This is a genomic window from Streptomyces sp. NPDC088194, from assembly GCF_040702025.1.
Lineage (GTDB): Bacteria > Actinomycetota > Actinomycetes > Streptomycetales > Streptomycetaceae > Actinacidiphila.
This window is the reverse complement of record NZ_JBFBIV010000006.1, coordinates 1-56,401: the sequence shown is the minus strand read 5'-3', so window position 1 is coordinate 56,401 and position 56,401 is coordinate 1. Positions and strand designations below refer to the sequence as shown.

Sequence of the window (56,401 nt, the reverse complement as noted above, 5' to 3'; positions counted from 1 at the left end):
CTCGGCCCGGCCCAGAGCGCGTTCGCGGCCACCGGCGCCATCACCGGCTACGGCGGCAAGTGCGTGGACGTCGCCTCGGCGAGTTCGGCCAACGGCACCGCGGTGCAGCTCTACGACTGCAACGGCACCACCGCACAGAGTTGGACCGTCGGCTCCGACAACTCCCTCCAGGCGCTGGGCAAGTGCATGGACGTCACCGCCGCCGGCACCGCCGACGGCACGCCGGTGCAGCTCTACGACTGCAACGGTTCCGCCGCCCAGCAGTGGACCGCGAGCAACGGCGCACTCGTCAACACCGGCTCCGGCAAGTGCCTGGACGCCACCGGCCCGAGCTCCGCCAACGGCACCCGGCTGCAGATCTGGACCTGCGCCGGGTCCGCCAACCAGAAGTGGACGCTGCCCACCGGCGGCGGCACCACCCCACCGCCCGCGAGCGGCGTCCAGGCGGTCGCCCCCTACCTGTACAACGGCTGGGGCAACCCGCCCGACCCGACCACGATCATGAACGCCACCGGCGTGAAGTGGTTCACCCTCGCCTTCGTACTCAGCAACGGCACCTGCAACCCCCAGTGGGACGGCAGCCGTTCACTCACCGGCGGGGTCGACCAGAGCACCATCGACAAGGTGCGCGCGGCCGGCGGCGACGTCGTCCCGTCCTTCGGCGGCTACAGCGGCAACAAGCTGGAGCAGTCCTGCACCAGCGCGAGCGCGCTCGCCGGGGCCTACCAGAAGGTGATCAGCGCCTACGGCCTGAAGGCGATCGACATCGACATCGAGGCCGACGCCTACAGCAACGGCACCGTCCAGCAGCGGGTGGTCGACGCGCTCAAGACCGTCAAGGCGGACAACCCGGGGCTGACCGTCTACGTCACCATCGGCACCGGCCAGTCGGGCCCCGACACCGGACTGATCAACAAGGCCGCCGCCTCCGGCCTGACCGTCGACGCGTGGACCATCATGCCGTTCGACTTCGGCGGCGCCGGACAGAACATGGGCACCCTCACCGAGCAGGCCGCGGACGGGCTGAAGAACGCCCTGAAGAGCGCCTACGGCTACAGCGACGACGTGGCGTACCGGCACAGCGGCATCTCGTCGATGAACGGCATCACCGACAACAACGAGACGGTCACCCTGGACGACTTCCGCACCATCCTCGGCTACGCCCAGGCCCACCACCTGGCCCGGCTGACCTTCTGGTCCGCCAACCGCGACCGGCCGTGCCCCGGCGCGTACCCCAACGACGACACCTGCTCCGGAGTGTCCCAGCAGCCCTGGGACTTCACCCGCATCCTCGCGCAGTACGCGGGGTGAGGCCCCGCGTACCGGGCTCCGACGGCGGACGCCCGGTACGCGGCTTCCCGCTCCCCGGCGTGCGGTCCCGGCCCGTGCGATGCGACCATGACCGCTGCCGGATAGCGGAGGGTCGTTCGGATGAGCGGGACAGCGGCAGACGGAAGCGGCAGGGACGCGTCCGGGGCGGACGCGTACGGTACGGGCCGCGGCGGGACGGGCCCGGGTGGCGGTGAGGGCGGGGCACCGACCGGGCGGGTCCTGGTGGTGGACGACGACGCGGCGATCCGCCGCTCGCTCGGCCGCGCGCTGCGGCTGCGCGGTTTCACCGTCGCCGAGGCGGGCGGCGGAGCGGAGGCGATCGAACTGCTCGCACGCACGCCACCGGACCTGCTGGTGCTGGACATCTCCATGCCCGAGGTGGACGGCATCCAGGTCTGCCGCACGCTGCGCGGTGCCGGCAACGACCTGCCGGTGCTGGTGCTGTCCGCCCTCGACGAGGTCGCCGACCGCGTCGCCGGGCTCCAGGCCGGCGCCGACGACTACCTGGTCAAGCCGTTCGCGCTGGAGGAACTGGTGCTGCGGCTGCACGCGTTGCTGCGCCGCCGCCCCCCTCGCCCCGACGACCAGGTGTGTGCCTGCGGCCTCGTCCTGGACCCCGCCGCCCGCACCGCCAGCCGCGACGGTACCGCGCTCGACCTGACCCGCCGGGAGTTCGAACTCCTCGAAGTGCTTGCCCGCAACCACGGCCTGGTGCTCACCCGCGACCAACTCCTCGACCGTGTCTGGGGCTACGACTTCGCGGTCCGCTCCGACGCCGTCGACACCTTCGTCAGCTATCTGCGGCGCAAGCTGGAGGCCGGCGGGCGGCCGCGCATCCTGCACACGGTCCGCGGAGTCGGCTTCGTGCTGCGCGCTGACGCGGCGGGCCCGGACGAACCGGGGGGCGGGCACGGCGGGGACGTCGCCGGTGCCGGGCGGGACGCCGGCCGGTGAGGCTGTCCACGAGGATCGCCGTGGCGGTCGGCCTCCTCGTCCCGGTGCTGGTGATCTCCTCCGGCTGGATCATGGTGCGGCTGGTGGCGGGCGACATCCACCGGCAGGCCGACGCGCACCTGCGGCAGCGTGCCGCCGACGTCGAACCGCAGGCCCGCGACCTGCTGCGGGCGATGGCCAACGACCGTCCGCCCGATGTCGAGGAGGCCCGCAGCCGCAAGCTGTTCAGCTCCGCGCTCGACGTCGGCATCCGGGTCACCGGCTCCGGCGGCACCGTCTCCGGCGGCCCGCAGCCGGCCGGCTCCGCGCCGCTGCCGTCCGCCGCGAGCGCCGCCGGCCCCGTCACCGTGCGGGCCGGCGGCCAGAGTTGGCGGGTGCTCGCCGTGCCCGTGCGCGGAGTGCGCGCCGCCGCGTCCGGCACGCTGTGGGTCTTCAGCAGCGACACCGCGGGCCAGGCGCAGATCGGTCAGGTGCGACGCCGTGTCCTCACCGTGGCGCTGCTGACCGCACCCGTCGCCGGCGCCGCGGCCTGGTTCGCCGCCACCCGGCTCGCCCGCCCGCTGCTGCTCCTCCAGCGCCGCGCCGCCGGGATCGACCCCCGGGCCCGCACCGCGCGGCTCGACCACACCCCCACCCGGGTGCCCGAGATCGACGACCTCGCCCGCACCCTCACGACCGTATTGGCCCGGTACGACGAGCAGGCCGCCCGCAGCAGTGAAGCCCTCGCCACAGCCCGTACGTTCGCTGCCAACGCCTCGCACGAGTTGCGCACGCCGCTGATGAGCATGCGCATCAACCTGGACGTGCTCGACGGCACGCCCGCGCCGGGTGCGGCCGAGCGCGCCGAGATCGTCGCCGATCTGCGTGCCGAGCACGAACGGCTGCTCGGGCTGCTCGTCATGTTGCGTGCCCTCGCGGACGGCGACCTGGTCGAGGCCGGGTCCTTCGGCTGCGTCGATCTCGCCGAGGTGGTCGGCGCCGCCGTCGCCGACCTGCGCCGTACCCACCCGGCCGCGCGGGTCACCCTCGACCTCGCGCCCGGCTGCGCGGTGTACGGCTGGCCGCAGGGACTGCGCTCCGCGGTCGACAACCTCCTCACCAACGCGGCCGTGCACGGCCGCGGAGGGGACGGCACCGCGGCCGTCGAGGTCCTGCTGCGGCCGTCCGCCGACCGGGCCACGGTCCGCCTCACCGTCGCCGACCACGGTCCCGGCATACCCCCGGCGGCCCGTGCCGACGTCTTCCGCCGCTTCCACCGCCGCCCCGGCAGCCCCGGCTCCGGCCTCGGTCTGGCGCTGGTCGGCCAGCAGGCGGCGCTGCACAGCGGCACCGTGGCCGCGGCGGGCCGCCCCGACGGGCGCCCGGGCACCGCCATCGTCCTCGACCTGCCCGCCGGTGCCGCGGGTGACGCGGACACCCTCGTCCTGCCCCGCCGCCGGGACTGGCTCTCCGGCCCGCCGCCCGCCTGACGTCCCCGCGGGAGCGGGCGCCGGACGGCCACATGGTTTCCACAAAAAGCCTTCCTACGGTGACCGCGCCGGCGGGCGAAGGGCCCGCGGAGCGAAGGGAGCAGGACGATGCGCAGGTTCCGCAGCGCGGTCACGGCGACCGCGGCGATGGCGGCGGTGCTCGGGGCGGCGGGAAGCGCGGCGGCGGACACCGGAAGCGGGGCGACGCCCGGTGCCACGTCGAGCACTTCGGCCGGGACGGGAGCCACCAAGGGCGCGGGCGGTTCCAGGGACGGGGCGGTGCGCCTCTGCAAGCGCGTGCCGGCCATCGACGCCCGGATCGACCGCGCGCTGGCCCGCCTCAACGGCCCGGCCACGAAGCGCGGTTCGGTCGCCCGCTTGCAGAAGCGGGTGAGTGCCGCGCAGAGCAAGGGCCAGACGGCCGTGGAGACCTACCTCAACGACAGGCTGACGTTCCGCAAGTCGCTGGTGCCGACCCTGACCCAGCGCAGCAGCGACCTCGACGCCGTGCGGACCTGGTGCGGCGCACAGGGGTACGCCTCGAAGCCGGCAGCGAAGTGACCGCGCGCAAAGGGGCGTTGGCGGCACTGCCCGCGGTCGTTCTGGGAGCCGCTCTGCTGGCGGGGTGCGGGCAGCACGACCACGCGGCCGCCCCCGGCGCGTCCGGCACGGCATCGGCTCCGCCCGCGCCGTCCGCGTCCGAACTGGCCCACATGCGCAAGCTCGTGGACGGTGCGGACGCCGCGGCCTCGGCTGCCGAGAAGGACGCGGCCGGCGACAACTGACGGCCCGGCCGGCAACCCACCGGCTGCCGGCCCCCGTCACTGCCCCCGATGAGTTTCCGCCGGTCCGGCGGTCTGCCTTCCGTGGGCCGGGCCGGATACGGCCGAGGGCACGGCGGCGACGTCAGGAAAGGACGGGCGGCGTGGGCGTGGCGCGGCTCCAGTCGCTCACCTCCGACATGCTGTTGCCGGCCCGGCTCGACGCCCGCGAACCGCCGCGCACGCAGGAGGCGGACCTCGCACAGCTCGTCGCGGAGGAGGCCGCGCGCCGCCGCCCGCGGCTGGACGTGCGGGTCACCCTCGACCTCACCCCGGAGGTCCCCGTGCGGGGCTCGCCTGAGCAGGTGCGCCGCCTGGTGGCGAACCTCGTGGACAACGCCGTCCGGTACGCGGCCACGGAGGTGGGCGTCGCCCTCGGCAGGTCCGGGACCCGGGCCGTGCTGGACGTCACCGACGACGGCCCCGGCATCCCGCCGGAGCATCACGCCATCGTCTTCGACCGGTTCGCCCGTCTCGATCACGCCCGCCGGCGTGACACCGGCGGCTCCGGCCTGGGCCTGTCCATCGCACGGGACATCGCGACCGCGCACGACGGCAGCCTCGTGGTGGTGCCGCACGCGCAAGGCGCCCACCTGCGGGCGGAGTTCCCGATGCCGGCCCGCGCGGCGTCCGGAGCTGAGCCGGGCGGAGGTGAGCTGCGGGGACGTGAGCCGGGTGGGCGTGAAGCGTGGACGTGAGCCGGGCGGGCGGGACCCGCGTGGTGCTACGGGGCCGCCGTTCGGGTAGCGGGGGCGGTCGGCGCCTGGGCGGGCCGGTCCGGGGTGGCCGCCTCGGGCGGGGTGCGCAGCGAGCCGGCCGCGGCCGCGGCCACCGCGCACAGCACCAAGGGCAGCAGGAACGCCACGTTGAGGGGGACGATCCGGGTCAGCGCGCCGATGGCCGCCGGGCCGGCGAGCATGCCGAGGTAGCCGAGCCCGGCCACCCGGGAGACGTTGGCGCCCGCGGCTTCGTGGTCCGCGTGGCCCGCCACGCTGAAGAGCTGGGGCACGCACCCCGACAGGCCGATGCCGAACACCGTCCAGCCGACGAGCGCCAGTGCGATCCAGGGCGAGCAGACGACCGCGACCATCCCGACCGCCGCCGTGCCCGCGCCCCACCGGACCACCGCGACCGGGCCGAACCGCCCCGCCACCCGGTCGGTGAGCAACCGTCCGGCCGTCATGGCCGTGGCGAAGCAGCCGTAGGCGAAGGCGGCGGTGGCCGGCGACGCGTGCAGGACGTCGCGGGTGGCCAGCACGCTCCAGTCGTTGGCGGCGCCCTCGGAGAGCATGACCATCAAGGCGAGCGCGGCCAGCAGCCAGATCCGCCCGGGCACCCGGCGCCGGGTCCGCTTCGCGGCGGCAACGGTGCCGGTCCCGCCCGCGTCGGGGGCCGGCGCACCCGTATCCGCGCCGGGTGCCTGCGCTTCCGCAGTCGCGGCCTGCTGCCGGGGCAGCAGCGCGGGCGCGACCAGCAGGGCGGCGACCAGGCACACCCCGGCGGTACCGCTCAGCGTGGCCGGCGCGCTCCAGCCCCAGCCGAGCGTGCGGGCGCCGACCAGCGACGCGGCCACCCCGCCGAGCGAGAACACCGCGTGGAACGAGGACATCACCGGCCGCCCGTAGCCGCGCTCCACCTGGACGGCGTGCGCGTTCATGCCGACGTCCAGGCAGCCGTTGCCGAAGCCGAGGACGAGCAGCGCCGCGCCGAGCGCCCATCCGCTGGTGGCCGTGCCCGGCAGGGCGACCGCCGCCGCGCACAGCGCCGCGCTGACCGGGACGACCCGGCGCGCGCCGAACCGGTCGGCGAGCGGGCCGACCAGCTGCATCCCGGCGAACGCCCCCGCGCCCAGCAGGAGCAGCAGTGAGCCGAGCACGGCGTGGCTGATGCCCGCGCGCTGCTCGATCGCCGGGATGTGGACGACCCACATCCCCAGGACGAACCCGTTCAGGGCGAAGTACGCGAAGGTGGCCGCCCGGGCGGCACGAAGGGTTCGCTGCATGGCCGCGAACATAACAAACATTCTGTGTGTTCGTCACTGCCGATATCGCACACCAATTTTGTTCGTGGTGTTCAATGGGGGCATGGCAAGCAGCGAGCGACACCGGCAGATCGTCGAGGCGGTACGAGCGGAGGGCCGGCTGGGCGTCGCCGAACTGGCCGCCCTGACCGGCGCCTCGGAGATGACCGTCCGCCGGGACCTGGAGATCCTCGCGGGGCAAGGCGTCCTGGAGCGCTACCGGGGAGGCGCCCGCAGCCTGCTGCTGCGCGGCGAGGAACCGCCGTTCGCGCTCCGGGAGACCGAGAGCCGCGCGGTCAAGCAGCGGATCGCGGCCGAGGTCGCCGCGCTCGTCGCCGACGGCGAGACCGTCGTGCTCGACAGCGGCACCACCTGCCTGGAGGTGGCGCGGGTCCTTCAGCAGCGGCGGCTCACCGTGATGCCGCTGTCCCTGCACGCGGCCAACGCGCTGACCGGCGCGGCGCGGCTCCGGCTGATCATCCCCGGGGGCGAGCCCCGCCCCGGCGAACTCGCCCTGACCGGCCCGCTCACCGAGTCGGCCCTGGCCGCACTCCGCTTCGACACCGCCGTGCTCGGCTGCTGCGGGCTGAGCGCCGCCGACGGGCTCACTGCCTACGACCTCGCAGAGGCCGCCGTGAAGCGTGCCGCGATCGCCTCCGCCCGCCGGGTGATCGCGGTCGCCGACGCCGCCAAGTTCTCCCGTACCGCCCTCGCCTTCGTCGTACCGGTCACCGCGCTGCACACCGTCGTCACCGACGACCGCGCCCCGCAGGACGAACTGTCGGCCCTGACCACGGCCGGCGTGACCGTCCGCACGGTCCCCGCCACTCCCACCGCCTGACCTCTGGCGTCGGGGTCGGGCGGTGGGGGTGGCGGGACGCGAACCCGCTGCTCCGGGGCGCTACTTCGCGTCCGCATAGCACTCGACCGCGAGGGTCTCCAGCGGGAACGGCACCGGGGTCGGGCCGAACACCAGGCGGCGGGCCTCGTCGCCGGCAGCGGCGACGGCCGACTCGACGGCGGGAGCGAGTTCGGTGGGGGCGTGGACGATGACCTCGTCGTGCTGGAAGAAGACCAGACGCGGCTCGGGGCCGATCGCGGTGAGCCGGCGGCGGAGCGCGGCGAGCATGGCCAGCGCCCAGTCCGAAGCGCTGGCCTGGATCACGAAGTTGCGGGTGAAGCGCCCCCAGGAGCGGGCGGCGCGCTGATCGAGGGCGGAGGCGTCACCCGGGTCGGCGGCCTCCCCGGCGAAGCCGCCTTCCGTGTCGATGAAGCGACTTGCCGAGGGCGTGGGCGAGGTACGGCCGAGCTGGGAGCGTACGACGCCGCCCGCCTCGCCGGTGCGGGCCGCGGCCTCCACCAGGGCGAGCGCGGCGGGGAAACGGCGCCGCATCACCGCGAGGAGCTGCCCGGCCTCGCCACTGGTCTGCCCGTACATCGCCGCGAGCAGGGCGATCTTGGCGCGTGGCCGGTCACCGGCGAAGGCGTCCAGGGCGAGCGCCGCGTAGAGGTCACCGGCGGCGGAGGCCCTGGCGAGCCCCGGGTCGCCGGACATCGCGGCCAGCACCCGCGGTTCGAGCTGGCCGGCGTCCGCCACGATCAGCCGGTACCCCGGGTCGGCGACCACCGCGCCCCGCAGCAGCCGCGGGATCTGCAGCGCGCCGCCGCCGCGTGTCGCCCACCGCCCCGACACCACCCCGCCGACCACGTACTCCGCCCGGAACCTGCCCGCCCGCACCCACGCCTCGCGCCACGCCCAGCCGTGCGCGGCGTGGATACGGGACAGCTCCTTGTAGCGCAGCAGCAGGGCGGCGGCGGGGTGGCCGACCTCGCGCAGTTCGTGCGAGCGGGTGGTGCGCAACTGGACGCCGACCCGGGCGAAGGCGGGCAGCACCTGGGCGGGGGAGTCGGGGTTGACCGGGCGGCCCAGCTCCTGCTGGATGCGCAGCGCGAGGTCACCGAGGATCGCGGGGCGGGCGCCGCCGGCCGGGCGCGGGCCGAGCAGGCCGGTGAGGAGTTCGTCGTGGACGGCCGCGCTCCACGGCAGGCCGTCCTGGCCCATCTCCACCGCGGCCAGCGCGCCCGCGGACTCCGCGGCGCACAGCAGCAGGGTGCGGTCCGGGTGCTCACTCGCCGCGATCCGGCGCCGCTGGTCGGCGTAGACGGCGGTCAGGGCCGTCAACGGGTCGGTGTCCTGCGGCAGATGGTGCCGGTCGGCCGCGAACAGCACCGGCTGGTCGTCGGCGCCCGGCTCGGGCGCGTCCGGCGGCTCGGGCAGGTCCCGCAGCCGCGCCCACGCGGCGCCGAGCGACCGCGGCCGGCCGTGCTGCCCCGCCATCCCCAGCAGCAGCGACTCGACGAGCTTCACGTCATGGCACCGCGCCGGCCGCACCGCGGCGCGCTCCAGCAGCCGCGGATACATCTCGTCGGTGGCCGCCCACACCCAGCGCGGCCGCTCGGCCGCCTCGCGCCGCGCCATCGCGGCGGCCAGATCGGGGGCCGTCTCGCCGGCCCCGACCGGCCGCCCGTCCGGGCCGAGCGGGCACAGCCGACCACCGGACCCCACCGGGTCCGGCACCACCGCCACCACGCTTTCCATACCCCGACCCTAGGTGCGACCTCTGACAATTCCCGCCGCCCGCGCGGGCGGCGGCTCCGGCCGCCGCGGCCGGACAGCGAACGGTGCCCCTCCCCCGCGGAGGGGAGAGGGGCACCCGGGGTCGATGGGGAGCACGGCTCGGGCAGGGCGGAAGGCGCCGAAGCGCCGTCCCGGTCGGCGTCATTCCGTCCGCATCAGCTCGGCACCCGCTCGGCACCCTGCCGACCGGTCCGGCCACACCGACGGTTCCCGCCGCGGCCGCGGGCTACGCGGAAGCGCCGCCCGCCGCGTCGCCGGCCTCGCCGGCCTGCGCGTCGGCGACCGCTTTGTGCACCTCGCCCATGTCCAGCGCGCGGGCCTGCGCGATGACGTCCTCGAGCGCCGGCTCGGGCAGCGCGCCGGGCTGGGCGAAGACCGCCACCTTGTCGCGCACGATCATCAGCGTGGGGATCGACTGGATCTGGAAGGCGGCGGCCAGCTCCGGCTGCGCCTCCGTGTCGACCTTCGCGAAGATCAGGTCGCCGTGCTTCTCCGACGCCTTGTCGTACACAGGCGCGAACATCCGGCACGGTCCGCACCAGGCGGCCCAGAAGTCGATGAGGACGAAGTCGTTGTCGGACACGACCTCGTCGAAGTTCTCCTTGGTCAGCTCCACAGTGCTCATGCCAGGAGAACGGGCGGTGCCCGCCGGAAATTCCGGGTCCGCGCGGTGCCGTTGTCACTCGTTCGTGTGCCGCGCCCGCCGCCGCAGTGGCGCACCTGACTTGTCCTCGTTGATCGGCGTATGGCAGCAACGAAGTGGATTCGCCAGGATCTCACGGTCAGCGGCACCGCCGCGGCCCCGCCCACCGGGGCGCCGGCGGCCTGGCGGTCGGGAAACGCTCCCGCCCCCGGTGGCGTAACGGTTCTGCAGGCGCGCGACGCGCCCCTCTTCGCCGCCCTGGTCGCCCAATGGCAGTCCGCCGGCCGCATGGTGCCCGGCCAGACGGACTCGGAGTGGGCCGAACTCGTCGGCCGCGTCCCCCGCCTCACCGGCGTCTGAACCGGGCGACACGGCCGACCCTCACGTCCTCCCGGCCCGGTCAGTCCTGGCCCGGTCAGTCCCGGCCCCGTCAGTCCTGGCCGGCCCGGGGGAGGGGGCGTCCGGGCCGCGGGCCGGTGTAGGCGCCGATCAAGCGCATGCGCAGCGGGGGCTCGGCGTACTCCTCCAAGGCGTGGGCGATCCATCCGGCGGTACGGGCGACCGCGAACACGGTCTCGCCCGCCTGCGCCGGCATCCCGTGGGAGACGGAGAGCACGCCCAACGCCAGGTCCACGTTGGCGTGCAGGTCGCGGTGGCGGGCCGCGGTCGTCGCGACCACGTCGCGGGCCGCGCCGAGCGCGGACGCGGCGGCGGGCACCTCGTCGAGCAGCGCGAACAGGGTACGGGCCCGGGGGTCCTCGCCCCGGTAGAGCCGGTGGCCGAGGCCGGGAACGCGCTGCCCGGCCCGCAGGTACTCCGCGACGACCGGACCCGCGCCGCCCTGCGCCGCGACCTCGGCGAGCATCCGGTGGGCGAGCGCGCTGGCCTGCCCGTGCAGCGGCCCGTCGAGGGCGCCGAGCCCTGCCGAGACGACGGCGTACGGGTGCGCGCGGGCCGAGGCGGCGACCCGTGCCGCGAGGGTGGACGCGGCCAGGTCGTGGTCGATGAGCAGCGAGAGCGCGGTGTCCAGGACGCGCAGCGCCGCCTCGCCGGCGGGGGCCGCGGTCAGCTTCGGCCACAGCCGCAGGGCCAGCGGGCCGTCGCCTTCGTGGGGGCGGCCGACCGGCGGCAGCGCGTCCACCAGCGTCGCGATCAGGCTGCGCGCGGTGCCCAGGACGGCCGGCCCGGACAGGTCGAAGCGCAACGGGTCCGCGCTCGCCGCCGCCGCGACTGCCACCCGCAGCCGGTCCATCGGACCGCTCCCGGCGGGCAGCGCGCCGGCCACCGTACGGGCCGCGGCGAGCGGCGCCGGGGCGGCGGTGAAGCGTGTGCCGGGCCGCAGCACCCCCGTCCACAGCCACTCCGCGACCTCCTCGTAGCCGTACGTCCCGGCGAGGCCGACCGCGTCGACGCCCCGGAAGAAGTACCGGTCGGAGTCGATCAGGGTGATCTCGGTGCGCAGCCGGCCCCAGCCTTCGGTGATGCCGCCGCCCGCAGCCGCGCCGGGGCCCGATCCCGCCGCCGGGTCCGGCTGCGCCGCGGGTCGCCCGCGCCTGGCCAGCGCCGCGACCTGCTCCGGGTCGAAGGTGCTGCCCCGGCCGCCCTGCGCGCGGCGGCTGTCCAGCAGCCCGCGGCTGACGTACGCGTACAGCGTCTCCGGCTTCACCCCGAGCCGCCGTGCCGCCTCCCGGGTGCCGATCCGCTCCTCCGTGGCCGGACCGCCCAGGAGGCCGCTCACTGCGTCGGTCGGGTCCGGGGCGGCGCCCCCGCCCGTCCTGTCGACGCTCTCCGCGCTGTCCGTGCCCGCGTCCCGCGGCCCCGGCCGTCCTGCCTGCTCCGGCTGCTCCCTCGTCATGGACCCACCGTATCTGTACTCGACCACCCATCGTATTGATTCAATCAACATTGACACTCCTGAATCAATCATGGACAGTCACGTACATACCCAAGGAGGAAGACCATGCCGACCACCGAGCCCAGCGCCCCGATCGACGTACCCCGCGGTCTCAAGGGCGTCGTCGTCACCGAGACATCCATCGGCGACGTGCGAGGGGCCGAAGGCTTCTACCACTACCGCGAGTACTCGGCGGTGGAGCTGGCGGGCACCCGCACCTTCGAGGACGTGTGGCACCTGATGTTCCACGGCGCGCTCCCGGACGCGGCGGAGCTGGCCGCGTTCCGGGCCCGCACGGCGGAGCTGCGGCACCTGCCCGCCGACGTCGCGGACGCGCTGCCCGCGATCGCCCGCTCCACGGCGCTGTCCGGGCCGCTCGCGGGACTGCGCACCGCGCTGTCGCTGGCGGGGGCGTCCGCCGGGTTCCGCCCGGTGTACGACATCGACCCCGAACGCCGCCGGGCCGACGCCCTGGCCGCGTGCGCCGCCGTACCCACGCTGGTGACGGCCTTGCACCGGCTCGGGCAGGGCCTGGCGCCGGTCGAGCCGCGCGACGACCTGCCGTACGCGGCGAACTACCTGTACATGCTGACCGGGCGGGAGCCGGAGGCGGCCCAGGCGCGGGCGGTGGAGAGCTATCTGATCTCCACCGTCGACCACGGCTTCAACGCGTCCACGTTCACCGCGCGGGTGATCGCCTCCACCGGTGCGGACCTGGCCGCCTGCCTGGTCGGCGCCCTGGGCGCGCTGTCGGGGCCGCTGCACGGCGGCGCTCCGAGCAGGGCGCTCGACACCCTGGACGCGATCGGCACCCCGGACCGGATCGACGACTGGCTGCGCGAGCGGGTGCTCGCCGGCGACCGGATCATGGGGTTCGGCCACCCCGTGTACACCACCGAGGACCCGCGTTCGCGGATGCTCAAGGCCATCGCGCGCGAATTCGGCGGTGACCTGGTCGACTTCGCCCTCCAGGTGGAGGAGCGGGCCGAGGCGATACTCGCCGAGCTGAAGCCGGGCCGCGACCTGCACATCAACGTCGAGTTCTACGCCGGTGTGGTCATGGAGCTGTGCGGACTGCCCCGGGAGATGTTCACGCCGACCTTCGCGGCCGCCCGGATGGTCGGCTGGAGCGCCAACGTGCTGGAGCAGGCGGAGGACAGCAAGATCATCCGCCCGCTGGCCCGCTATGTGGGTCCGCCGCCCGCGCGCCCGGTGCCGGCCGCCTGAGCGGTCCGCCCAGCCGACCGCCGACCGCCGACCGCCGGCCGATCGGCGGATGGGCGGCGACATCCGGGCGACACCCGGGCGCCCCGGGTGCGGCACATACCGACCAGTCGGTAGTCTCTGGGGTCGAGGTTCCCGTCACCCGGCGGGCACCGCCCCACCCGGAGGAGTGGCGACCGTGCGCGCGATCCAGATCACCGAGTTCGGCGGCCCCGAGGTGCTGCGCCTCACCGAACTGCCCGACCCCGTCCCGCAGCCCGGACAGCTCCTGATCGAGGTCGACTCCGCGGGCGTCAACTACGCCGACACCCACACCGTCGAGAACAGCTACCTGGCGGCCTCCTCGCTGCCGATGGTGCCCGGCGCGGAGGTGGTCGGCCGTACCGCCGACGGCCGGCGGGTCGTCGCCCTCACCGACAACGGCGGCTACGCGGAGAAGGCGCTCGTGGCCGACCGCCTCGCCCACGACGTGCCCGACGGCGTCGGCGACGGGCAGGCCCTCGCCCTGGTCATCCAGGGCGTGACCGCCTGGCACCTGCTGCGCACCTGCGCGCGGCTCGCCCCCGGCGAGAGCGTCGTGGTGCACGCGGCGGCCGGCGGCACCGGTTCACTGGCGGTGCAGCTCGCCAAGGAGTTCGGCGCCGGCCGGGTGATCGCCACCGCGTCCACCGAGGAGAAGCGGGCGCTCGCCCTGGAACTGGGCGCCGACACGGCCGTCGACGCCGACCCGCGGGACCTCAAGGAGCGCCTGGTGGAGGCGAACGGCGGCCACAAGGTCGACGCCGTCCTGGAGATGACCGGCGGCCCGGTCTTCGACGCCTCGCTGGCGGCGCTCGCCCCCTTCGGCCGCCTGGTGACCTACGGCATGGCCTCGCGCGTCCCGCCGACCCCGATCGAGCCCGCCCGGCTGATGGGCCGCTCGCGGGCCGTCATCGGCTTCTGGCTCGCGCACTGCCTCGGCCGCCCCGGCATGTACCACGAGCCGCTCGACGAGCTGCTCGCCATGACCGCCGAGGGCCGGCTGCGCCCCCTGATCGGCGCGGTCCACCCGCTGGCCGACGCCGCCCGCGCCCACGAGGACCTGCGGGCCCGCCGCACCACCGGCAAGCTCGTCCTCGACGTGCGCGCCTGACCCCTGGGGCGTGGGTCGTAGCCCGTCCGGAGCACCGCTGTGGGCAAGACCACCCGAATGCCGTGGTGGAAGTGGAACCGGGCGGGACGTCCGAGACGTTGCATCGTTGGGTAGGTAGCCGACAGGCGCACCTGTTCACCAACCTCGGGAGTACGTCGGGCCGCGGCCTAGCGACCCGCGCGCCCCGTACGACTCGGGAGGGGCCATGCCACGTAACCGCTTCGCCCCCGACCGGGGACTGACGACCCGCATGGTCGTCACGATGTTCCTGATCGGACTGCTCTACGTCGTCTTCGTCGGCGTGCTGCTCGCTCTGCTGCGCGGCGCCTGGCCGATGATCCTCCTCATCGCGGGCGGACTGTTCATCGCGCAGTTCTGGTTCAGCGACAAGATCGCCGCCTTCAGCATGGGCGCCCGTGAGGTCACCCCCGAGCAGGCCCCCGAGCTGCACGGCGTCGTCGACCGCATCTGCGCCCTGGGCGACATGCCCAAGCCCAAGGTCGCGATCGCCGATTCCGACGTGCCGAACGCGTTCGCCACCGGGCGGAACAAGAAGAACACGATGGTGTGCGCCACCACCGGCCTGCTGCGCCGCCTGGAGCCCGACGAGCTGGAAGGCGTCATCGCGCACGAGATGTCGCACGTCGCCCACAAGGACGTCGCCGTCATGACGATCGCGTCGTTCCTCGGGGTGCTGGCCGGCATGATGACCCGCGTCGCCCTCTTCGGCGGTTTCCGGCGCAGCCGCGATCCCAACAGCAGCGCGCTCATCATCCTCATCCCGCTGGTCAGCGCCGTCGTCTACGCGATCAGCTTCCTGCTCACCCGGATGCTGTCGCGCTACCGCGAGATGTCCGCCGACCGCAGCGCCGCGCTGCTCACCGGCCGCCCCTCCTCGCTGGCCTCCGCGCTCACCAAGGTCAGCGGCCAGATCGCCGCCATCCCCACCGAGGACCTGCGCAGGTCCCAGCCGTTCAACGCGTTCTTCTTCGCCCCCGCGCTGAGCGCCGGCTCCACCGCCTCCAAGCTGCTCTCCACCCACCCGACGCTGGAGCGGCGGCTGGAGCAGCTCAGCCAGATCACCCGCGAACTGGACCGCCGCTGATGGGCCTGCTCGATGTGCTGCTCGGCCGCAGCAAGCCGGTCCGCCCCGACCTCGACCAGCTCTTCGGCCTCACCTCCGCCGCGATCACCCTCCAGGCGGCGAGCGACCTGCGCCCCACCGGCATGGGCGCGGTCTGCTTCGCCGCGGTCGAGGGCGGCGCGTTCGCCGAGATCCAGCAGGACCTGCGCGCCCTGCTGCCGACGGTCGAGACCAGCCAGGACGGCTACGGCTACACCTGGCTGCTGTCCCGGCACGGTCCGGAGGAGACCACCGACCTCGTCACCGACCTGCACGCCATCAACTCGGCGCTCGAACAGCAGGGCTTCGGACCCCAGCTGCTGTGCTCGCTGGTCAGCTTCAAGGACCCGGCCGGCCGCACCCTCGCGCTGGTGTACCTCTACAAGCGCGGCAGCTTCTACCCGTTCTGCCCGCTTCCCGGCGAGAAGCGCGACAGCGCCCTGGAACTCCAGGTCAAGGCGCTCGTGGCGAACGACCTGCGGCTGGAGGAGGACCTGTCGCGCTGGTTCCCGGTATGGGGCGCGCCGGGGCTCGCGGACTGAGCCCCGGCGCGTGCCGCCGGGCGGAACCGGGTCCGGGCCGAGGCCGTGGCGGGCCAGGACCCGGGGAGGACCAGCGCCGGGGAAGGGTCAGGCGGTGCCTTCCGCCGAACCCGCGGCCGCGGCCGCCTTCTCCAGCTGGAACGCCTCGTTGCCCTTGCCGATCCTGGCGTGCACCTCCGGCCGCCGGGCCCGCAGCACCGCGCCGTAGACCAGGCCGATCACCGCGGCCAGCGCGATGATGCCCGGCAGAATCCAGCGCAGCCCGTGGCCCGGGTTGGCGCCGAGCAGCACCGCGAAGTCCTTCACCGAGTAGACGAAGATGACCAGCAGCCCGATCGCGGCGAGGCCCGAGGTCACCAGCCGCCAGCCCTGCACCGCGGCCGCGCCGCGCTTCACGAAGAAGACGATCACGGCGACGGCCGCCGTCGCCATCAGCAGCACCACGCCCAGCGCGCCGACGTTGCCCGCCCAGGTGAACAGCCGCAGCACCGGCGCGGTCGGGTCCGGGCCCTGCGGCCCGAACTTGCCGTGGTCGGTCACCGCGAAGAGCACCACGACGACCAGCGCCACCACCGACTGGAGGAACGACCCGACCGCGGGGGCGCCGCTGGACTTCGAGGTCCGGCCGACCGCCGGGGGCAGCAGGCCGTCGCGGCCCATCGCGAACGCGTAGCGGGCCACCACGTTGTGGAAGCTCAGCATCGACGCGAAGATGCCGGTGATGAAGAAGACGTTCAGCGTGTCGGTGAACGCCCCGCCGAGCCGGCCCTGGTTGAGCGCGAAGATCAGGTTCGCCGACTGCTCCTGCGACTGCCCGACCACGTGCGAGGGGCCGGTCGCCACGGTGATCGCCCAGGAGCTGAACGCGAAGAAGAGAGTGGCGAAACCGATCGCCAGGAACATCACCTTCGACACCACGCGCTGCGGCTCGCTGGTCTCCTCGGCGTAGACCGGCGCCTGCTCGAAGCCGACGAAGCCGGCGATCACGAAGCACAGCGCGGTGCCGAGCCCGGCCCCGCTCAGCGTGCTGGGGTTGAACGCGTGCATCGACACGCCCTGCGGCCCCGGGTCGCCCAGGAAGCTGAAGTCGAAGACCAGCGTCAGCAGGGTCTCCACGATCAGCAGCACGCCCAGCGTCCTGGCGTTCAGGTCGATCTTCAGCGCGCCGAAGACCGCGGTGATCACCACGCCGCACAACGCCGGTATCCACCAGGACACGTTGTGGTGCCAGTGCTGGAAGATCTGCCCGGATATCTCGAAGCCGAAGATCCCGTAGGTGCCGACCTGCATGATGCTGTACGCGAACAGCGCCACGTAGGAGGCACCCGCGCCCATGGTGCTGCCCAGGCCGCGCGAGATGTACGCGTACAGGGCGCCCGCGTTGTGCACGTGGCGGCTCATCTCCGCGTAGCCGAAGCTGAACAGGGCCAGCACGACACCGACGATCACGAACAGCAGCGGCACCCCGATGATGCCCATGGTGCCGAAGGTGGTCGGAATGACACCCGCCACCACCATCAGCGGCGCGGTCGCGGCGAGCACCGACAGCAGCAGTGCGGGTGCGCCGATCCGGTCCGCGCGCAACGCGCGTTGCTCGCCCTTGAACGTGCTGATCTCGTTGGTACTACCCGTCAGCATGGCCGCGGTTCCTTCCGGTGCAAGGTGGGAGGTACGGGAGGTACGGGTGGAGCAGGGACTGTCGGGGGAGTTCGGGGGGAGTTGGTGGGGAGTTCGGGGGGAGTCACGACGAACCGAAACCGAGCGCGTAGTTGCGCGCGGCGCGGAACGCCTTCTTCGGGTCGCGGTCCGGGTACGACCAGGGCACGCGGGTCGCGTCGGCGCCGATCCGGTTGAACAGCGCGGCCGCGGCCACCGTGTCGCCGGAGTGGAACTTGCCGTACGCCAGGTGGTTGAGGTCGACCGGCAGCCGCGGGTACGGCACGCGGTCCCAGTCCAACCACCAGTCGAAGCCCGCCCGCACGCTGTTGCGGGCCCGCGCGCTGGTCCAGTACGGCAGCCGGGCCGGGTCGGACGGCAGCGCGCCGGACGCCGCCAGCGCGCGGTACCGCTCCACGAGCGCGACCAGCGGCAGCGCGGACAGCGGCGAGGTGCGCCCGGCCTCGCCGGCCGCCCACTCCGCGAACTCGTACACCTCGTGGAACGGGTCGTCCCCGTCGGTCTTCTGGCGCTCGGCGAGGCACTGCGTCATCAGGTGGTGCGCGTGGTGGTGGCCGCGGTGCCGGCCGCGCACCTGGTCGAAGGCGCGCACCTGCTCGTCGTCGCTGCCGGTGCGCCGGGCCAGGACCAGCAGGAACAGCCAGGGCGTCGGGTCGGTCGGCGCCATCCGTGCCACGCGCAGGCACAACTCCCGTGCGTCCTCGGGCTTCTGCTTGCCTCTGATGGCCCGGAAGACGGCCGCGGCGGCGGCCAGTGCCGCGGCGTCCGCGCTCTCCGGCTCGGCGAGCCGCCACTCCTCGGCCCACGCGGCGGAGGACCTGCCCTCGCCGAGGACCACCAGGCGGTGCCCGCGCGAGTCCCAGTCGTCACCGGTGGAAGCCAGCAGCGCGCGGACGTCCGTCCAGCGGCCCTGGGTGAGAGCGGCGCGGGCGGCGACCAGGTCCTCGTCGCCGAAAGCGGGATCGAAGGTGACGTCGTCCTTGCCTCGCCTGAAGCGGAAGGGTGGGGGCGGTGGGGTCATCCGCGGGCAGCCCTCCACGGCGCACGTGACGTCCAGTGATCGCGAACAGCCAATCGGTATGCGCCGGTTCAGGACAAGACCGGACCTGTTGTCTCGGTGTAGTCCCGTATTGTTGCCGGGGTTTGGGAACCGGATTCGGACCCGGGACGTCCGGGTAGGCCGGTCGCCGACAGGTGTGGGACACGGCATAGTTGACATTCGAAAACCTGATCGTCGCGCGCGGGCGCCGCGCGATGAGACGGGTGAGTCCAGTGGGGACCAGGTGAATGGACGAAAGTAACGTGGCAAGAGAGGGTACGCCCGCCGCGTCCACGCATCCACTGGCCTATGTGCGACGCCGGCACGGCTGGAGCTACCAGGACCTGGCGCGGGTGATCGCGGACCACGCGCGGGTGCTCGGTGTACCGATGGCCGCGCGGCGCGAGAAGGTGTGGCGGTGGGAGCACTGGGGTGTGGTGCCCGAGGCCGACAGCCAGCGCGCCCTCGCCCGCGCGCTGGGCATCGCCCCGCGCGAGCTCGAACTACACCCGTGGCCGCGCTGGTTGCCCGCGCACACCGGGATGCCGGACGGCCTGCCCTGGGACGTGGACGGCAGTTGCGCCGCCCTCGACGCGCTCCTGGACGACGCGGCGGACGACTCCCGCGGCTTCCCGATCGCGGAGGGCATCGGGCTGCGGAACGCGATCGCCGACTGGGACACGGCCGTCGCCGCGCCCTGCGTACCCCCCTCAGCACCGTCAGATCCCGTCCCGGACAGGGCACTTCCCGCTGCCGGCGGGCCGGGCGCGCCCGTGCGGAGCGCGGGGCCGCGCGGCTCCGCCCTTCGCGGGGGACGAACCGGCCCTGACACGCGGGCGGTTCCCGGTGCGTGGCCCGGTCCCGACGTACGGGCCGTTCCCGGTGCGCGGACCGGTCCTCGCTCCGCCGCCCCCGCGAGCCGGGTGGCCGTATGGCCGGTCGGGCCGGGACGCGGCGCTCAGCCGGCGCCCCCGGGCCCGGCGCCCGGATCGGCCCGGCGCGCGCGGGTGCCCGAGCAGGTGGGAGCCCCCGGGACCGTCGACAGCGGGGTGCTGGACTGGCTGGAAGCCGGTGCGCTCGGGCTGCGGCGGCTGGACGACCGGCTCGGCGGCTCGGCCGTACGGCATCGGGTCGAGGCCGATCTGCGGCTGGTCCGCGGGCTGTTGGAGCGGCAGCCGCAGAGCCCCGCCATCGAGCGGCGCCTGCTGCGGGTCGCCGCCGACCTCGCCCAGCTCGGCGGCTGGGCGGCCACCGACGGGGGCCGGTACGGCGCCGCCCAGCGCCACTACCTGACCGGGCTGCGGCTCGCCCACGCCGCAGGGGACCGCCCGCTCGCGGTCGCCCTGTGGGGCGGCCTCGCGCTCCAGGCCGTCATCACCGGGCATCCGCAGGACGCGGTCGCCGCGTCCGAGGCGGCGGTCCGCGCCGCGGGCGGCACCCCTTCGGCGGTCCGCGCGCTGGCCGCGATCCGGCTGGCCCGCGCGCACGCCGCGCTCGGCGCCGAGGGCGCCTTCCGGCGGGCCGCCGCCGAGGCCGAACGCCGTCTGGACGCCGCCGAGAGCGAGTCCGCCCCGCCCTGGCTGTACGGGTTCGACACCGCCGAACTCGCCGCCCAGCAGGGCCTGGCGCTGCTCGACCTCGGCCTGCCCTACGAGGCCCGCCCGCTGCTGGAGCAGGCCCTGGCGATGCAGGACCCCTGCTTCGTCCGCGACCGCGCGCTGTACTCGGCGCGCACCGCCCAGGCCCGCGCCCTGACCGGTGACCACGACGCCGCGCGCTCCCTCGCCCGCGACGCGGCCCGGCTCGCCCGCCACTGCACGACCCCGAGGCTCACGCAGGCGCTCGACGCGCTCACGCCCCTGCTCACCAGCCCGCGCTGACGGTGCGTCCGCCCGCGCTGACGGTTCGGCCGGCTCACTGACGGCGCGGCCAGCCGCGTCATGGCCGGGCGGTCGAGGTGCGGGCACCCCATCGGGCGCGGCGCGGCCCCGGCATGCCCGTGTACGGCCCGTTCCCGACGTCATCCGGCCGTGTCGTGCCGGTGTACGGCCCGCTCGCGACGTCGTCCGGCCGCGTTGTGCCGGTGTACGGCCCGTTCCCGAAGTCGTCCGGCTGCGTTGTGCCGGTGTACGGCCCGCTCCCGACGTTCGTCCGGCCGTGTCGCCTCGGTGCGTCGCCCCGGTCGTGCCGCGCGGGTCATGACGGCGTGTCCGATACCGGCCGCCGCAAGTACCTAACCGTGACTGATTCGGTCGGCCGGCTCGCTCCGTACCGTCTTGACCTGCAAGGACAACGCGCAAGCGACTCGGCTCCCAGGAGCCGGGGACGCGTCCCGCGATCCGGCCGGTCCGTGGTCCCCCACGGTCCGGCGGTCCCGCAGACAAGAACAGGAGCACCGTCATGGCCTCGGCCTCCTCCACCCTCAGCCCCTCCGTGCCCCACCGCCCCGCCGCGGACTCGGGCCGGTCCGGGCTGGGCCTCATGGTCCTGCTGGCCGCGACCTTCATGGCGGCCCTGGACATCTTCATCGTCAACGTGGCGATCCCCGCCATGCAGAGCGACCTGCACGCCGGAGCCGCCTCGATCCAGTGGGTGGTCGCGGGCTTCGGTCTGGCCGTCGCGACAGGCCTGATCACGGCCGGCCGGCTGGGCGACATCTTCGGCCGCCGCCGGGTGTTCGCGGTCGGGCTGGCCTTGTTCACCGTCACCTCGGCGGCGTGCGGTGTGGCGCCGACCGCCGACACCCTGATCACCGCCCGCGTCCTGCAAGGGCTGTCGGCGGCGCTGATGGGCCCCCAGGTGCTCGCGATCCTCCAGTCCGCCTACACCGGCAAGGCGCAGGCCCGCGCGTTCGGCATGTACGGCATGACGATGGGCGTCGGCGCCGTCTTCGGGCAGCTCATCGGCGGTCTGCTGATCAAGGCGGACGTGCTCGGCCTGGGCTGGCGCGCCTGCTTCCTGATCAACGTGCCGGTCGGGCTGGCCGCCCTGGTGCTCGCGCCCAGGGCGCTGGCCGAGTCGCGCGCTCCGCGCCGGCCGCGGCTGGACAACACCGGTGTGGCGCTGTCGACCGCGGCCGTGGTCGCCCTGGTCCTGCCGCTGATCCAGGGCCGCGCGCAGGGCTGGCCGCTGTGGACCTGGCTCAGCCTGGCCGGCTCGGCGATACTCGGCGCCGCGTTCGTCGCGCACCAGAGCCGGCTGGGCCGGGCGGGCGGCGACCCGGTACTGAACACCGCGCTGTTCCGGGAGCGGGGGTTCGCGTGGGGCGCCCTGGCGCAGTTGGTCTTCTGGACCGGGCAGGGCTCGTTCTTCCTCGTCCTCGCCCTCTACCTCCAGGCCGGCCGCGGCCTCGGCGCGCTGGAGTCCGGCACCGTGTTCCTGTCCATCGGCGGCGGTTATCTGATCACCTCCACCACCGCGCACCGCATCGCGGCCCGCATGGGCGCTGCCACGGTTCCGGTCGGCGCGCTGCTGATGGCCGTCGGGCTGGGCGGGCTGTGGGACGCGGTGCACGCCTCGGGCACCACCGGCAGCCTGTGGGAGCTGGTGCCGGGCCTGGCCGTGGACGGTATCGGGATGGGCCTGGTGATCGCGCCGCTCACCCACACGGCGCTGGGCACGGTCCGGGAGGACCTGGTCGGGTCGGCGTCCGGAGTGGTGGCGACCATCCAGCAGATCGGCGGCGCCCTCGGCATCGCGCTGATCGGCATCGTCTTCTACGGCGCGACCGGCGACGGGGCTCCGGCCCGCTACCCGCACGCCTTCGGGCTCGGCCTGATGTTCCTGCTGGCGCTCGAAGTGGTGCTCGCGGCACTGACCGCGTCGCTCGCCGCCCGCGGCAGGAGGCACGGGAAGTAGCCGCCGGGCCGCGCGGGGCCGGGCCGGCCGTACGGGGTCGGGGAGCAAAGGAGTAAGGGGCATCCTCCGGGGAGGGTGCCCCTTACTCGTCCTCATCGGCTTACTCGGCGCGTTACTTGTCGCGCTACTTGTCGCGCGGAGGCGGCCCGGTCAGACCCGGCGCAGGCGGACCACCGGGATGTCCCGCTCGGTCTTCTCCTGGTACTCCTGGTACGGCGGGTAGACCTCCACCAGATGCGGCCAGACCCGCGCCTTCTCCTGCGGCGAGAGCACCTCGGCCCGCGCGGCGAAGCGCTCGGTGCCCACCCGCAAGTGCACCTCGGGGTTGTCCCGCACGCTCAGGAACCACACCGGGTGGTCGTCGGAACCGCCCTTCGACGCGACGATCAGATAGTCCTCCCCATCGCGCCCGTAGATCAGCACCGTCCGGTGCCAGACGCCGCTGCGGCGCCCGAGGTAGTCGATGAGCAGGCAGGGCGAGCCGTTCATGTCGGTGCCCTCCGTGCCGTTGGAGGACTCGTACCGCTCGGCCTGTTCGGCCACCCACGTCGACGGGCTGATCTTCACGTTGTTCGGGTCGTACGCGCTCATCGGCAACGCTCCATCGCAAAGGGTCGTGGAAGTGACGTTCAAGCGTAGGTACATCTGCCCACCGGGTCGCCACGCGACCCGCTGAGCGAGCGCTCAGTCAGCCCTTGCCAAAACTGGAACACGTTCCTACCATCGCGGAAGTGACACGAGAACCGTCGAACCCGGCCGCCGGCTCCCCACCCGGCCCGCTGGCGGGAGTGCGCGTCGTCGAACTCGCCGGCATCGGGCCCGGTCCGTTCGCCGCCATGCTCCTCGCCGACCTGGGCGCCGACGTCGTGCGCGTCGACCGCCCCGGCGGCCAGGGCCTGGGCGTCGACCCCGCCCACGACGTCACCAACCGCAACAAGCGCTCCGTCCTGGTGGACCTCAAGGCCGCCACCGGCCCGCCCGCCGTCCTCGACCTCGTCGCCCGGGCCGACATCCTCATCGAGGGCTACCGCCCCGGCGTCGCCGAGCGCCTGGGCGTCGGCCCGGAGCCCTGCCTGGCCCGCAACCCCCGTCTGGTCTACGGCCGGATGACCGGCTGGGGCCAGGACGGCCCGCTCGCGCACACCGCGGGTCACGACATCGCCTACATCGCGGTGACCGGCGCCCTCGACCTGGCAGGCGCCCCCGACCGACCACCAGCCCCCACCGCCAACCTCCTCGGCGACTACGCGGGCGGCTCCCTCTACCTCGTCACCGGGGTGCTCGCCGCCCTCCACCACGCCCGCGCCCACGGCCGCGGCCAGGTCGTGGACGCGGCCATCGTGGACGGCACCGCGCACCTGACCGCGATGCTCCACGGCATGCGCTCCGCCGGCGTCTGGCAGGACCGGCGCGGCTCCAACCTGCTGGACGGCAGCGCCCCCTTCTACGGCGTCTACGCCACGGCGGACGGCGGCCACATGGCGGTCGGCGCCCTGGAGCAGCGCTTCTACGACGAGTTCACCGCGCTGCTCGGCCTGCCCGCCGAGGCCGCGGCCCTGCGCACCGACCCCGCCCGCTGGCCGGAACTGCGCGAGGCCGTCGCCGCCCGGTTCCGTACCCGCACCCGCGAGCAGTGGGCCGGCGTCTTCGACGGCACCGACGCCTGCGTCGCGCCCGTACTGCCGCTCGGCGAGGCCCACGACCACCCGCACCTCGCGGCCCGGGGCACCCTGGCGGCGTACGAGGGCGTGGTGCAACCCGCTCCCGCGCCGCGCTTCTCCGCCACCCCGGCCGCGCTGCGCCGCCCGCCCGCGCTTCCGGGCGCGCACACCGCGGAGGTGGCCCGGGACTGGGAAACCCCCGCCCTGATAGCCGCGGACCCCGCGCCCGCCGGCTCCGTACCTGCCGCCGGCTCCGCGTCCGCTTCCGCCAACACCGCGCCCGCTTCCGACGACTCCGGACCAGCCGGCGGTCCCTCCGGCTGACCGGGTCCGACGCACCCAGCGCCACCCCACCCGCGAACCCTCACCGAAAGGCACGACGTTGAGCACCGACGCCTACGTCTACGACGCCGTACGCACCCCGCGCGGGCGCGGAAAGGCCAACGGCTCCCTGCACGGCACCAAGCCGATCGACCTCGTCGTCGGCCTCATCCACGAACTGCGCCGCCGCTTCCCGAACCTGGACCCCGCGGCCATCGACGACATCGTGCTCGGCGTGGTCAGCCCGATCGGCGACCAGGGTTCGGACATCGCCCGGATCGCCGCCATTGCCGCGGGCCTGCCCGACACCGTCGCCGGCGTGCAGGAGAACCGCTTCTGCGCCTCCGGCCTCGAAGCGGTCAACCTCGCGGCGGCCAAGGTCCGTTCGGGCTGGGAGGACCTGGTGCTGGCCGGCGGCGTGGAGTCGATGTCCCGCGTCGCCATGGGCTCCGACGGCGGCGCCTGGGCCATGGACCCGATGACGTCGTTCGAGACCGGGTTCGTGCCCCAGGGCATCGGTGCCGACCTGATCGCCACCATCGGCGGCTGGAGCAGGCACGACGTCGACACGTACGCGTCCTTGTCGCAGGAGCGCGCCGCCGAGGCGTGGAAGGAGGGCCGCTTCGACCGCTCCGTCGTCCCGGTCGTGGACCGCGCGGGCCTGACCGTCCTGGACCGCGACGAGCACATGCGGCCGGGCACCACCCCCGAGTCGCTGGCCGCCCTCAAGCCGTCCTTCGCCACCATCGGCGACGCCGGCGGCTTCGACGCGGTCGCGCTCCAGAAGTACCACTGGGTGGAGCGGATCGACCACGTCCACCACGCCGGCAACTCCTCCGGCATCGTGGACGGCGCGGCGCTGGTCGCCATCGGGAACCGCGAGGTCGGCGAGCGCTACGGCCTCACCCCGCGCGCCCGCATCCTGTCCGCGGCCGTCTCCGGTTCCGAGCCGACCATCATGCTCACCGGCCCCGCGCCCGCCTCCCGCAAGGCGCTGGCCAAGGCCGGGCTGAGCGTCGGCGACATCGACCTGATCGAGATGAACGAGGCGTTCGCGGCGGTCGTGCTGCGCTTCGCCGCCGACCTCGGCGTCAGCATCGACAAGGTCAACGTCAACGGCGGCGCCATCGCGCTCGGCCACCCGCTCGGCGCGACCGGCGCGATGATCCTGGGCACCCTCATCGACGAACTGGAGCGCCGCGACCAGCGCTACGGCCTCGCCACCTTGTGCGTGGGCGGCGGCATGGGCGTCGCCACCGTCGTCGAACGCCTCTGACCCGGCCGCGCTCCCGCACCCCGCGGCCGCTCGCGCCCCGCACCACCGCGCACGGCCGTTCCACCCCTCGCCCGCACCTCGCCGGACCAACCGGACCAACGGAGCTTCGAAGACCATGAGCGAGTCCACCACCATCCGCTGGGAGCAGGACGCCGAGGGCGTCGTCACCCTCGTCCTCGACGACCCGGCGCAGTCCGCGAACACCATGAACGCGGCCTTCGCCGACTCCCTCGACGCCACCCTCGACCGCCTGGAGGCCGAACTCGACGGCATCCGCGGCGTGATCGTCACCTCCGCCAAGAAGACCTTCTTCGCCGGCGGCGACCTGCGCGACCTCATCCGCGCCACCCCCGAGACCGCCGAGAACGTCTTCGCCGGGTCCCTGCGCATCAAGCGCCGCCTGCGCCGCCTGGAGACCCTCGGCAAGCCCGTCGTCGCCGCGATCAACGGCGCGGCGCTCGGCGGCGGTTACGAGATCGCGCTCGCCTGCCACCACCGGGTCGCCCTGGACGCCCCCGGCAGCAAGATCGGCTGCCCGGAGGTCACCCTCGGGCTGCTGCCCGGCGGCGGGGGCGTGGTGCGCACCGTCCGGCTGCTCGGCATCGCCGACGCGCTGCTCAAGGTGCTGCTCCAGGGCCGCCAGTACACCCCGGAGCGCGCCCTGGCGGCCGGTCTGATCCACGAGGTGGCCACCGACCGCGACGACCTGCTCGCCCGCGCCCGCGCCTTCATCCACGCCAACCCCGAGGCCCGGCAGCCCTGGGACGTGCCCGGCTACAAGATCCCCGGCGGCACCCCCAAGAGCCCCGCGTTCGCCGCGAACCTGCCCGCGTTCCCGGCGAACCTGAGCAAGCAGCTCGCCGGCGCCCCGTTCCCGGCGCCGCGCGCCATCCTGGCGGCCGCCGTCGAGAGCTCCCAGGTCGACATCGACACCGCCTTCACCATCGAGGCGCGCTACTTCACCGAACTCGCCTGCGGCCCCGTCTCGAAGAACATGATCCAGGCGTTCTTCTTCGACATGCAGGCCGTCAACTCCGGTGCCAGCCGCCCCAAGGACGTGCCTGCCCGCCAGGTCGCCAAGGTCGCGGTGCTGGGCGCCGGCATGATGGGCGCCGGCATCGCCTACTCCTGCGCGCGCGCCGGCATCGACGTCGTCCTCAAGGACGTCACCCAGGAGGCCGCCGAGCGCGGCAAGGCGTACTCCGCCGGGCTGCTGGACAAAGCGCTCGCCAAGGGCCGCACCACGCCGGAGAAGCGGGCGGCGCTGCTCGCCCGGATCACCCCGACCGCCGACCCGGCCGACCTCGCGGGCTGCGACGCCGTCATCGAGGCGGTCTTCGAGGACGCCGCCTTGAAGCACAAGGTGTTCCAGGAGATCCAGGACGTGGTCGCCCCGGACGCGCTGCTGTGCTCCAACACCTCCACCCTGCCGATCACCGCGCTCGCCGAAGGAGTCCGGCGGCAGTCCGACTTCGTCGGGCTGCACTTCTTCTCCCCGGTCGACAAGATGCCGCTGGTCGAGATCATCCGCGGCCGGGACACCGGCGACGAGGCGCTGGCCCGCGCGTTCGACCTGGTCCGGCAGATCCGCAAGACGCCGATCGTCGTCAACGACTCGCGCGGCTTCTTCACCTCCCGGGTGATCGGCCACTTCCTCAACGAGGGCGTCGCCATGGTCGGCGAGGGCATCCCGGCCGCCTCCGTGGAGCAGGCCGCCGCGCAGGCCGGCTACCCCGCGAAGGTGCTCTCCCTGGTGGACGAGCTGACGCTGACGCTGCCGCGCAAGATCCGGGCCGAGGCCCGCGCGGCGGTCGAGGCGGCCGGCGGCACCTGGCGCGTGCACCCGGCGGAGCAGGTGATCGACCGCATGGTCGACGAGTTCGACCGCACCGGGCGCGCCGGCGGCGCAGGCTTCTACGACTACGAGGACGGCCGCAGGACACGGCTGTGGCCGGGCCTCGCCGAGCACTTCGGGGCGGCGGAGCCCGCGACGGCGGCCGGGTCGTCGCTGCGCGACATGCAGGAGCGCATGCTCTTCGCGGAGTCCCTGGACACCGTACGGCTGCTCGAGGAGGGCGTCCTGACCTCCGTCGCCGACGCCAACATCGGCTCGGTGCTGGGCATCGGCTTCCCGGCCTGGACCGGGGGAGTGCTCCAGTACATCAACGGGTACGACGGCGGCGTCGCCGGGTTCACCGCCCGCGCCCGGGAGTTGGCCGCCGCGTACGGGGAGCAGTTCGAGCCGCCCGCGCTGCTGGTGGCCAAGGCCGAGCGCGGCGAGCGGTTCGCGGACTGACGCGTCCGCGAACGCCCGGTGTCCCGGGGCACCGGGCGGCACCCATGGCACCGGGAGGGTCGCGGTAAGCCCCGCTCTCCTGGTGCACGGGCCTTACGGCCTGCCTGGACCCAGGTCGTCAGGCCCGCGGCGCGCCACCGGCCGCCTGGGCACGGCTACCGGCCGGACACCTCGTACGCTGGCCGGCGTGCGCCTACGCCCGCCGCCGCGCGCGGTCCCGCTGCCGCTGCTCGCGGGCTGCCTGCTCGCCTGCTGCCTGTCCTGCACCGGCGGCGACCGGGCGGGCGGCCCCGACGCCGGCGCGCCGGGGGTCGGCGACCGGCTCTTCCCCGACGCGGGCAACGGCGGCTACCACGTCGGCCACTACACGCTCGACCTCGACTACGACCCCGCCTCCGGCCGGCTGCGCGGCACCGCCACCCTCACCGCCACCGCCGACCAGGACCTGTCCCGCTTCGACCTCGACCTGGCCGGGCTCGACGTCCGGCGCGTCACCGTCGACGGCACGAAGGCCCGCACCTCCCGCGCCGGCACCGAACTCCGGATCAGCCCCGCCCACCCCCCGCGGCGCGGCGCGCACTTCACCACGACCGTCGAGTACCAGGGCGTGCCCCGGCTGCTGACCGACCCGGACGGCTCCCACGAGGGCTGGTTCCGCACCGACGACGGCGCCCTCGCGCTGGGCGAACCCGTCGGCTCCATGGCCTGGTTCCCCGGCGACGACCACCCCTCCGACAAGGCCGGCTACGACATCACCGTCACGGTCCCGCACAACCTCACCGCGGTCTCCAACGGCGAACTCCTCACCACCCGGCCGGCCTCCGGCGGCCGCACCGCCTACCACTGGCGCAGCGCCGCGCCGATGGCCACCTACCTCGCGACCGTCGCCATCGGGCACTTCGACGTCACCCGTTCGACGACACCGGACGGACTGCCGCTGTACGTCGCGGTCGACCCGCGCTCCGACGACGCCGAGACCGCCGCGACGCTGGCCCGCATCCCCGAGATACTGCGCTGGGAGGAGGGCCTGTTCGGGCCCTACCCCTTCGCGTCGGCGGGCGCGATCGTCGACCACCTGCCGCGCGGGCGGGTCGGCTACGCGCTGGAGGCGCAGAACCGCCCGGTCTTCCCCGGCGACGGCCCGCCGCCCGCCGTCGACCCCGTCACGCTCGTGCACGAGCTGTCGCACCAGTGGTTCGGCGACTCCGTCACCCCCGCCGCCTGGCAGGACATGTGGCTCAACGAGGGCTTCGCCACCCTCACCGAGTGGCTGTGGCAGGAGCACGAGGGCGGCCCGTCCCTCGACGCGAGCGCCGCGGACGCCTTCGCCGACAGCGCCAACTGGGCCTTCCCGCCCGCCTCCCCGCCCGACGCGGCCGCGGTCTCCGCCGCCCCTGTCTACGGCCGCGGCGCCCTGGTGCTGTACGAACTGCGCCGCACGCTCGGGGCGTCCGCCTTCGACCGGCTGCTCAAGGCGTGGCCGGCCGCGCACCGCCACGGCAACGCGTCCACCGCCGACTTCACCGCGTTCTGCGCACGTTTCACCTCCCGGGACCTGCGACCGCTCTTCGCCACCTGGCTGTACGGCGCGGAGCGGCCAGCGCACCTGTGAGGCGCGCTCCCCGCCCCGCCGGCAACGGGCGATCCACGGCCCGGCCCGTCAGTCGTGGTCGTAGACCGTGACAGCGATTCCGCGCTCCACCAGCCGGGCGGTGACCAGCGGCTCGACCCGCTCCCACTTCCCGCCGGCCAGGCCGCACCCGATCCGCGGCATGTGCACCGACGCGCCCAGCTCCAGGGCCCGTTCGGCCAGGGACCCGAGCGCGGTGCCGATCGCCTCGTACCGCACCGGCACGCCCTTGCTGCCGGTGCGTATGCCGCGCTGGCCGACCATGTTGGCCACCCATGTGTACGTGCCGACCCGGACGAGCTGGACCCCGCCAAGACCGAAGTCGTTGCGCGCCCGCTCGCGGTGCCAGCGCCGGTAGGCCGTCTCGGGCTCCGGCCAGCGGCGCGAGACCGCCAGCACGAACCCCTTGCCCCAGCCGCCCAGGTCGTTGCAGACGTGCGCGATCACCTTGACGCCCTTGCCCTGCGGTGCGGTGGCGTCCCCCCGCACGTACACGATCTCCCCCATGCCTCCACGCTAGCCCCGGCCACCGACAACCGGCCACCGACAATCGGCCCGGCCACCGACGACCGGCCCGGCCACCGACGACCGGTCAGGGCGCGGCTCCCGGCGCGGTCCCGGCCCGCTCAGCGCAGCGGCTCGCCGACCGCGTGCATGTGGCTCAGCGCCTGCCGGTAGGAGTCGATCAGCCCGGTCTCGGTGTACGGGATGCCGAGGCGGGCGCAGTGCGCGCGGACCAGGGGCTGCGCCAACCGCAGGTGCGGGCGCGGCAGGCTCGGCACGAGGTGGTGCTCCACCTGGTAGTTGAGGCCGCCGAGGAAGAAGTCGGTCACCGGGTTGCCGCGTACGTTGCGCGAGGTGAGCACCTGGCGCCGCAGGTGGCCCCAGCGCGAGCCCTCCTCGGGCATCGCCATCCCCTTGTGGTTGGGCGCGAACGCGCACCCCAGGTGCACCCCGAACAGCGCGTGGTGCAGGGCCGCGAACGCGATCGCCTGCGCCGGGGACAGCGCGGTCAGCAGCAGTGCCGCGTATCCCGCCAGGTGCGCGACCAGCAGGCCGCCCTCCACCAGCCGCTCCCGGCGGTCCAGCCGGCGCAGGTCCTGGAAGCTGGCGACCTTCAGCGCCAGCCCTTCGAGCAGCAGCATCGGGAAGAAGAGCCACGCCTGGTACTTCGTCAGGAAGCGCGCGAAGCCCTTCCGTTCGATCGCCTGAGCCCGTGTCCACACCAAGGCGCCCACCTCGACGTCCGGGTCCTTGCCGACGTGATTGGGGTTGGCGTGGTGCTTGTTGTGCTTGTCGGACCACCAGGCGGCGCCCATCCCCAGCAGCAGGTTGCCGTGCAGCAGCGCGATCACCCGGTTCGCCCGCCGGCCCGCCGCGATCTGCTGGTGCCCGGCGTCATGCCCGACGAAGCCGGTGCGGGCCGACAGCACCGCTGCCGGCAGCGCCAGCGCGAGCACCCACCACGACCCGGTTTCGCCGACCAGGAAGACCGCCGCCCACACCGCGGCGAAGGCCAGCAGGTTCACCGCCAGCGACAGCGCGTAGTGCCCGCGCCTGCGCCGCAGCAGGCCGGCGTCCTTGATCTGCCGCAGCAGCGGGGCGAACTCGCTGCCCGGGGCCCGTTCCTGCGCGCGTGGGACGGCTGGCGTGGCAGTCGGCGCTGCCGCAGGCGCGACAGGTGCGACAGGCGGCGGCACGGGCGGCGCGACGGCGAGAGTGCGGCTGGCAGGCGGCATGGGCGCTCCTCGGGCATGGTTCCGCACCGCGTGTGTGCCGCGGGCCGGAAAAGTCGGTGGGCGGCCTTCGTCGGCCGCACTCCTGACGCTAGGAACCGGCGCGGCCCGCGGCCATGGCGCCATCACCCGGCTTCCCCTGGGGCGGCCCCACGGAGAACCGGGGGATAACCCCACCCCGCTACTGCCAGGACGGCGCCGTGACCTCGCCCGACCACCCCGACCGGAGCAGTACCGCGAGCCCCCATCCCGTCGCCACGCGCGTCCTCCTGGACACCCGCAACGACCTGGTCGAGGCCCGCGCGTTGTGCGCCCGGCCCGGCTACCGCGAGATCGAGGCGTACACCGAAAGCCCTTACGCGGACCACTGGTTCGAGAAGAAGCCGACCTGAGCCGCGCGTCCTGCCCGCACCGGCCGGCCCGCGTGCCGCGGCGCGGCCGGACCGCGCGGGCGTTCGGGTGCACCTACCGCTCCTGGTGCGGCCAACGACGTCCACCGCCGCCCGGCGTCTACGATGCAAGACACACGCGGGGCGGTGCGCGGGAAGCGCCGCCCGGCAGGCGAGCTTAGGAGCGAGATCATCAGCGGCAACGTGTCGGTGGAAGCCAGGATCGCCGAGGAGCTTGGCGTACGCGAAGGACAGGTCAGGTCGGCGGTCGACCTGCTGGACGGCGGTGCGACCGTGCCGTTCATCGCCCGCTACCGCAAGGAGGCGACCGGCACCCTGGACGACGCGCAGTTGCGCACCCTGGAGGAGCGGCTGCGCTACCTGCGGGAGTTGGACGAGCGCCGCACCGCCGTCCTGGAGTCCATCGACGCGCAGGGCAAGCTCGACGACGCGCTGCGCGCCCAGATCATGGCCGCCGACTCCAAGGCGCGCCTCGAGGACATCTACCTGCCCTACAAGCCCAAGCGGCGCACCAAGGCCCAGATCGCCCGCGAGGCCGGTCTCGAACCGCTTGCCGACGCTCTGCTTGCCGACCCCGGCCTCGACCCGCAGGCCGAGGCGGCCGGATACGTGTCCGCCGACAAGGGCGTCGAGGACGCGGCGGCGGCACTGGAGGGCGCCCGGGCCGTGCTGACCGAGCGCTTCTCGGAGGACGCCGACCTCGTCGGAGAACTGCGCACCCGGATGTGGAACCGCGGCCGGCTGGTCGCCAAGGTGCGCGACGGCAAGGAGGAGTCCGGCGCGAAGTTCGCCGACTACTTCGACTTCGGCGAGCCGTTCACCAAGCTGCCCTCCCACCGGGTGCTGGCGATGCTGCGCGGCGAGAAGGAGGAGGTCCTCGACCTCACCCTGGAGCCCGAGGAGCCCGCCGAGGGCCCGACCAGTTTCGAGCGGCGCATCTCCCAGCAGTTCGGGATCACCGACCGCGGCCGGCCCGCCGACCAGTGGCTCGCCGACACCGTCCGGTGGGCCTGGCGCACCCGCTTCCTGGTCCGGCTGGGCATCGACCTGCGGGTCCAGCTCCGGCAGCAGGCCGAGGACGAGGCCGTCCGGGTCTTCGCCGCCAACCTGCGCGACCTGCTGCTCGCCGCCCCCGCCGGCACCCGCGCCACCATGGGTCTCGACCCGGGCCTGCGCACCGGCGTCAAGGTCGCGGTGGTCGACGGCACCGGCAAGGTCGTCGCCACCGACACGATCTATCCGCACGCCCCCCGCAACCGCTGGGACGAGTCCCTGGCCGCACTCGCCCGGCTCGCCGCCGCCCACCGGGTGGACCTGATCGCGATCGGCAACGGCACCGCCTCCCGCGAGACCGACAAGCTCGCCGCCGACCTGATCAAGGCGCACCCGGATCTGAAGCTCACCAAGGCGGTCGTCTCCGAGGCCGGCGCCTCGGTCTACTCCGCCTCGGCGTACGCCTCGGCCGAACTGCCCGAGATGGACGTCTCGTTGCGCGGCGCGGTCTCCATCGCCCGCCGCCTCCAGGACCCGCTCGCCGAACTGGTCAAGATCGACCCGCGCTCCATCGGCGTCGGCCAGTACCAGCACGACCTGTCCGAGGTGAAGCTGTCGCGCTCCCTGGACGCGGTCGTCGAGGACTGCGTCAACGGCGTCGGTGTCGATGTGAACACCGCGTCCGTGCCGCTACTGCGCCGGGTGTCGGGCATCACCGAAGGCCTGGCCGGCAACATCGTCGCGCACCGTGACAGCAACGGCCCGTTCCGTACCCGCAAGGACCTCAAGGACGTCGCCAGGCTCGGCCCGAAGGCGTACGAGCAGTGCGCGGGCTTCCTGCGCATCCAGGGCGGCGACGACCCGCTGGACGCCTCCAGCGTGCACCCGGAGTCGTATCCGGTGGTGCGGCGGATCAGCGCGAGCGCGGGGACCGAGATCCCGGCGCTGATCGGCAACGGCGCGGTGCTGCGGGCCCTTCGGCCGCAGGAGTTCGTGGACGACTCGTTCGGCCTGCCGACCGTCACGGACATCCTCGCCGAGCTGGAGAAGCCCGGCCGCGACCCCCGCCCCGCCTTCAAGACCGCGACCTTCAAGGACGGCGTGGAGGAGATGAAGGACCTGCGGCCGGGGATGCTGCTGGAGGGCGTGGTCACCAACGTGGCGGCGTTCGGTGCGTTCGTCGACGTCGGCGTCCACCAGGACGGCCTGGTGCACGTCTCCGCGCTGTCCGACTCCTACGTGTCCGACCCGCACGACGTCGTCAAATCCGGTGACATCGTGCGCGTCAAGGTCCTCGACGTGGACCTGCCGCGCAAGCGGATCTCGCTGACGCTGCGGCTCCAGGACGAGGCGCGCCCGCGCGGCGGCGATCAGCGCGGTGGCGAACGGCAGGGCGGCGAGCGGCGTGGTGGGCCGCCGCGCCAGGGCGGTCGCGGCGGTCAGGGCGGCGGTCGCGGTGGCAACGGCGGCAATGGCGGTCAGGGCGGTCAGGGCGCCGGTCGGGGCGGCAACGGCGGCCAGGGCGGCGGGCGGCGCGGTGGCTCCGGTCAGCCCGCGCCGAGCGGTGCGATGGCCGACGCCCTGCGCCGGGCCGGCCTGACCGGCGGCAAGTAAGCTCCACGACCCAGGAGGGGCACCCCTTACATCCCGGGCGACACCCGTGATGCCTTGCCCGGTTTTTACCCGCCGGGTCTTGCGTCGCGGGGCCCGGGGAACCAGGAGGGCTCGCGGCGCGTTCCACTGGATAGGTACGGTGAGCGCGCGGCGCGGGCCGCCGTGAGACGGAGGCTGGGGAGCATGACGAATCGTACGAAGGTCGCCATCGGCGGCGTGGTGGTGGGGCTGATCCTGCTCGCCTGGATTCCCTGGTGGGTGTTCTTCCTGGTCGTGATCGGCGTGCCGGCCGTCGCGTATTTCACGCTCGACTCCTCCCAGCGGCGCCGGCTGCGCCGGGTGAGCCGCCGGCAAATCGGTCGCTGACCGCGCGGTCCCCTCGATAGGATGAAGCGTCGGGTCAGGGAATCCGATCGAGGGGAAAAAACCTCATGCTCAGCGGTTCCGTCGTCGCGGTCAGCCGTGACGCCACGCACCGGTTCAGCAAGGTCAACCAGGACAGCGTCCGGCTGCTCGCCGGGCTCGGTATCGAGGGCGACGCGCACCTCGGCGTCACCGTCCAGCACCTGTCGCGGGTGGCCCGGGACCCCACCCAGCCGAACCTTCGGCAGGTGCATCTCATCCATGCCGAACTGTTCGACGAACTGCGCGCGGCCGGGTACCACGTAGGGCCCGGCGAACTCGGCGAGAACATCACCACCAGCGGCCTCGCGATCCTCGACCTGCCCGCGGGCACCCGGCTTCGGCTCGGGTCCGCCGCCGTGATCGAGCTGACCGGCCTGCGCAATCCCTGCGCTCAGATCGAGACGTTCCGCAGCGGCCTGCTCAAGCAGGTCGTCGGCCGTGACGAGGCAGGGGCGATCATCCGCAAGGGCGGTGTGATGAGCGTCGTCCTCGAGGGCGGCGTCGTACACCCAGGCGACCCGATCGCCGTCGAGCTGCCCGCCGCACCGCACCGCCCACTGGAAAAGGTCTGAACCCGCCCATGACGGCCGATACCCCCGCAGCCGCTCCGGGGCGCCCCCCGGTGTCCAAGGCCGGCGCCGTGCGCTCCGTCCCCGAACTGGCCGCCCTTGTGGCATCCGGCACCCGGGTGAAGTACCTGCACTTCTGGGGCCACCGCCCGCAGCGCGACGGCAGCGTCGGCCCGGGCTGCCTCAGCCAGTGGTGGCCGGCCCCCTTCACGGTGGACGGCGTCACCTATGCCACCGCCGAGCACTGGATGATGGCGGGCAAGGCCCGGCTGTTCGGCGACGAGGACGCGGCGCGCCGCGCGGTCGCCGCCGGCCACCCGAAGTCCGCGAAGTCCGTGGGCCGAAGCGTCCGCGGCTTCGACGAGGCGGTGTGGGAGCGGGAGCGCTTCGCTCTGGTCGTCGCGGGCAGCGTGCACAAGTTCGGCCAGCACCCCGACCTGCGGGCCTACCTGCTCGGTACGGCCCGCCGGGTGCTGGTCGAGGCCAGCCCGCTGGACCGGGTCTGGGGTATCGGCCTGGCCGCCGACGACGACCGCGCCGAGCGCCCCGACGCCTGGCGCGGCCTGAACCTGCTCGGCTTCGCCCTCATGGCGGCCAGGGACGAGCTCGCCGCCCCCGAAGGAGCCGCCCTGGAGAGTCAGGCGCCCGGAGCGCGGACTCTCGACGGGCCGGTCCTCGGCGGACAGGTCCCCGACGGACAGGTCCCCGACGCGCAGGCCCTCGGACGAGAGGCACCCTTCGCCCCATGACCGAACGCCTCGTAGTCGTCGGTGGCGACGCCACCGGCATGTCCGCCGCCTCCCAGGCCCGTCGCCGCAGGCCGGCCGACGACCTGGAGATCGTCGCATTCGAGCGCGGCCGGCACGTCTCCTACAGCGCCTGCGGCATCCCGTACTGGATCGCCGGCGACACCACCGGCCCCGACGCGCTGGTCGCCCGCACCGCCGCCGAGCACCGCGACCGCGGTATCGACGTACGCCTGGGCACCGAGGTGACGGAGATCGACCGCGACGGCGCCCGTGTCCTGGTGCGCGACGCCGACGGCCGCGAGCGGTGGACGGGCTACGACCATCTGGTGATCGCCACCGGTGCGCTGCCCGTACGGCCGCCGATCCCGGGCATCGACGCGCCCGGTGTCTTCGGGGTGCAGACCCTGGACGACGGCGAGGCCGTACTGCGCGGCCTGGACCGCGACGGGGTGCGGCGGGCCGTGGTGGTCGGCGGCGGCTACATCGGCGTCGAGATGGCCGAGGCGATGCTGCGGCACGGCCTCGACGTCACCCTCGTCGACCGCAACCCGCAGCCGATGACCACACTGGACCCCGACATGGGGCGTCTGGTGCGCAAGGCCCTCGAAGGACTCGGCGTCACCGTCGTCTCCGGCGCCGCCGCCCGCGAGGTGCTCACCGGCGCCGACGGGCGGGCCCGCGCCGTCGCCACCGACGACGCGGAGTACCCCGCCGACCTGGTCGTCCTCGGCCTCGGCGTCCGGCCGAACACCGCGCTCGCCCGCGACGCGGGACTCCCGCTGGGAACGCATGGCGGGCTGCTCACCGACCGTTCGATGCGGGTGCGCGACACCGAGCGGATCTGGGCCGGCGGGGACTGCGTCGAAGTGCTCAACCTCGTCTCCGGCGCCTGGCAGCACATCGCGCTGGGCACCCACGCCAACAAACACGGCCGGATCATCGGCACCAACATCGGCGGTGGCTACGCCACGTTCCCCGGTGTGGTCGGCACCGCCGTCAGCAAGGTGTGCGACGTGGAGATCGCCAGGACCGGCCTCAAGGAGTCCCAGGCCAGGGCCGCGGGCCTCGACTTCGTCAGTGCGGTCATCGAGTCCACCAGCCGTGCCGGGTACTACCCCCAGGCGGCCTTGATGACCGTCAAGATGCTCGCCGAGCGCGGCACAGGACGGCTGCTCGGCCTCCAGATCGTCGGCGGGGAGGGCGCCGCCAAGCGCGTGGACGTCGGTGCGGTCGCGCTCACCGCGGGGATGACCGTCGGGCGGATGGTCGATCTCGACCTCGGCTACGCCCCGCCGTTCTCGCCGGTGTGGGACCCCGTGCTGGTCGCCGCGCGCAAGGCGGCGGACACGGTGGCCGCCGACATCGCGCGCACGGCGGGCGGCGCCGACACCCGGGGCGTCAGCCCGACCTGACCTCGGCGGTGGCGAGCCGGCCGAGGGCTTCGAGCAGCGGCGGCAACGCCGGACCGCGCCCCACCGGCAGGACCTCGCCGGGCGCGTCGTCCAGCAGCACGAACGCCATGTCGTCCGTCCTGGCCACCAGGCTCCAGCCGGGCCCGTCGGCGCGCACCGCCCCGTACGTGGTGCGGACCCGGCCGGGCGGAGGGGGCTCGCGGGTGTACGCCTCGGCGCTTTCCAGGGCTCGCCGGACCCCGTCGTGGGAGAGGGCGGGGACGGGGGTCTCCACGTCGGTGTCGGTGGCGGTGCCGGTACGCGTGGCGGGTGCGTGGCTGCTCTCGGGTGCGGCGGGTGCGGCGGGTGCGTCGGGTGCCTTCGTGGCGGGGGCGTCGCCGCTGGTGTCCGCGTCCGCGGTGTTCTCGGCGGCGGAGCCGATCTGGTCGCGCCATTCGCGCCAACGGATCGCTATCTCGTCGGCGCCCAACCGCCGTTGCTGCGGCCCCCACACCGATGTGTCGGGCGGGGCGAGAGCGGGACCCGCGCCGGCCGTCTCGTCGGGGTCGTGCGGCGCGGGGACGCCCGGCGCCGCGACGGCGACCGGCAGCGGCCAACCCGGGAGGGACGCGACCATGGTGCTCTCGTCCGGCGACAGGTCGTACTCGAGTCCGCAGTCCCACGCGGCGAGCGCGCACGCGACCATCGCGGCGTCGGTCGTGGCCACGGTCCAGCGCGCCCCGGCGGAGTCCTGACCGAACACCAGCCCGTAGCCGCCGGCCAGCGGTTCGAGCCCCAAACGCAAGCATGCCGCGGGGTAGTCGTCGCCCAGCACCCCAGGGAAACCGCCCGGCGTCAGCATCGCCGCCGTCAGCACAAGCAGCGCGTCCTCCTCCGGCGTGTCCTGCGCGTTGCCGTCCATCCCTGCCTCCCTGTCACCGCCCGGTCCGCCGCACCCTAACCAGCGGGTAACCTCCGCGTCGAGGGGCCTGGAAGTGAGGAAAACGTGCGTGCGGCCTTCCGGTGACGCGCAGGAAGGCGCGTGCTCGACGCAAATCGTTGGCAGCAGGGGGGAGTTGGCGCCTACGATCGCGGCCATGGCCCGGATCATGCGCTCCCACTTCGTCTGCGTGTCGTGCCGCGCTTCGTGGAAGAAGCAGGGCAACGGCGTTCGCGGGGACGTCTGTCCGCGCTGCGGCGGCGCGCTCGTGGACGCGGGCGCGCAACTCGCCGTGCCGCGCAAGCGGGACACCGCCGGTTGGCGCGCCCTGGCCGCCGTGCTGGCCGCGGGGCTCCGGTTCGCGCCCACCTGCATGTGCTGCCTGGACGGGCCCGGATACCGTCCGCGCACCCCGCGCGAGGTCCGGGAACGGCTCGTACACGCGGCGGCCACGGGCGTGCCGGTCGAGAGGGCGCTCGCCTGCGAGGACCCCACCCATACCGATGTCCGCCGGGCGCCGGGGTCGGGGCGTGCCGCGCGGTCGGGGCATGCGGTGCGGTCGGGGGTGCGGCGGCGGTGAACAGCGGCTTCGCCGCGGGAGGTTCCGCCCGGTCGTTCAGGGCTTCCTGACCGCCAGCGCCAGATAGCGCGCGTCGGAGTCGTCGAGGAGCAGCAGTTCCCACCCGGTGCTGGCGAGCAGCCGGCCGAGTCGGGGCTGGGCGCGCATGTCGTCGGGCGAGAGCGGGCGGCCGTGGCGGGCGGCGAGGGCGGCGCGGCCGAGCGGGTGGAAGAGCGCGAGACGGCCGCCCGGCTTGGTCACGCGGGCGAGTTCGCGCAGGCCGGCGGCGGGGTCGGGGAGGTGGTGCACCAGCCCCGAGGCGAGCACGGCGTCGAACGTGCCCGCCGCCAACGGCAGGCGCCCGCAGTCGGCTTCGACCAGCACCCCATGCGCCCGGCGGCCGAGCGACACGGCCTCCCGCAGCATCTCGGAGGTCAGGTCCACGCCGACGACGACGCCCTCGGGGCCGACCGCGGTCCGCAACTGCGGCAGCGCACGCGCCGTACCGCATCCCGCGTCGAGCACCGTGTCGCCCTGCCGCGGTTCCAACTCGGCGACCACGGCCGCGAACGCCGGGCCGTCGCCGGGAAAACGACCTTCCCAGCCGGCGGCCCGTGCCGCGAAGAACTCCCGCACCTGCTCGTTTCCGCGCTCCATTCCGGCCATGCATCATGGTCGCATGATCACGCTGCGCTCCGTCGCATTGTTCCTGCTGGCCGCCGTTCTGGAGATCGGCGGCGCGTGGCTGATCTGGCAGGGCTTGCGCGAGCACCGCGGAATCGGCTGGATCGCCGCGGGTGTCGTCTCCCTCGGCTGCTACGGATTCGTCGCGACGCTCCAGCCGAGCGGGGACTTCGGGCGCATCCTGGCGGCGTACGGCGGGGTGTTCGTCGCGGGATCGCTGGTGTGGGGCATGATCCTCGACGGCTACCGGCCGGACCGCTTCGACGTGATCGGCGCGGTGGTCTGCCTCGTCGGGGTCGGCGTGATCATGTACGCCCCGCGCGGTGGCTGATTCCGTCCGTCCGCGGCCGGGCGAACTCCCGTCCGATCGTGCTCGCCACCGGGAGGGGCTTGCCCTCGCGTGCCCGGCGTACCAGGCTGCGTAGCGCAGCGGAGACGGGAGGTAGGCCATGACGGTGGGCAACGGGCTCGCATGGCTGCTCGATGACCTGACCAAGCGGGTGCCGCACGTGCAGCACGCGCTCGTGCTGTCCAACGACGGCCTGGTCACGGGTGCCAGCGGTGATCTCGACCGGCCGACCGCCGAGCACCTGGCCGCTGTGTCATCGGGTTTCCACAGCCTCGCCAAGGGCGCCGGCCGGCAGTTCGGCACCGGCGGGGTGCGGCAGACCATGATCGAGTTCGAGGAGGGTTTCCTCTTCGTCACGGCGGCGGGCGACGGCAGTTGCCTGTCGGTGCTCAGCGGGATGGACGCGGACATCGGCCAGGTCGCGTACGAGATGACCCGGCTGGTGCGGCGGGTCGGCGAACATCTCGGTGTCGCACCTCGGCAGTCCGGAACGACACGCGCCTGACCTGCGGGTTCGTCCTGTTTTCGGAGTTATCCACAGGCTCTCCGCGGGGTGCCGGCCTTTCGCGCTAGTTTGGTCACTGTCAGTGATCGAGCTTCGCGGAAGGTGATGGACATGGGTGCGACGCAGCAGCGGCAGCAGCGGCAGGAACGGGTCGGACGGGCGGGCGCGGACCGGGCGCGGGTCGCGCGGTCGAAGCAGGATCGGCGCCGTGTGGACCGTGGACTTCCGGGCCACGGTGGTCCGGTTCGCGGTGGACCTGATGGACCGGGCGGGGCGGGTGGACCGGGCGGGGCGGGGCCGGAGAGCGTCGGGCCGGACCGCGGTGGGCCGGAGCGGGTGCGGCAGGACCGGCTCGTGGCGGACGGCCCGCCCCCGGAGGTGCCGGACGGCCCCTTGATGACGCTCGCCCGCGCCCGGGACGCGCTCGGCCTTGACTACGACGAGTTCGACCTCGCCGTGCAGATCGGGGAGGTCCCCACCGTCGCCTGCGGCTCGCGCAGTTGGAAGGTCAGATCGGACGAGGTGGACCGGCTCGTCGCCGAGGACGGCCACCCGCTGCCCCTGCTCGACCGGATCAGGCTGGTCGGCAGCGCCGAGGCGGCGAAGGAACTCGGTGTGGGCCGGGAGCGGTTCGTCCGGCTGGCCAGGGTGGGGCACATCCGCCCGGTCCGCTGGTATGTGAACCGATATCACGCGCTGGTGTGGATGTACCTGGCCCGGGACCTTCCGGTGCTCGCCGAGCGCTGCCCGGCGCTGTTGAGCGGCCCCCTGCCCGAGGGGCTGCGGGCGGCGGTGGCCGACGGTGAGGACGAGCGGGCCCGCGGTTGGCGTTCCCGCCGTGTCGCCCAACTCGTGCGCGACACCTACGACGCGTGGGACGAAGCCGCCGTGTGGTCGGCGCTGCTCGGGCCGGAGCTCGTCGACAGCGCGTTGCCCGACCCTTACGAACGCGCGCATCTGCGCAAACTGCGGGCGGCCCTGCCACCTGGCCGTCCCGGTCTGGCCACGCCCGAGCAGATCAAGGTGATCAGCACCGCCGACCATCCGGACGAGATCGCGCTGGCCCTCGTGGCCCTGGCCGACGCGCTCGGCCGGGCAAGGGAACTGCGGCCGGCACCGGGCCGGGCCGTCGGCGCCGCCGCGGAACTCGCTGCGGAGCCTGCGTCATGGCCCGTGCCACTGTCTGCCACGGCGCCGCTGGTTCCGCGCCCGCTTCCGCTGCCGGACGAGCTTGCCGCTGAGGTCGGGGAAGGCGCGGATGGCGCGGAACGCGCCGGTGTCGACGGCGCCGCCGGCCCGGCCCGGCCGGACGGTTCTGGCGACGACGGCCGGCCGGGCCTGCGGGGGCTGCTGCGGCTGCTGGGGCGCAGAAACCGGTCAGCGGATGCGAGTGCGGGTACTGGGGGTACGGCTGGTGGTGGGGTGCGCGGCGGCCCTCACAGTTCGCCGACGTCGGTGACCCGGACCACCGCGCGGCTCTCCTCGTCGGAGGCCGCCAGGTCCACCTCCGCCGAAATGCCCCAGCCATGATCGCCGTTGGGGTCGGCGAAGGTCTGCCGGACCCGCCACAGGCCGTGCTCCGGCTGTTCCTCGATGAGCAGCAGCTTCGGCCCACGGGCGTCCGGCCCGGTACCGAGGTCGTCGTACTCGTCCCAGTAGGCGTCCATGGCGTCGGCCCAGGCGTCAGCGTCCCACCCGGACTCGGCGTCCAGCTCGCCGAGCTGGTGGTACTTCTCCAGCGCCGCCAGCTCGACCCGGCGGAAGAGGGCGTTGCGGACCAGCACCCGGAAGGCACGGGCATTGGCGGTCACCGGCTTGACCTGGTCGGCGCGCTCGGCGGCCTCCTCGGCGCTCTCCACCTCGGGGTTGGCCAGTTGCTCCCACTCGTCGAGCAGGCTGGAGTCGACCTGCCGCACCAGCTCGCCGAGCCAGGCCGTGAGGTCCTGGAAGTCCTCCGACTTCAGGTCGTCGGGCACGGTGTGGTCCAGCGCCTTGTAGGCGCCGGCCAGGTAGCGCAGCACGATGCCCTCGGTCCTGGCCAGCTCGTAGTTGGAGACGAACTCCGAGAAGGTCATGGCCCGCTCGTACATGTCGCGGATGACGGACTTCGGCGACAGCGGGTGGTCGCCGACCCACGGGTGGCTCTTGCGGTACACGCCGTAGGCGTGCAGGAGCAGCTCCTCCAGCGGCTTGGGGTAGGAGACGTCCTGAATCCGCTCCATCCGCTCCTCGTACTCCACCCCGTCGGCCTTCATCTCGGCGATCGCCTCGCCGCGCGCCTTGTTCTGCTGGGCGGCGAGGATCTGGCGGGGGTCGTCGAGGGTGGACTCCACCACGGAGACCATGTCCAGGGCGTAGGAGGGGGAGTCGGGGTCGAGGAGCTCGAAGGACGCGAGCGCGAAGGTGGACAGCGGCTGGTTGAGCGCGAAGTCCTGCTGGAGGTCGACGGTGAGCCGGACGATCCTGCCCTCGGCGTCCGGCTCGTCGAGGCGTTCCACCACACCGCCGTCGAGCAGCGAGCGGTAGATCGCGATGGCCCGCCGGATGTGCCGGAGCTGGGACCTGCGGTCCTCGTGGTTGTCCTCCAGCAGGTGCCGCATCGCGTCGAAGGCGTTGCCCGGCCGGGCGATCACCGACAGCAGCATCGCGTGCGTGACCCGGAAGCGGGAGGTCAGCGCCTCAGGCTCGGAGGCGATCAGCTTCTCGAAGGTGTTCTGCCCCCAGCCGACGAACCCCTCCGGTGCCTTCTTGCGCACCACCTTGCGGCGCTTCTTCGGGTCGTCGCCGGCCTTGGCCAGCGCCTTCTCGTTCTCGATCACGTACTCGGGAGCCTGCGCCACCACGAACCCGGCGGTGTCGAAGCCGGCCCGCCCGGCCCGCCCGGCGATCTGGTGGAACTCCCGGGCCCGCAGCACCCGCACCCGCTGCCCGTCGTACTTCGTCAGCGCGGTGAACAGCACCGTGCGGATCGGCACGTTGACGCCGACGCCGAGGGTGTCGGTGCCGCAGATCACCTTCAGCAGCCCGGCCTGCGCCAGCTTCTCCACCAGCCGGCGGTACTTCGGCAGCATCCCCGCGTGGTGCACCCCGATGCCGTGCCGCACGTAGCGGGAGAGGTTGCGGCCGAAGGCGGTGGTGAAGCGGAAGTTGCCGATCAGCTCGGCGATGGCGTCCTTCTCGGCGCGTGTGCACATGTTGATGCTCATCAGCGCCTGCGCCCGTTCCACCGCGGCGGCCTGCGTGAAGTGCACGATGTACACCGGCGACTGGCGGGTCTCCAGCAGCTCGGTGAGGGTCTCGGTCAGCGGCGTGGTGCGGTACTCGTAGCTCAGCGGCACCGGCCGGGTCGCGGACCTGACCACCGCGGTGGGACGCCCGGTGCGCCGGGTCAGGTCCTCCTCGAACCGGGCCACGTCGCCGAGCGTCGCCGACATCAGCACGAACTGCGCCTGCGGCAGCTCCAGCAGCGGGATCTGCCACGCCCAGCCACGGTCCGGTTCGGCGTAGAAGTGGAACTCGTCCATGACGACCTGGCCGACGTCGGCGGTCCGCCCGTCGCGCAGCGCGATCGAGGCGAGCACCTCGGCGGTGCAGCAGATCACCGGGGCGTCCGGGTTGACCGAGGCGTCGCCGGTGAGCATGCCGACGTTCTCGGTGCCGAACATCTTGCACAGGTCGAAGAACTTCTCGGAGACCAGCGCCTTGATCGGCGCGGTGTAGAAGGTGACCTCGTCGCGGGCCAGCGCGGCGAAGTGCGCACCCGCCGCCACCAGGCTCTTTCCGGAGCCGGTGGGGGTGGAGAGGATCACGTTCGCCCCCGAGACCACCTCGATCAGCGCCTCCTCCTGGGCCGGGTAGAGGGCGATGCCCTGGCCCTCGGCCCACGTCGAGAACGCTTCGAAGAGGGCATCGGGGTCGGCTTCGGAAGGGAGCTGATCGATAAGGGTCACCCCTCCATCTTGCCCGTCCGGACGCCCAAGGGCGGAACCGGCGGTGAAGCCGATGATCACCACGGGTAGGGTGTGGCGTCGGCCACGTGTCAACTCCGCCTGTGGGCGGCCGAATCGGGGGTATCGCCAGACCATGATGGGACCAGCACACTCGCTGTCGGGAGCGACGGCCTGGTTGGGTGTCGGCGCCATCGCGGCCGGCCTCGGCGATCCGATGCCGTGGCCGACTCTCGTGGTGGGTGCGCTGATCTGTGCGGGTGCGGCCCTCGCGCCCGACCTGGACCACCAGGCGGCGACCATCTCCCGGGCCTTCGGTCCGCTGTCCCACCTGGCCTGCAAGTTCATCGACTCGCTCTCCCACGTCACCTACAAGGCGACCCGGAAGAGTGGCGACCCCCGCCGGGCCGGCGGCCACCGGACCTTGACCCACACCTGGCTGTGGGCGGCGCTGCTCGGCGTCGGTTTCTCGGCGCTGGCCGTCTACGGTGGCCGGTGGGCGGTGCTGGCGATCCTCTTCGTGCACATGGTGCTCGCGGTGGACGGCCTGCTGTGGCGGCAGGCACGCGCCTCCAGCCACGTCCTGGTGTGGCTGCTGGGTGCGACGAGCGCGTGGATGCTCGCCGACGTGCTGGACGACCCGGGCAACGGCAAGGCGTGGCTGTTCACCGAGCCCGGCCAGCACTACATGTGGATCGGCATGCCGATCGTGCTCGGCGCGCTGGTGCACTGCCTCGGCGACGCGCTGACCGTCTCCGGCTGCCCGATTCTGTGGCCGATACCCGTCGGCCGCAGGCGCTGGCACCCGCTGGGTCCGCCGAAGTTCATGCGCTTCCGGGCCGGGAGCTGGGTGGAGATCAAGATCCTCACCCCGGTGTTCTTCGTGGCGGGCGGCGCCTGCGCCGTCGGCGCCCTCGGGCTGTTCGGCTAGTTCGGCCGGCCGCCTCCTCATCGGCCGGCGGCTCCGCGGGGCCGCCGTGAAGGACGCGGCGGGTTCGGGCGGCGGGGCCGCACGCGGCAGCAGGAGGAGCCCGACGACGCTGACGGCGTAGCCGGCCGCGTCCAGGGCGAGTACGCAGGACGGGCCGCTGACCGCGGTCAGGACGCCGGCGAGCATCGGGCCTGCGATGGACGTCGCGGACGCGGCCATGCCGAGCAGGGCGTTGGCGTCGGACAGCGCCGCACCGCGGGTGAGGTGCGGGATCAACCGCCGCGCCGCGGAGGTCTTCACCGCCGCCACCCGGCCGCTCGATCCGCGGGGGCGCGGGTGGACGCTTCACCGGCTGGCGGCCGGGGAACGGCGGTAGCCCGGCCGCCAGGGACTGGTCTCCGTTCCGCCCCGGTCAACCGCCGTGGTGGAGCCGGTAGTGATGGGCGAGGAGATCACGTCCGTAGTCGTTGCCGTTGGGGGCTCGCACGATGGTGTGGACGTGGAAGCGGGCGGGCTCGGGGTTGGCGAGGAAGACACCGGGATGGTTGTCGTACTCGACCAGGAGCACGGGTGAGTGAATCCGGTAGTAGAAGGCGCACTCGTCGTCGTGGCCGCCGCGCCAGGCGAACCGCGTCTCGTCGAAGTGCTCACGGACGAGCGCCAGGGTGCGCTCGGCCTGGGGCTGCGGGAGACGGTCGAGATAGACCCGGATCAGCTCCACCAGAGCGTCACGCTGGTCGGCCGGCAGGCTTGCGGCGACGATCCCCTCGGGAGCCAGGATGAGGTTGTCACTGCCCGCGCCGGCGAGATGCCGGCCCTTCCACGGGCCGGCGAGTTCGGGCGGAAGGTCCTCCGCGCGAAGCGAGGGACCCATCAGGAACTCGCCCTCCCGGTCGGGGTCCAGGGCGCGGCGGAAGGAAAGGGCGACCTCCGTCTCGTCGCCGAAAGCCGTGATGCCCGCGAACCGTCCCGTCCCGGATGTCGGCTCGGCGCCGAGGAACACGGGGGCGAGAACCACCTGCCCTCCGACGAAGACGCAGTGCAGGTCCACGTGATGCCCCATCAGCTGCCACCCCCACGGGGAGTCGCCCGAAGGGGTCCCGAAGACGGTGAACCAGTAGGCGAATTCGGTGAGGGTGTCCCGGTAGTCGTCGATGAGCTCGCCCAGGTGCTCGTTGAGTGCCATCGCGGCTCGTACCTGGGCGTAGCCGGCAGGGCTGAGGCTCGCCTCGACGACGGCGAGCGCGCGGTCGCGGTCACGGTCGGCGAGCCGCTCCAGGCGCATGCCCTTCGGGTGCCAGGTCGGGATCGCGTTCGTCCACAACCGCCATTCCGGGGCGTCCATCGGCAGCGCGGCGACCGCCCTCTGGTGGGGCGCCAGCCCGTCGAGGTAGGCCCGGGCGGCCGTGACGGCGGTCTTCGGGGATGCCGCCGGGTGGTGGAGACGGTAGAGGCCCCGGCGCGGGGTGCCGTTCTCGGTGATGCCGACGTAGGGCTCGCGATGCCGGCGTAAGGGTGTGGTCAGCTCGAAGGCCGCCTCCGGCGGGATCAGGTCGTCGAAGAGGTGGGAGTCGACGATCGGCAGGTCGCTTCGGGTGGCCGGCAGGGGGAAGTCCTCCGGGCGGGCTGGGCGCGACATGTCTCTCCGTACGTTGTCAGGTGGCCAGGGAGGGCCGGGCGCGGATACGGCGCCGACACACGAAGTGCCCTTCTCCGGGACGGGTGATGTCGGGCGGCGCGATGCGATTACCGTAAGAAAGCAGCTCTCCCATGGGAAGAAGGCACTTTGTGGTAACCACCCAGGCCGAGTCGATGCTCCGCGACAGCCCCTACCGCGCGGACTGCCCGACTCGCCGCATCCTGGATCGGATCGGCGACCGTTGGACGGTGCTCATCGTGGGCGCCCTCTGGGACGGCAGCGCCCGCTTCTCGGAGTTGCGCCGGCGCATCGAGGGCATCTCGCAGAAGATGCTCACCCAGACCCTCCGCGGGCTCGAACGGGACGGGCTGGTGCGCCGCACCGTCCACCCCGAAGTCCCGGTCCGCGTCGAGTACGCGCTCACCGAGGCGGGCCGCACCCTGCGCGGGCCGCTGCGCGCGCTGGAGGAATGGTCGATCGCGCACCTCGGCGACGTATCAGCCTCGCAGGAAGCCTACGACCGCGGGGACCGACCTCCTCCTGGCTCCACGGGTCGCGACACGTGACGCTGCGACATCCGCGCCGCGCACTGCCGACATTCACCTCCACCCGCCGCGGAAGGCTCACCCGTCCCGCCGTGGAAGGCTCACCCGTGCCAGGAGCGCCACAGCGCCGCGTACGCGCCCTCCGCCTCGACCAATTGGTGGTGGCTGCCCAACTCGCTGATCCGGCCGTCCTCGACCACGGCGATCACATCGGCGTCGTGCGCGGTGTGCAGGCGGTGGGCGATGGCCACGACGGTACGGCCGTCCAGCACCCGGGACAGGGACCGTTCGAGGTGGCGGGCGGCGCGCGGGTCGAGCAGCGAGGTCGCCTCGTCGAGCACCAGGGTGTGCGGGTCCGCCAGCACCAGCCGGGCGAGCGCGAGTTGCTGCGCCTGCGCCGGGGTCAGGACGGAGCCGCCGGAGCCGACCTCGGTGTCCAGGCCGTCGTCCAGCGCGCGCGCCCACTCCTGCGCGTCGACGGCGGCCAGCGCCTCCCACAGTTCGCCGTCGCCGGCCGTCGGACGGGCCAGCCGCAGGTTGTCGCGGAGGGTGCCGACGAAGACGTGGTGCTCCTGGTTGACGAGGGCGACGTGCTCCCGCACGCGCTCGGCGGGCATCCGGGCCAGCGCGGCCCCGCCGAGGGTGACCTCGCCGGTCCGCGGCGCGTACAGCCCGGCCAGCAGCCGCCCGAGCGTGGACTTGCCCGCGCCCGACGGCCCGACCAGCGCCAGCCGGGTGCCGGGCGGCACGTTCAGCGACACGTCGTGCAGCACATCGGTGCCCTCGACGTAGCCGAACCGCACCCGGTCCGCGGTCATGGTCCGGCCGTCCGGCGTCAGCGCGCCGTCGCCCTCGTCGACCGCGACCTCGCGCACCCCGACCAGCCGGGCCAGCGACGCCTGCGCCGTCTGCAACTCGTCGTACCAGCGCAGCATCAGGCCGATCGGGTCGACCAGCATCTGCGCGTACATCGCGCCCGTGGTCAGCGCGCCCACGGCCAGCCAGCCGTGCAGCGCGAATCCACCGCCGATCATCAGCACCGAGGTGAGGATCAGCACGTGGGTCATGGTGATCGCCGGGAAGAGCACGCTGCGCAGCCACAGCGTGTAGCGGCTCCAGCCGACCCAGTTCCGCAGCCGGGTCCGGGACAGCTCCTCCCGGCGCTCGCCCAGGCTGTGCGCCTCGATGGTGCGGCCGGCGTCGACGGTCTCGGCGAGCGCGGCGGCGACGGCCGCGTAACTCGCCACCTCCGCGCGGTAGGCGGCCGGTGCCCGCCGGAAGTACCAGCGGCAGCCGACGATCAGCAGCGGCAGCCCCACCAGCACGGCCAGCGCCAGCGGCGGCGCGGTCACCGCGAGGGCTCCGAGCAGCAGCAGCGCCCACACCACGGCGATCGCGAGTTGCGGCACCGCCTCCCGCATCGCCTCCGACAGCCGGTCGATGTCGGTGGTGATCCGCGACAGCAGGTCGCCGGTGCCGGCCCGCTCCAGTACGCCCGGCGGCAGCGAGACCGAGCGCACCAGGAAGTCCTCGCGCAGGTCGGCGAGCATGCGCTCGCCCAGCACCGCCCCGCGCAGCCGGACCATCCGCACGAAGCACGCCTGCACCGCCAGCGCGGCCAGGAACAGGCAGACGGTACGGGTCAGATGGATGTCGCGATGGCCGTCGGCCAGGTCCTGCACCAGGTCGCCCAGCAGGAACGGCCCGATCATCGACGCGACGACCGCGACCGTGTTGACACCGAGCAGCACGGCGAACGCGCCCCGGTGCCGCCGGGCCAGCTCGCGGACGTAACCGCGCACCGTGGCGGGCGAACCGACCGGCAGCGTGATGCTGTTCCGGGTCGGCATCGAGGGGTCGTGCTCCGGCGGTCGTACGCCGATCATGCGGACTCCTCCATCGACATGTCGTCACGGACATCGGCGGTTCCGGGGGTTCCGGCGGTTCTGGCGGTTTCGTCTGTTCCGGTTTCGCCCGCCGCGCGAGCCGCCGCTCCGGTCTCCGCTCGGGTCGCGGTCGCGGCGTCCCCCTGGGCCTCGTCCTCACGGGTGACCACGGCCCGGTACAGCGGGGTGGCGCGCAGCAGTTCGTGGTGGACACCGGCGGCCACCGCGGTGCCGTCGTGGACGAACACCACCTGGTCGGCACGGTCGAGCACCAGCGGGCTCGACGTGAACACCACGGTGGTACGGCCGGCGCGGATCTCCCGCAGACCGTGCGCGATCCGCGCCTCGGTGTGCGCGTCGACCGCCGACGTCGGCTCGTCGAGCACCAGCACCTCCGGGTCGGCCACCAGCGAACGGGCCAGCGCGAGCCGCTGCCGCTGCCCGCCCGACAACGACCGGCCGCGCTCGATGATCCGGGCCCGCATCGCGTCGCCGGAGTCCGCGTCAGCCCCGTCCAGGGACCGCACCAGCGCGTCGAGCACGTCGGCGCACTGCGCGGCGGCCAGCGCCGCCGGGGCGGTGACGCGCCCGGACGCGGGTACGTCGAGCAGGTCGGCCAGGGTGCCGGACAGCAGCACCGGGTCCTTGTCGTGCACGAGTACGGCGGAGCGGGCCACCGCCAGGGGTACGGCGTCCAGCGCCCTGCCGCCGAGCAGCGCCGACGGCTCGCCCTCGACGGCGACCGGGCTGTGCCCGCCCAGCCGGTCGGCGAGCCGGCCCGCGGCGTCCGGGTCCCCGCACACCACGGCCGTGAGCAGCCCGGACGGCGCGCGCAGCCCCGTCGCGGGGTCGTACAGCTCGCCGCTGAGCGCGAGCGGGTCGCCGGCCGCGCCGTCGAGCGCCCCGCCGCCCACTCCGCCGGCCACCTCTCCGGGCGCCCCGTCGACGTCGCTCCGCCGCAGCGCCAGCACCCGCGCGGCGCGCTTCGCCGACGGCCTGGAGAACGACCAGGCCATGGCGATCTCCTCGAAGTTCTGCAGCGGGAACATCAGGAACGACACCGAGCCGTAGACCGTGACCAGTTGGCCGACCGAGATCTGCCCGTCCAGCGCCAGCCGCGCCCCGTACCAGGCCACGCCGACCAGCAGCAGTCCCGGCAGCGCGACCTGGACGGCCGCGATGGTGGCCCACATCCGGGCGCTGTGCACGGCGGCCCGGCGCACCTCCTGCGACACGCGGCGGTAGCGGTCGAGGAAGAGCTGCTCGCCGCCGATCCCGCGCAGCACCCGCAGCCCCGCCACCGTGTCGGCGGCCAGCTCCGTGGCCCGGCCGCCCTTCTCCCGCTGGAGGTCGGCGCGGCGGGTGGCCGCGGGCAGCAGCGGCAGCACGGACAGCGCCAGCACCGGTACGGCCGCGGCGACCATGACACCGAGCTTCGGTTCGTACACCAGCAGCGCCACGGCCACGCCCACGGTGGCCAGCAGCGCCGAGGTGAAGCGGGCCAGCGCCTCGACGAACCATCCGATCTTCTCGACATCGCCGGTACTCACCGCCACGACTTCTCCTGCCGCCACCCGCCGGGTCAGGATCGCGCCCAGCTCGACCGCCTTGGCGGCGAGGAGCTGCTGCACCCTGGTGGCGGCGCTGATCCAGTTGGTGACCGCGGTGCGGTGCAGCATGGTGTCGCCGAGCGCGGTGAGCAGGCCGAGCACGAGCAGCACGACACCGGCCAGTACCAGCCGGGTGCCCGAGCGGTCCACGACGGCCTGCACGGCCACCCCGACCACCGCGGGGAAACACGCCAGCGAGGCCATATGGAGGGTGCCCCACGCGGCCGCGGCCACCTGACCGCGCCACTGGCCCAACTCCAGCCAGATCAGGAGCCGTCGGCCGGAACGGGTGTCGGGCCGACCCGGGTCGGCGAAGGGGATGCTGCTGAGGGACGGCATGATGTCCTGAGGTGGATGCGGGCGTGCGGGCAGGAGTCGGAGCCCGGACGGAACTGCGGCCCGGGCGGCGGCGGACGAGGTACGGCGCTCCGGGTCTTCCGGGCGATCCCCCGCAATCGGGCCGGAAACAACCGTGAGCCGTGCAAGACTCGCCGCGCCCCCGCCGTCGGGTCAAACGGTTTTCGAACTCGGCCGCCACTCGTGCGAGTGACCTGAACCACACCGACTTTGCAGGTCCGCGGCCGGAAACGGCACACTGTGTGGCTCCACACCATGGTCACCAGAGGAGACCCCCCACATGAAGGGCTTTCGGGCATTTCTGCTGCGCGGCAACGTCGTCGACCTCGCGGTCGGCATCGTCGTCGGTGCGGCCTTCACCGCGCTGGTGAACGGTTTCGTCGGGGCGTTCCTGACACCGATCGTCGGCCTGGTGAGCGGTGCCACCGGAGATTTCAGCCACCGGAACTTCCACGCCTCGGGCGTCACCTTCCCGTACGGCGTGTTCATCAACGCGGCGATCAGCTTCGTCATCGTGGCTGCGGTGATCTACTTCCTGGTCGTGCTGCCGATGAACCGCATGCAGGAGAAGTTCTTCCCGAAGGCCGCGAGCGCCCCGACCCGCGAGTGCCCGGAGTGCCTGAGCGCGATCCCCGCCGCGGCCAAGCGGTGCAGCGCCTGCACCGCGGTGCTCACGCCGACGGTGCCGGCCCAGGGCGGTGAGAAGGACGGCGCCGGTGTGAGCGACGCCGCCGGGGTCGACATCACGAAGTAGCGGCACAGGCAGCCACGCGCTGCCGACGAAACGGCGCGCCGCGTCTCCACCGCGGCGCGCCGTTCGCCGTCCCTCCCTACTGGCGACCGTGCCCGCGCTCGTGCCCGTGCCTGTGTCCGTGTCCTGACGGCTCGCCCTCGCCGAGCACGTCCAGCAGCGCCGACAGCGCGGCGCGCTGCTCGCCGTCCAGCGGCGCCAGCAGTTCGGCCGCGGCGGCCCGGCGCGCCCCACGCAGCGCGGACAGCGCCCGCGCGCCGTCCTCCCGCAGCTCGATCCTGATCACCCGCCGGTTGTGCGGATCGGGGACCCTGCGGACCAGTTCCAGCTCCTCCAGCGCGTCCACCAGCGTGGTGACCGCGCGCGGCACCACGTCGAGGCGCTGTGCGAGGTCGGCCATCCGCGGCGGCGCCTCGCAGTGCGCGAGGGTGCGCAGCAGCCGGGACTGGGCGGGTGTGATGCCCAGCGGCTCCATCAGCCGGCGCTGCGAGCGGTGCAGCCGCCGGCTCAGCGTCAGCAACTGGTCGGCGAGCCGGCCGGTGACCTCGTCGGCGCCGGACGCGAGCGCCCGGGCGGCGGCTTCGTCGCGCGCCTGGCCGGCGGCCGCGGCGACCTGGCCGGAATCCGGAGCTGCTGCCTCGCTGTCCGCCGGACGCGAAGCCTGTCCGGCCGCGCTCTCCTCGGCGGTCGCGGTGGTGCGGGGGTCCATGTCCTCAGGCTATCAGGACACACCCCATTGTGAGTATAGGTAACAATGACCTACACTCCCTATGTTCGCGTCTCCCGAACGCGGACCCTGGCCCGTATCCGTACCCGAACCCGGAGGAGCCCTTTGCGCCCCGAGAACGACCTCGTCAGCCGGTGGACGCCACCGAAGAGCGCACCCGGCACCCGCGCGGACGTCGACGTCCGCCGCATCATGCGCCTGTTCCGCCCCTACCGCGCCCGGCTGGTCTTCGTCGGCCTGCTGGTCGCCCTGTCCTCGCTGGTGTCGGTCGCCTCGCCGTTCCTGCTGCGCGCGATCCTCGACACCGCCATCCCGCAGGGCCGCACCGGCCTGCTCGCCGTGCTGGCCCTGGGCATGATCGCCACCGCCGTCGCCAACGGCGTGTTCGGCGTGATGCAGACCCTGATCTCCACCACCGTCGGCCAGCGCGTCATGCACGACCTGCGCACGTCCGTCTACGAGCGGCTCCAGCGGATGTCGCTCGCCTTCTTCACCCGCACCCGCACCGGCGAGGTGCAGTCCAGGATCGCCAACGACATCGGCGGCATGCAGGCCACCGTCACGTCCACCGCCACCTCCCTGGTCTCGAACCTCACCTCGGTGGTCGCCGCGGTGGTGGCCATGGTCGCCCTGGACTGGGAGCTGACGATCGTCTCGCTCCTCCTGCTGCCGGTGTTCGTCTGGATCGCCCGCAAGGTCGGCCGCGAGCGCAAGAAGATCGCCACCAAGCGGCAGAAGCAGATGGCCACGCTGTCCGCGATCGTCACCGAGTCGCTGTCGGTCAGCGGCATCCTGCTCGGCCGCACCATGGGCCGGGCCGACTCCCTGACCCGCGACTTCTCGACCGAGTCCGAGAGCCTGGTCGACCTCGAAGTCCGCTCGAACATGCAGGGCCGCTGGCGGATGGCCGTGATCGGCATCGTGATGTCCGCGATGCCCGCGCTGCTGTACTGGGCGGCCGGTCTCACCGGCGGCGGCGGTCCCGGCTCGGCGATCTCCATCGGCACCCTGGTCGCGTTCGTCACCCTCCAGCAGGGCCTGTTCCGGCCGACCGTCCAGCTGCTCGCCACCGGCGTGGAGGTGCAGACCTCGCTCGCGCTCTTCCAGCGCATCTTCGAGTACCTCGACCTGCCGGTGGACATCACCGAGCGCCCCGACCCGGTGCGCATCGACCGGGTCCGCGGCGACATCCGCTTCGAGGACGTGGACTTCGCCTACGAGGCGGAGGGCGGCAAGCACGCCGCGCCGACCCTGCGCGGCATCGACCTCACCCTGCCCGCGGGCGGCAGCCTGGCCGTGGTCGGCGCGACCGGCTCCGGCAAGAGCACCCTCAGCTACCTCGTGCCGCGCCTGTACGACGTGACCGGCGGCCGGGTCACCCTCGACGGCACCGACGTGCGCGACCTCAGCTTCGACACGCTCGCGGCCGCCGTCGGCGTCGTCTCCCAGGAGACCTACCTCTTCCACGCTTCCGTCGCCGACAACCTGCGCTTCGCCAAGCCCGAGGCCACCGACGCCGAGATCGAGGCCGCCGCCAGGGCCGCGCAGATCCACGACCACATCGCGGGCCTGCCCGACGGCTACGACACCCTCGTCGGCGAGCGCGGCTACCGCTTCTCCGGCGGCGAGAAGCAGCGCCTGGCCATCGCCCGTACGATCCTGCGCGACCCGCCGGTGCTGATCCTGGACGAGGCCACCAGCGCGCTCGACACCCGCACCGAGGCCGCCGTCCAGGACGCGATCGACGCCCTCTCGGCGGGCCGCACCACCATCACCATCGCCCACCGGCTGTCCACGATCCGCGACGCGGACCAGATCGCCGTCCTCGACGCCGGACGCATCGTCGAACGCGGCACCCACGACGAACTCCTCGCCCTCGACGGGCGGTACGCGGCCCTCAGCCGGCGCGGCGAGCAGCACGCCGACGAGGCCGCCGGAGCCCCGGCCGCGCTCGAACCGGCGGTCATCGCGCCCTGAGAATCCGGTGCGCGGGCTTGCCGACACGACATTACCCGTGGGTAAGGTGGGCTTCCGGCGGGAATCGCCCGCCCGTTCGAGGAGGCCGTCCACGTGCTCATACGCCCCGCACCGCTGCTCGCCGGACTGCTCGCGACCGCCGGCGCCCTGCACTTCCTGCGGCCCGAGCCCTTCGACGCCATCGTGCCCACCGCCCTGCCGGGCCGCCCCCGCGACTGGACCCGGGCCAGCGGCGTCGCCGAGGTCGCGCTCGCGGCCGCCGTCGCGCTGCCGGCCACCCGCAGGACCGGCGGCCTGCTCGCCGCCGGCCTCTTCGCCGCGGTCTTCCCGGCCAACGTCAAGATGGCCTACGACTGGCGGCACCGCCCCGCCCCGCTCAGGGCCGCCGCCTACGCCCGGCTGCCGCTCCAAGTGCCGCTGGTCATCTGGGCCGTGAAGGTCAGCCGCTCGGCGGCGTCCGGCTCACACTGAGCCCGGCGCTGAGCCGGGCGCCGAGTCCGGCGCGGACCCGGACACCGGCGGCTCGGCCCCCGACACCAGCACGACGTCCAGGGTGCGCGGGCCGTGTACGCCTTCCACGCGGTCGAGTTCGATGTCGCTGGTGGCCGAGGGGCCGGAGATCCAGGTCAGCGGGCGGACCGGGTCGAGCCTGGGCAGCGCCTGCGGCACCGAGTCCACCACCTGTTCCGGTACCCGTACGACGCACACGTGGTGGTCCGGCACCAGCGTGATCCGGCGCCGGCCCTGGTCCGGGCTCGCGTCCAGGACGATGGTGCCGGTCTCGGCGATGGCGAGTGCGCAGCAGGTGACGACGCTGTCGATGCGGTCGAGTTCGTGCGTGCCGAGGTCGTCACCGCCGACGGTGATCTCGATGTCCGCCGCGTCCCGCAGCCATCCGTCGGGCAGCGCGGGTGGTACCACGGCGCTGCGGCTGCCGTGTGCGGTGAGCAGTTCCGCGATCGTACGGGGCAGGTCGGCGGCGGTGCAGCGGTGGACGTGGGCGCGGTAGTCCGACAGGTGCTCGGCGAGCAGGTCGGTGCTCTGCTCCGGGGTGCGCTCGGCGTGGACGACGGCGTAGTCCCGGAGGATCGGCCGCTCGTCGGGGGTGCCGGGCACGTCGGTCAGCGCGGCGCGGATACGGCGCAGGATCTCGGTACGGCTGCTGTTGTCGTCGGTCACTTCTGCTCGCCCTTTCCGCGCTTCGCGTCCTTCTCCCGCTGCTGCCACCAGGCGCGGAACCCCTGCGCGGGCACCTCGGGGAGGTCCCGGCTGCCGCTCCACGCCTGTGCCGGGCCGGGCAGCGGCAGCCGCCTCGGGTGCAGGCGGCGGGTGGCGCCGGCCATCCGCTGGGTCGTGCCCCACACCGCCGGACGGTCCAGCGTCCACCGGGCGGCGCGCATCGCGGCCCGCTCGGCCGCGTGGCCCTTGGCGGGTTTGATGGTGGTGCGGGTGCCGCGCACGGTGACTGGGCCGCCCTGGACCACGCGTTCGCGGAGGTGGACGAGGATTTCGGGGATGTCGATGGCGACGGGGCAGACGTCGTAGCAGGCGCCGCAGAGGGTGGAGGCGTAGGGGAG

50 protein-coding genes and 1 pseudogene (1 of these 51 cut by a window edge) are annotated in these 56,401 nt (G+C 73.7%); 33 read left to right on the top strand and 18 right to left on the bottom strand.

The window, feature by feature from the left end; genetic code table 11:
• From AB0399_RS04600 to AB0399_RS04575, 6 genes are all read left to right on the top strand, one after another.
• Positions 1-1,311: the 3' portion of a ricin-type beta-trefoil lectin domain protein gene (locus AB0399_RS04600; RefSeq protein ID WP_366410210.1), read on the top strand. The gene continues 60 nt to the left of window position 1, outside the view; only the last 1,311 of its 1,371 coding nucleotides appear in the window; its start codon lies off the left edge, out of view; the stop codon is at positions 1,309-1,311.
• 120 nt (positions 1,312-1,431) lie between these two features.
• Entirely contained in the window at positions 1,432-2,286 is an 855-nt protein-coding gene (locus tag AB0399_RS04595) for a response regulator transcription factor (RefSeq protein WP_366410209.1), read from the top strand.
• Positions 2,283-3,755, top strand: coding sequence for a HAMP domain-containing sensor histidine kinase (locus tag AB0399_RS04590; RefSeq protein ID WP_329362637.1), 1,473 nt, complete (start codon positions 2,283-2,285; stop codon positions 3,753-3,755). Before AB0399_RS04595 ends, AB0399_RS04590 begins: the two co-directional genes overlap by 4 nt.
• Positions 3,756-3,863: 108 nt before the next feature.
• Positions 3,864-4,316, top strand: a complete 453-nt coding sequence (locus tag AB0399_RS04585) for a hypothetical protein (protein WP_329362635.1) — start codon at positions 3,864-3,866, stop codon at positions 4,314-4,316.
• Positions 4,313-4,540, top strand: a complete 228-nt coding sequence (locus AB0399_RS04580) for a hypothetical protein (protein WP_366410208.1) — start codon at positions 4,313-4,315, stop codon at positions 4,538-4,540. The genes AB0399_RS04585 and AB0399_RS04580 overlap by 4 nt, the downstream gene beginning before the upstream one ends.
• A gap of 140 nt (positions 4,541-4,680) precedes the next feature.
• A complete protein-coding gene (locus AB0399_RS04575) occupies positions 4,681-5,274 on the top strand; it encodes a HAMP domain-containing sensor histidine kinase (protein WP_366410207.1) in 594 nt (197 codons plus the stop codon).
• A gap of 26 nt (positions 5,275-5,300) precedes the next feature.
• On the opposite strand, the gene AB0399_RS04570 is transcribed toward AB0399_RS04575, so the two are convergent.
• Entirely contained in the window at positions 5,301-6,578 is a 1,278-nt protein-coding gene (locus tag AB0399_RS04570; protein ID WP_366410206.1) for an MFS transporter, read from the bottom strand.
• 82 nt (positions 6,579-6,660) lie between these two features.
• Between AB0399_RS04570 and AB0399_RS04565 the strand changes: the two genes are divergently transcribed.
• Entirely contained in the window at positions 6,661-7,437 is a 777-nt protein-coding gene (locus AB0399_RS04565; protein WP_366410205.1) for a DeoR/GlpR family DNA-binding transcription regulator, read from the top strand.
• Between the two features lie 60 nt (positions 7,438-7,497).
• Here the strand turns inward: AB0399_RS04565 and AB0399_RS04560 are convergent, their stop codons facing one another.
• Positions 7,498-9,195, bottom strand: coding sequence for a bifunctional 3'-5' exonuclease/DNA polymerase (locus AB0399_RS04560; RefSeq protein WP_366410204.1), 1,698 nt, complete (start codon positions 9,193-9,195; stop codon positions 7,498-7,500).
• Positions 9,196-9,460: 265 nt separating this feature from the next.
• Entirely contained in the window at positions 9,461-9,859 is a 399-nt protein-coding gene (gene trxA / locus AB0399_RS04555; RefSeq protein WP_366410203.1) for a thioredoxin, read from the bottom strand.
• Between the two features lie 120 nt (positions 9,860-9,979).
• On the opposite strand from trxA, the gene AB0399_RS04550 reads away from it, so the two are divergent.
• Entirely contained in the window at positions 9,980-10,237 is a 258-nt protein-coding gene (locus AB0399_RS04550; protein WP_328472039.1) for a hypothetical protein, read from the top strand.
• A 70-nt stretch (positions 10,238-10,307) separates the two neighbouring features.
• On the opposite strand, the gene AB0399_RS04545 is transcribed toward AB0399_RS04550, so the two are convergent.
• Positions 10,308-11,732, bottom strand: coding sequence for a citrate/2-methylcitrate synthase (locus tag AB0399_RS04545; RefSeq protein WP_366410202.1), 1,425 nt, complete (start codon positions 11,730-11,732; stop codon positions 10,308-10,310).
• Between the two features lie 105 nt (positions 11,733-11,837).
• Between AB0399_RS04545 and AB0399_RS04540 the strand changes: the two genes are divergently transcribed.
• The 4 genes from AB0399_RS04540 (at position 11,838) to AB0399_RS04525 (ending at position 15,792) form a co-directional block, all read left to right on the top strand.
• Positions 11,838-12,998, top strand: coding sequence for a citrate synthase/methylcitrate synthase (locus AB0399_RS04540; protein ID WP_366410201.1), 1,161 nt, complete (start codon positions 11,838-11,840; stop codon positions 12,996-12,998).
• 175 nt (positions 12,999-13,173) lie between these two features.
• Positions 13,174-14,127, top strand: a complete 954-nt coding sequence (locus AB0399_RS04535; protein ID WP_329362618.1) for a zinc-binding dehydrogenase — start codon at positions 13,174-13,176, stop codon at positions 14,125-14,127.
• Positions 14,128-14,332: 205 nt separating this feature from the next.
• On the top strand, positions 14,333-15,232 hold the full coding sequence (gene htpX / locus AB0399_RS04530) for a zinc metalloprotease HtpX (RefSeq protein WP_329362616.1): 900 nt from the start codon (positions 14,333-14,335) through the stop codon (positions 15,230-15,232).
• Entirely contained in the window at positions 15,232-15,792 is a 561-nt protein-coding gene (locus tag AB0399_RS04525; protein ID WP_328472049.1) for a hypothetical protein, read from the top strand. Before htpX ends, AB0399_RS04525 begins: the two co-directional genes overlap by 1 nt.
• Before the next feature lie 87 nt (positions 15,793-15,879).
• Here AB0399_RS04525 and AB0399_RS04520 read toward each other — a convergent pair whose 3' ends face one another.
• Positions 15,880-17,430 (bottom strand): APC family permease, encoded by a 1,551-nt coding sequence (locus AB0399_RS04520; RefSeq protein WP_329362613.1) that lies wholly within the window; start codon positions 17,428-17,430, stop codon positions 15,880-15,882.
• A 103-nt stretch (positions 17,431-17,533) separates the two neighbouring features.
• On the bottom strand, positions 17,534-18,490 hold the full coding sequence (locus AB0399_RS04515; protein WP_366410200.1) for a hypothetical protein: 957 nt from the start codon (positions 18,488-18,490) through the stop codon (positions 17,534-17,536).
• A 281-nt stretch (positions 18,491-18,771) separates the two neighbouring features.
• On the opposite strand from AB0399_RS04515, the gene AB0399_RS04510 reads away from it, so the two are divergent.
• Together AB0399_RS04510 and AB0399_RS04505 are read left to right on the top strand one after the other, a co-directional pair.
• Positions 18,772-20,388, top strand: a complete 1,617-nt coding sequence (locus AB0399_RS04510; protein WP_366410199.1) for a hypothetical protein — start codon at positions 18,772-18,774, stop codon at positions 20,386-20,388.
• A gap of 520 nt (positions 20,389-20,908) precedes the next feature.
• Positions 20,909-22,366, top strand: a complete 1,458-nt coding sequence (locus AB0399_RS04505) for an MFS transporter (RefSeq protein ID WP_366410198.1) — start codon at positions 20,909-20,911, stop codon at positions 22,364-22,366.
• 150 nt (positions 22,367-22,516) lie between these two features.
• On the opposite strand, the gene AB0399_RS04500 is transcribed toward AB0399_RS04505, so the two are convergent.
• Entirely contained in the window at positions 22,517-22,957 is a 441-nt protein-coding gene (locus AB0399_RS04500; protein WP_366410197.1) for a nitroreductase family deazaflavin-dependent oxidoreductase, read from the bottom strand.
• A gap of 197 nt (positions 22,958-23,154) precedes the next feature.
• On the opposite strand from AB0399_RS04500, the gene AB0399_RS04495 reads away from it, so the two are divergent.
• From AB0399_RS04495 to AB0399_RS04480, 4 genes are all read left to right on the top strand, one after another.
• Positions 23,155-24,351: a CaiB/BaiF CoA-transferase family protein gene (locus AB0399_RS04495; RefSeq protein WP_366410270.1), complete on the top strand. Its 1,197-nt coding sequence runs from the start codon at positions 23,155-23,157 to the stop codon at positions 24,349-24,351.
• 58 nt (positions 24,352-24,409) lie between these two features.
• Positions 24,410-25,624 carry an acetyl-CoA C-acetyltransferase gene (locus AB0399_RS04490; RefSeq protein WP_328472063.1) on the top strand — a complete coding sequence of 405 codons (1,215 nt, stop codon included), beginning with the start codon at positions 24,410-24,412 and terminating at the stop codon, positions 25,622-25,624.
• Between the two features lie 115 nt (positions 25,625-25,739).
• The gene (locus tag AB0399_RS04485) at positions 25,740-27,920 is read left to right on the top strand and encodes a 3-hydroxyacyl-CoA dehydrogenase NAD-binding domain-containing protein (RefSeq protein WP_366410196.1); all 2,181 of its coding nucleotides are present in this window, start codon (positions 25,740-25,742) and stop codon (positions 27,918-27,920) included.
• 187 nt (positions 27,921-28,107) lie between these two features.
• Complete coding sequence (locus tag AB0399_RS04480; protein ID WP_366410195.1) at positions 28,108-29,532, top strand: M1 family metallopeptidase; 1,425 nt, start codon at positions 28,108-28,110, stop codon at positions 29,530-29,532.
• Positions 29,533-29,580: 48 nt separating this feature from the next.
• Here the strand turns inward: AB0399_RS04480 and AB0399_RS04475 are convergent, their stop codons facing one another.
• The gene (locus AB0399_RS04475) at positions 29,581-30,057 is read right to left on the bottom strand and encodes a macro domain-containing protein (RefSeq protein ID WP_366410194.1); all 477 of its coding nucleotides are present in this window, start codon (positions 30,055-30,057) and stop codon (positions 29,581-29,583) included.
• Between the two features lie 119 nt (positions 30,058-30,176).
• Entirely contained in the window at positions 30,177-31,289 is a 1,113-nt protein-coding gene (locus AB0399_RS04470; protein ID WP_366410193.1) for an acyl-CoA desaturase, read from the bottom strand.
• A 251-nt stretch (positions 31,290-31,540) separates the two neighbouring features.
• On the opposite strand from AB0399_RS04470, the pseudogene AB0399_RS04465 reads away from it, so the two are divergent.
• The 6 genes and pseudogenes from AB0399_RS04465 to AB0399_RS04440 all read left to right on the top strand — a co-directional run.
• Positions 31,541-31,678, top strand: a pseudogene (locus AB0399_RS04465) (GNAT family N-acetyltransferase); the annotation flags it as partial.
• A 123-nt stretch (positions 31,679-31,801) separates the two neighbouring features.
• The gene (locus AB0399_RS04460) at positions 31,802-34,303 is read left to right on the top strand and encodes a Tex family protein (RefSeq protein ID WP_366410192.1); all 2,502 of its coding nucleotides are present in this window, start codon (positions 31,802-31,804) and stop codon (positions 34,301-34,303) included.
• A 183-nt stretch (positions 34,304-34,486) separates the two neighbouring features.
• Positions 34,487-34,669, top strand: coding sequence for a hypothetical protein (locus AB0399_RS04455; RefSeq protein ID WP_328472075.1), 183 nt, complete (start codon positions 34,487-34,489; stop codon positions 34,667-34,669).
• A gap of 65 nt (positions 34,670-34,734) precedes the next feature.
• Positions 34,735-35,280, top strand: a complete 546-nt coding sequence (locus tag AB0399_RS04450) for an MOSC domain-containing protein (protein ID WP_329362589.1) — start codon at positions 34,735-34,737, stop codon at positions 35,278-35,280.
• Positions 35,281-35,348: 68 nt separating this feature from the next.
• Positions 35,349-36,026, top strand: a complete 678-nt coding sequence (locus AB0399_RS04445) for an NADAR family protein (RefSeq protein WP_366410269.1) — start codon at positions 35,349-35,351, stop codon at positions 36,024-36,026.
• The gene (locus AB0399_RS04440; protein WP_366410191.1) at positions 36,023-37,438 is read left to right on the top strand and encodes an FAD-dependent oxidoreductase; all 1,416 of its coding nucleotides are present in this window, start codon (positions 36,023-36,025) and stop codon (positions 37,436-37,438) included. The genes AB0399_RS04445 and AB0399_RS04440 overlap by 4 nt, the downstream gene beginning before the upstream one ends.
• Here AB0399_RS04440 and AB0399_RS04435 read toward each other — a convergent pair.
• A complete protein-coding gene (locus tag AB0399_RS04435; RefSeq protein ID WP_366410190.1) occupies positions 37,425-38,339 on the bottom strand; it encodes a hypothetical protein in 915 nt (304 codons plus the stop codon). The two genes, AB0399_RS04440 and AB0399_RS04435, sit on opposite strands and share 14 nt — an antisense overlap.
• A gap of 175 nt (positions 38,340-38,514) precedes the next feature.
• Here AB0399_RS04435 and AB0399_RS04430 point away from each other — a divergent pair, with 175 nt between their 5' ends.
• Positions 38,515-38,937 (top strand): hypothetical protein, encoded by a 423-nt coding sequence (locus tag AB0399_RS04430; RefSeq protein ID WP_366410189.1) that lies wholly within the window; start codon positions 38,515-38,517, stop codon positions 38,935-38,937.
• Positions 38,938-38,973: 36 nt separating this feature from the next.
• Here the strand turns inward: AB0399_RS04430 and AB0399_RS04425 are convergent, their stop codons facing one another.
• Complete coding sequence (locus tag AB0399_RS04425; RefSeq protein ID WP_366410188.1) at positions 38,974-39,582, bottom strand: class I SAM-dependent methyltransferase; 609 nt, start codon at positions 39,580-39,582, stop codon at positions 38,974-38,976.
• Positions 39,583-39,595: 13 nt separating this feature from the next.
• Here AB0399_RS04425 and AB0399_RS04420 point away from each other — a divergent pair, with 13 nt between their 5' ends.
• The 3 genes from AB0399_RS04420 to AB0399_RS04410 all read left to right on the top strand — a co-directional run bounded on the left by AB0399_RS04420 (position 39,596) and on the right by AB0399_RS04410 (position 41,984).
• Complete coding sequence (locus AB0399_RS04420) at positions 39,596-39,931, top strand: YnfA family protein (protein ID WP_328472085.1); 336 nt, start codon at positions 39,596-39,598, stop codon at positions 39,929-39,931.
• 118 nt (positions 39,932-40,049) lie between these two features.
• A complete protein-coding gene (locus AB0399_RS04415) occupies positions 40,050-40,454 on the top strand; it encodes a roadblock/LC7 domain-containing protein (RefSeq protein WP_329362581.1) in 405 nt (134 codons plus the stop codon).
• 354 nt (positions 40,455-40,808) lie between these two features.
• Complete coding sequence (locus AB0399_RS04410) at positions 40,809-41,984, top strand: DUF6397 family protein (protein ID WP_366410187.1); 1,176 nt, start codon at positions 40,809-40,811, stop codon at positions 41,982-41,984.
• Here the strand turns inward: AB0399_RS04410 and AB0399_RS04405 are convergent.
• Entirely contained in the window at positions 41,891-44,404 is a 2,514-nt protein-coding gene (locus AB0399_RS04405) for a DUF3516 domain-containing protein (protein ID WP_329362578.1), read from the bottom strand. The two genes, AB0399_RS04410 and AB0399_RS04405, sit on opposite strands and share 94 nt — an antisense overlap.
• 133 nt (positions 44,405-44,537) lie before the next feature.
• Here AB0399_RS04405 and AB0399_RS04400 point away from each other — a divergent pair, with 133 nt between their 5' ends.
• Positions 44,538-45,332, top strand: a complete 795-nt coding sequence (locus tag AB0399_RS04400) for a metal-dependent hydrolase (protein ID WP_329362576.1) — start codon at positions 44,538-44,540, stop codon at positions 45,330-45,332.
• Between the two features lie 412 nt (positions 45,333-45,744).
• Here the strand turns inward: AB0399_RS04400 and AB0399_RS04395 are convergent, their stop codons facing one another.
• Complete coding sequence (locus AB0399_RS04395) at positions 45,745-46,971, bottom strand: DUF3500 domain-containing protein (protein ID WP_366410186.1); 1,227 nt, start codon at positions 46,969-46,971, stop codon at positions 45,745-45,747.
• A 149-nt stretch (positions 46,972-47,120) separates the two neighbouring features.
• Here AB0399_RS04395 and AB0399_RS04390 point away from each other — a divergent pair, with 149 nt between their 5' ends.
• Positions 47,121-47,537, top strand: coding sequence for a helix-turn-helix domain-containing protein (locus AB0399_RS04390; protein ID WP_366410185.1), 417 nt, complete (start codon positions 47,121-47,123; stop codon positions 47,535-47,537).
• 80 nt (positions 47,538-47,617) lie between these two features.
• Here AB0399_RS04390 and AB0399_RS04385 read toward each other — a convergent pair whose 3' ends face one another.
• On the bottom strand, positions 47,618-49,402 hold the full coding sequence (locus tag AB0399_RS04385; protein WP_366410184.1) for an ABC transporter ATP-binding protein: 1,785 nt from the start codon (positions 49,400-49,402) through the stop codon (positions 47,618-47,620).
• A complete protein-coding gene (locus AB0399_RS04380) occupies positions 49,399-51,351 on the bottom strand; it encodes an ABC transporter ATP-binding protein (RefSeq protein WP_366410183.1) in 1,953 nt (650 codons plus the stop codon). The genes AB0399_RS04385 and AB0399_RS04380 overlap by 4 nt, the downstream gene beginning before the upstream one ends.
• Before the next feature lie 298 nt (positions 51,352-51,649).
• On the opposite strand from AB0399_RS04380, the gene mscL reads away from it, so the two are divergent.
• A complete protein-coding gene (gene mscL, locus AB0399_RS04375) occupies positions 51,650-52,123 on the top strand; it encodes a large conductance mechanosensitive channel protein MscL (RefSeq protein WP_329362564.1) in 474 nt (157 codons plus the stop codon).
• Between the two features lie 76 nt (positions 52,124-52,199).
• Here mscL and AB0399_RS04370 read toward each other — a convergent pair whose 3' ends face one another.
• Positions 52,200-52,829, bottom strand: coding sequence for a MarR family transcriptional regulator (locus tag AB0399_RS04370; protein WP_366410182.1), 630 nt, complete (start codon positions 52,827-52,829; stop codon positions 52,200-52,202).
• 210 nt (positions 52,830-53,039) lie between these two features.
• Between AB0399_RS04370 and AB0399_RS04365 the strand changes: the two genes are divergently transcribed.
• Positions 53,040-54,824, top strand: coding sequence for an ABC transporter ATP-binding protein (locus tag AB0399_RS04365; protein WP_329373699.1), 1,785 nt, complete (start codon positions 53,040-53,042; stop codon positions 54,822-54,824).
• Between the two features lie 93 nt (positions 54,825-54,917).
• A complete protein-coding gene (locus AB0399_RS04360) occupies positions 54,918-55,295 on the top strand; it encodes a hypothetical protein (protein ID WP_366410181.1) in 378 nt (125 codons plus the stop codon).
• Here AB0399_RS04360 and AB0399_RS04355 read toward each other — a convergent pair.
• Both AB0399_RS04355 and AB0399_RS04350 read right to left on the bottom strand, forming a co-directional pair.
• Positions 55,287-56,003 (bottom strand): lactate utilization protein C, encoded by a 717-nt coding sequence (locus AB0399_RS04355; protein WP_366410180.1) that lies wholly within the window; start codon positions 56,001-56,003, stop codon positions 55,287-55,289. The two genes, AB0399_RS04360 and AB0399_RS04355, sit on opposite strands and share 9 nt — an antisense overlap.
• Positions 56,000-56,401: lactate utilisation protein LutB domain-containing protein (locus AB0399_RS04350; protein ID WP_366410179.1), on the bottom strand; the 402-nt coding region annotated here is incomplete at its 5' end. The genes AB0399_RS04350 and AB0399_RS04355, both read right to left, overlap by 4 nt.

What these genes read in the sequence shown, in the direction of transcription:
- AB0399_RS04595 (WP_366410209.1), top strand. Translation starts at nt 1,432, where the DNA reads ATGAGCGGGACAGCGGCAGACGGAAGCGGCAGGGACGCGTCCGGGGCG.
- AB0399_RS04585 (WP_329362635.1), top strand. Translation starts at nt 3,864, where the DNA reads ATGCGCAGGTTCCGCAGCGCGGTCACGGCGACCGCGGCGATGGCGGCG.
- AB0399_RS04570 (WP_366410206.1), bottom strand. Translation starts at nt 6,578, where the DNA reads ATGCAGCGAACCCTTCGTGCCGCCCGGGCGGCCACCTTCGCGTACTTC.
- AB0399_RS04565 (WP_366410205.1), top strand. Translation starts at nt 6,661, where the DNA reads ATGGCAAGCAGCGAGCGACACCGGCAGATCGTCGAGGCGGTACGAGCG.
- AB0399_RS04560 (WP_366410204.1), bottom strand. Translation starts at nt 9,195, where the DNA reads ATGGAAAGCGTGGTGGCGGTGGTGCCGGACCCGGTGGGGTCCGGTGGT.
- trxA (WP_366410203.1), bottom strand. Translation starts at nt 9,859, where the DNA reads ATGAGCACTGTGGAGCTGACCAAGGAGAACTTCGACGAGGTCGTGTCC.
- AB0399_RS04550 (WP_328472039.1), top strand. Translation starts at nt 9,980, where the DNA reads ATGGCAGCAACGAAGTGGATTCGCCAGGATCTCACGGTCAGCGGCACC.
- AB0399_RS04545 (WP_366410202.1), bottom strand. Translation starts at nt 11,732, where the DNA reads ATGACGAGGGAGCAGCCGGAGCAGGCAGGACGGCCGGGGCCGCGGGAC.
- AB0399_RS04540 (WP_366410201.1), top strand. Translation starts at nt 11,838, where the DNA reads ATGCCGACCACCGAGCCCAGCGCCCCGATCGACGTACCCCGCGGTCTC.
- htpX (WP_329362616.1), top strand. Translation starts at nt 14,333, where the DNA reads ATGCCACGTAACCGCTTCGCCCCCGACCGGGGACTGACGACCCGCATG.
- AB0399_RS04525 (WP_328472049.1), top strand. Translation starts at nt 15,232, where the DNA reads ATGGGCCTGCTCGATGTGCTGCTCGGCCGCAGCAAGCCGGTCCGCCCC.
- AB0399_RS04520 (WP_329362613.1), bottom strand. Translation starts at nt 17,430, where the DNA reads ATGCTGACGGGTAGTACCAACGAGATCAGCACGTTCAAGGGCGAGCAA.
- AB0399_RS04515 (WP_366410200.1), bottom strand. Translation starts at nt 18,490, where the DNA reads ATGACCCCACCGCCCCCACCCTTCCGCTTCAGGCGAGGCAAGGACGAC.
- AB0399_RS04505 (WP_366410198.1), top strand. Translation starts at nt 20,909, where the DNA reads ATGGCCTCGGCCTCCTCCACCCTCAGCCCCTCCGTGCCCCACCGCCCC.
- AB0399_RS04500 (WP_366410197.1), bottom strand. Translation starts at nt 22,957, where the DNA reads ATGAGCGCGTACGACCCGAACAACGTGAAGATCAGCCCGTCGACGTGG.
- AB0399_RS04485 (WP_366410196.1), top strand. Translation starts at nt 25,740, where the DNA reads ATGAGCGAGTCCACCACCATCCGCTGGGAGCAGGACGCCGAGGGCGTC.
- AB0399_RS04475 (WP_366410194.1), bottom strand. Translation starts at nt 30,057, where the DNA reads ATGGGGGAGATCGTGTACGTGCGGGGGGACGCCACCGCACCGCAGGGC.
- AB0399_RS04470 (WP_366410193.1), bottom strand. Translation starts at nt 31,289, where the DNA reads ATGCCGCCTGCCAGCCGCACTCTCGCCGTCGCGCCGCCCGTGCCGCCG.
- AB0399_RS04460 (WP_366410192.1), top strand. Translation starts at nt 31,802, where the DNA reads ATGCAAGACACACGCGGGGCGGTGCGCGGGAAGCGCCGCCCGGCAGGC.
- AB0399_RS04455 (WP_328472075.1), top strand. Translation starts at nt 34,487, where the DNA reads ATGACGAATCGTACGAAGGTCGCCATCGGCGGCGTGGTGGTGGGGCTG.
- AB0399_RS04450 (WP_329362589.1), top strand. Translation starts at nt 34,735, where the DNA reads ATGCTCAGCGGTTCCGTCGTCGCGGTCAGCCGTGACGCCACGCACCGG.
- AB0399_RS04440 (WP_366410191.1), top strand. Translation starts at nt 36,023, where the DNA reads ATGACCGAACGCCTCGTAGTCGTCGGTGGCGACGCCACCGGCATGTCC.
- AB0399_RS04435 (WP_366410190.1), bottom strand. Translation starts at nt 38,339, where the DNA reads ATGGACGGCAACGCGCAGGACACGCCGGAGGAGGACGCGCTGCTTGTG.
- AB0399_RS04430 (WP_366410189.1), top strand. Translation starts at nt 38,515, where the DNA reads ATGGCCCGGATCATGCGCTCCCACTTCGTCTGCGTGTCGTGCCGCGCT.
- AB0399_RS04425 (WP_366410188.1), bottom strand. Translation starts at nt 39,582, where the DNA reads ATGGCCGGAATGGAGCGCGGAAACGAGCAGGTGCGGGAGTTCTTCGCG.
- AB0399_RS04420 (WP_328472085.1), top strand. Translation starts at nt 39,596, where the DNA reads ATGATCACGCTGCGCTCCGTCGCATTGTTCCTGCTGGCCGCCGTTCTG.
- AB0399_RS04415 (WP_329362581.1), top strand. Translation starts at nt 40,050, where the DNA reads ATGACGGTGGGCAACGGGCTCGCATGGCTGCTCGATGACCTGACCAAG.
- AB0399_RS04400 (WP_329362576.1), top strand. Translation starts at nt 44,538, where the DNA reads ATGATGGGACCAGCACACTCGCTGTCGGGAGCGACGGCCTGGTTGGGT.
- AB0399_RS04395 (WP_366410186.1), bottom strand. Translation starts at nt 46,971, where the DNA reads ATGTCGCGCCCAGCCCGCCCGGAGGACTTCCCCCTGCCGGCCACCCGA.
- AB0399_RS04385 (WP_366410184.1), bottom strand. Translation starts at nt 49,402, where the DNA reads ATGATCGGCGTACGACCGCCGGAGCACGACCCCTCGATGCCGACCCGG.
- AB0399_RS04380 (WP_366410183.1), bottom strand. Translation starts at nt 51,351, where the DNA reads ATGCCGTCCCTCAGCAGCATCCCCTTCGCCGACCCGGGTCGGCCCGAC.
- mscL (WP_329362564.1), top strand. Translation starts at nt 51,650, where the DNA reads ATGAAGGGCTTTCGGGCATTTCTGCTGCGCGGCAACGTCGTCGACCTC.
- AB0399_RS04370 (WP_366410182.1), bottom strand. Translation starts at nt 52,829, where the DNA reads ATGGACCCCCGCACCACCGCGACCGCCGAGGAGAGCGCGGCCGGACAG.
- AB0399_RS04365 (WP_329373699.1), top strand. Translation starts at nt 53,040, where the DNA reads ATGCGCCTGTTCCGCCCCTACCGCGCCCGGCTGGTCTTCGTCGGCCTG.